Genomic DNA, 55,841 nt, shown 5'->3' with positions numbered 1-55,841 from the left:
CTGTCATGCGGCCGCGATAATGCCCGATGGCTAGGCGAATGACGTCCGCCTCGATCTCCGCCAGCTGCCGGACATGGCCGTCGCCTTCGAACAGGGTAATCCCCGCCGCTTCCCTATGCGTCTGCGGCACGGCGCGCAGCCGGGGGTGAAGCGGCTCGCCCTCTGCGCGCGAACGGATATGCGCGGCGATCTGCGGGAAATCCTGCGGCGTCAGTGCATCGCCCTCGCACAGCACAGCCGCGCGGAAGAGGGCGTTTTGCAGCTGGCGCACATTCCCCGGCCAGTCATGCTGCATTAGCAGCGCGAGCGCATCATCGGTAAGGCCAAGGCTCCGCAGGCCCGGTTGTATCGCGATTCGCGCCAGCAGATGACGGCAAAGCGCAGGCACGTCGCCGATCCGTTCGCGCAGCGGCGGCACGGTCAATTGGACGACGTTGAGGCGATAATATAGGTCTTCGCGAAACCGCCCCGCCTCGATCTCATCGACCAGGCGCTTATTGGTAGCGGCGATGACCCGAACATCGACATGGATCGGCCGCCGGGCGCCGATCGGTTGCACCTCGCCATCCTGCAAGACACGCAGGAGCTTGACCTGCGCGTCTAGCGGCATTTCGCTGACTTCATCCAGGAAGATGGTGCCCATGTCGGCGGATATGAATTTGCCGACCTGCCGCTCGAACGCGCCGGTAAAAGCGCCTCGCTCATGGCCGAACAGGTCCGATTCGACGAGATTTGCGGGTATCGCGCCGCAATTCACCGTCACCATTGCTTGTTTATGACGGGGCGAGGCGGCGTGGATGGCTTGGGCGATCACGTCCTTGCCAACGCCGCTTTCCCCTTCGATCAGCACGGGAACGCGGGCGCGCGCCGCCTTGGCCGCAATGGCGAGCGCCGCGCGGAACTGAGGTGCTGCGCCGACGACGTCTTCAAAGGAAAGGGCGGCTGAGATCTTTTCCGTCAGCGGGCGCAACTCACCCTTGCCATGGTCTTGGGAGACGGTGGCGTTGAGCGCCGCCAGCAGCCTTTCGGGCGCGACCGGTTTTGCCAGATAATCCGTGGCGCCTGCCCGCATCGCTTCGACAGCGACTGCAACGCTGTTATGAGCTGTCAGGATCATGATAGGCAAGGCGGGGCGGCGGCTGCGCAATTCGCGGATCAGTCCAGCGGCATCATAGCCGGGACTCCATTGATCGAGCAGCACCGCGTCGAGCCGCATGCCGTCCTGCGTGCCGAGCGTTGCGATTGCCATATCGCCGTCATTGGCGAAGATCGTACGCCACCCGGCGCGGGCTGCAAGCGCGGATACGAGCCTACGCTGGGCGGGCTCCTCATCGATCAGCATCAGCATGGGAACGCCGTCGCGCGCCATCTTATCCCTCTTCTTGAACTATGGCGGCAGCCTAGCCCATGGGGGTAAAGGCGCCCTTAACCGGAAAGTTTTTCTTCCTCTGTTTCGAGGTTGAGGGGGGAGGGGCTTGTCGATAAGAGGGGCCCGCTCAAACACAGGCTGACAAGGGAATGGACATGGCGTCAGAAGGAAATATGGAGAGCGCGACCCAGACCTATTCAGGGTTCGTGTCCCTCGTGAAGTGGGGCACCATCGCTAGCGCGCTGCTGGCGGCGGTCGTCGTTGTCCTGATCTCGAGCTAAGATCAGCGCCGCGAGGGGGATGTCGATGAAGATTGCAATCATCAAGGAGCTTGCCGAGGGCGAGCGCCGCGTTGCCGGTACGCCGGAAACGGTCAAGAAGTTCAAGGCGCTGGGCGCCGATGTCGCTGTGGAAGCTGGCGCAGGCCTTTCTGCCGCCATCGCCGACGCCGACTATGCCGCGATGGGCGCGACGATCGCCGATCGTTCGGCCACGGTCGCGGGGGCGGACATCATATTGGGTGTGCAGGGTCCTGACGTGGCCAGCATCAGCGGCGCAAAGCCCGGTGCATGGGTCGTCGCGGGCCTCAACCCCTTTGTCGAGCGCGCGCGCGTCGATGCCTATGCAGCTGCGGGCTACGAAGCGTTGGCGATGGAGTTCATGCCGCGCATCACGCGTGCGCAGTCGATGGACATTCTTTCCTCGCAATCGAACCTCGCCGGTTACAAGGCGGTGCTGGACGCCGCCTATGAATATGGCCGGGCCTTCCCGATGATGATGACGGCTGCGGGGACTGTTTCGCCAGCCAAGGCATTCATCATGGGCGTCGGCGTAGCGGGGCTTCAGGCAATCGCGACGGCCAAGCGACTGGGTGCGCAGGTCTCGGCAACCGACGTGCGTTCCGCGACCAAGGAGCAGATCGAGAGTCTGGGCGCGAAGGCGGTGTTCGTCGAAAATGTCGCGGGTATCGAAGGCGAAGGCACCGGCGGCTACGCCACCGAAATGTCGGCAGAATATCAGAAGGCGCAGGCCGATCTAGTGTCCAGCCACATCGCCAAGCAGGATATCGTCATCACCACGGCGCTGATCCCCGGCAAGCCCGCGCCCCGCCTCATCACCGACACGCAGATCGCGTCGATGAAGCCGGGTAGCGTGATCGTCGATCTGGCGGTCGAGCAGGGCGGCAATGTCGAAGGTGCGGTGCTGGGCCAAGTGGTCGAGCGCCATGGGGTGAAGATCGTGGGTCACAAGAATGTGCCCTCGCGTCTCGCCGCGGACGCATCGGCCCTGTTCGCGCGCAACCTCTATAATTTCCTCTCGGCCTTCTGGAACAAGGAACAGAATGCGCCGGTGCTGGATGAGGAAATCGGCAACGCCATCCGCGTGACGCAGGGCGGCAAGGTCGTCAGCGAACGACTGCAATAATGTGCTTGATCCTCCCTATCGCGAAGCGATGGGGAGGGGCGAGACTAAGGGCGATGGGGGTCGGGGGCGGCAACTGCCTCCTTCCCATCCGCCTGATCCAACTCCTGCGATGCGGAGAAGGACCTCAAGGGGCCGGAATGAACGCGCTTCTCCTCTTCTCCTTTCTCTCTGCCTGCTGCGTGGGCGCCATCGCTGCCTGGCGCGCGTCGTGCGATCGCGTGCAAAGTCTATTAGGCCCGCTTCTCTTACTCTCTTCCGCCGGTATCGCCGGCGCTCTGCTTGTAGCGGCTGAAACAGGGAGCGCCGCTGCGCGCTATTTTGGCCTTGTCGCAGTCCTTCTGGCGAGCGCCGGATTTTGTGGAAGCCTGATCGCCACGCGCCGCCTGGAAAAGGCATCCCGCAACACGCCTCGCCCGTGAGCAACGGTATCGACGCAATCACGTTGGCTTGGGCGATTGCAGTGTTGCTGCTCGTTCTGTCGCTATGGCCGCCCGGCGGCGCATCTGAACGGCTGAGCCGTCATGCGGCAACAGCAGCGATCCTGCTGCTGATGGCCGCCGCATTTGGCGCGATGGACGTCATCAACATGCCTGAGATCATGGGCGCGCTGATCATTGGAGCGGCGGTGGGACTGCTGCTGGCGCGGAAATGGCCGGGCACCCATATGATCATGCTAATGGCCGCTCTTGCCGGGCTGTCCGGCACCGCGGCGATTTGCGCGGCCGCCGCTGCCTGGATCAACCCTTATGCTTTCGGGCTGATCGATGAGGGCGCTAACCGCATTTCGAGCCGCGACATGCTGACGCTGGGCCTGACTTTGTTGACGGGTGGCAGCGCCTGCGCCCTGGCCAGCACCGTGGCGATCAGGCGCAGCATGGCCGGTGCGGCTTCGCTCGCGCTGACGATCGCCATGGCGGGCTGGTCGGCCGCAGCCCTGGCTTTCCTGCTGCAGAATGTCGCCATGATTGTCGCGGGTGGGCTCGCTGGGGCGGCGGGTACAGGGGTCGCGCTGCGCATATGCGGTGGAGCGCGCGGGAAGGGGCTTGCCGATGGGGAGCGCCGTCCGTAACGCTTGCGCGGAAGTTGCAGGGGGATTCCTGCCGGAGCAATTGGGGTAAGGCGCTACATGCAAAAGCTCGGTCTGATCGGCGGTCTCAGCTGGACATCGACGGCGCGTTACTATCAGATCATCAATCAGGCGGTTTACCGCGCCAAGGGCGGTCAGCATAGCGCGCCGCTGCTGATCGAGAGTCTGGACTTCGCCGATATCGGCCGATCCACCACGGATGAGGAGTGGGCCCATGCGGCGCAGGTGCTGACCGCGTCAGCCCGGCGGCTCGAACAGGCCGGGGCCCAGGCGCTGCTGATCTGCGCCAACAGCATGCACCGCGTCTATGATGAGGTTCAGTCAGGCGTGGACACGCCGATCATCAACATCGCCGATGCAGTCGGCCGCAAGATGAAGGCGGACGGCGTACACAAGGCGGCGCTGATTGGCACCCGCAATGTCATGACGGAGAAATTCTATCGCCAGCGGCTGGTCGGTCATGGCATTTCGCTGCTGCCCCCCGACCTGGAACTGGCCGAGCGGATTGACCGGATCGTCTATGAGGAACTGACGATCGGCAAGGTCAGCCGCGATTCCGAACGCTATATGCGCTCGGAACTGACCGACATCGCCAAGGAAAATGTTCAGGCCGCGATCCTCGCCTGCACGGAGCTTGAGATGATCGTCGATGTGAAGGCCAATGTGCTGCCGATCTACGACGGTACGGCGATCCATGCGCGCGCAGGTGTGGATGTGATCCTCGGGGACTAGTAGTCCGGCAGCCACGTTCCCGGCACGAATGGGAATAAAAGAAAGGGCGCCTTTCAGCGCCCCTTCTCCCCCTCTAAATTCGTTAGAACGCCGTGCTTATCGAGCAGGCCGCGGGACCCAGGATCACGACGAACAGCGTCGGCAAGATGAACAGGATCAGCGGCACCGTCATGATCGCGGGCAGGCGCGCGGCCTTTTCTTCGGCGCGCATCATGCGCTCGTGGCGGAATTCCGCCGACAGCACGCGCAGCGCCGAAGCGAGTGGCGTGCCATATTTCTCCGTCTGGATCATGGTCGTGACCACGCCCTTGATCGCGTCCAGCTTCACGCGGCTCGCAAGATTCTCGAAGGCCATGCGCCGTTCGGTCAGGAAGCTGAGTTCGATCGCGGTTAGCTGAAACTCGTCGCCCAGTTCGGGATAAGCCTTGCCCAATTCCTTGGCGACACGAGCGAAGGCGGCATCGACCGTCAACCCGGCCTCTGCGCAGATCACCAGCAGGTCGAGCGCGTCAGGCAAGCCTTTGCGGATCGCGGCGGAACGCTTCTGGACCTTATTGTCGATGAAGATGTCCGGTGCCTTGTAGGATAGCAGCAGCGCGCCCGCGAACGCCATGAAACGTTTGGCGCCGCCCCATTCCGGGAACATGCCGACGCCATAGAGCAGCAAGGCCGCCAGGCCGCCAATCACGATCGGCAGCACCATGCGGCCGAAAATCACGGCGACCGCCCAATCCTTCGACCGGATACCGGCTTGCGCCAGCTTGATCTGCGCCTCTTTAAGCTGATCGTCCTGCAGTACCTTGAAGCTCGTCAGGAACGACCGCATCCGGTCCGTCGCCTGATTCTTCTGGACCAGCTTCGCGCGGCGGCGGCCCGTCGAAGCGGTAATACCGGCCTTCAACTGCTCGCGGCGCTCGTTCAGGGCCTTGACGCGCTTGGTCATCGGATCGCGCACGGTCATGACCGAATAGAGGATGAAGAGCATCGCCAGGGTCGCGACGGCGGCCAGCAATGTGCCGAAGTCGGTGGCGGAAAGGCCGAAGAGCGTGCCGGCGACGGGAGCGGTTTCCATGTCTGTCTCTTCCCCGTCAGATCTCGAAGTTGATCATCTGCGCCATGATGAAGACGCCGATGCCCATCCAGCACATGCCGCCGACGCCGATGACCTGCATCGTCGATAAGCCGAAGACGCCCGCCGGATCAGGCGTGAAGAAGGGCGCCATATATTGGAAGTTGATGTAGCAGATCATGCCGAACACCAGGAACGGCAGCGCCCCGATGATATAGGCCGACGCCTTGGATTCGGACGACATGGCCCGGATCTTGAGCTTCATCTGCGCGCGCTGACGCAGCACCGTGGCCAGGTTCGACAGCGTTTCCGCCAGGTTGCCGCCTGTTTCGCGCTGGATCGCCAGGCTGATGACGAAAAACTGGAACTCCGGCGTACCCAGGCGGTCTGCGGTTTCCTGCAAAGCCTGATCCATGGTCTTGCCGATCTTTATCCGTTCGGTGATCAGCTTGAATTCCTCGCCCACGGGGCCCGGCACTTCGCTTGCGACCACGCCCAGCGTTTCGGTGATAGGCAGACCCGATCGCAGGCCGCGCGTCAGCAACTCCAGCGCGTCGGGGAATTTGGTGGTGAAGTTCTGCACGCGCTTTTTGATGAGACGCCCGACCCACAAATGGGGTAGCGCAAGGCCCGCCGCCAAACTGACCATGATCGCCAGCAGCGGCGCGAAGCCGCGCAGGAACAGCAGCGCGCAGAGCAACAAGAAGATGACGGCGCACGCCGTCATATACTGGCTGACCGTCCACTTCTTGCCGGTCATCCGTATGCGTTTGGCCAGGTTTTCCGGATTGGGCACCAGCGATACGAGCATCTTCATCTCGCTGCCGGTCTGCCGGTTCGAGATGGCCTTGCGCATCCGCGCTTCCATCAGGGCGTCCGTCGAACCGCTATGGCGCTCGCGGATCAGTGCTACCCGCCGCTTGCTCGCCTTGTCGGCGGACGGTCCGCCAAAGGCCATGACGAGCAACCCAAGGAAGCTCGACATCAATATCATCAGCAGGAGGACATTGCCCATGTGATCGCCCGTTCCGTGGAGGGATCACGCCACCCAGGAAGGCGGCGCGATCTTCAAATCAAGCCCTGGTCTTGTCCTTGCGAGCCGGGATCAGGCTTTTGAGATCGCCGATCTTGCCGAGCAGGGAGTCGCCCTTCTTTTTCGAAGCCTTGCCTTCACCAGCCGCTTCACGCTCATCCGCTGCGCCGACCACTGCGTCGAGCAGGGTTGCGCAGGCTGCGCCGACCTTGCTGCCCTTGGCCGTCTCCGCCAGCGTCTTGCCGAGCTTGGCGGATTGAGCGGCTATCCGCAGGTCAAAGGGGATCACGATATCGACCTTGCGTTCGATCGACGTTTCGAAATCCTTGCGGCTGATTTCCGGCACGCCCGCATGTACGCGGTTGGCGACCACCAGCACGCGGGACTGGGGCGCGTTGGTCTTCAGCCAGGACAGGATCCGGATCGAATCGCGGGCGGCGGCCAGCGTCAGTTCGGTCACGACCACCGCGACATTGACGTCGCTCATCAGGTGGGGGTGCTGAATAAGCATGTGGCGCGGCAGATCGATGATGCTGCATTCGAATGCGGCGCGGAACTCTTCCAGCAATTGGTAGAAAGCGCCGCCGTCCGTCAGCATTGGCTGGCTGATCGGCGCTTCCGCCGACAGAATGGCCAGCGTGTCGCTCGCGCGGACCATGGCCCGTTCGATGAAGAGGCCGTCGATGCGGCTTGGGTTATCGATGGCGTCAGTCAGGCCGCGGCCCGGCTCCAGGTCCATCGCCAGCGCATTGGTGCCGAAGTGAACGTCGAGGTCCAACAAAGCGGTCGGGCGCTTCTGCTTTTCAGACAGCAGCCAGCCGAGCGATGTCGCGATGCTGGATGCGCCCACGCCACCGCGCGTCCCGATGACCGCGGCGGTCATGTGCGGACGTTCGGGCGCGGCATCGCGAGGCGCGAAAAACACGGCCTGCGCCTGGGCCAGCGCGTCACGCAACTGGTCCGCGCCGAAGGGCTTGAGCAGATAATCCTGAATGCCGCTGGCGAGCAGGTCGCGGTACAGGCGTACGTCATTGACCTGTCCGGCCGCGATCACGACCGTTCCCGGTTCACACACTTCCGCCAGGCTGTTGATGTCGTTCAGCGGATCGCCGCTTTCGGACATGTCGATGAACAGGATCTGCGGAGATGCGCTGATCGAAAGGCTCTGTACGGCATTGCGCATGCCGCCCTTGTTCACCTTTTCCGGCGCCCAGCCCATTTCAGCCGCGATCTGACTCAACAGATCATGACTATGATCGTCGCACACAAAGGCGTGGAAGGGGTCGCGCTGTCCAGACATGGCAGGTTTCCAGGGTGCGTCCATGATCAGCGTCCTAAGTTCTTGAGATCGCCCGAACCGGTCGGCGTCTTGTCGCGATAGGTCGAAATCGCCCGATTGGATGTTGCGGTGCGCAGGTCGCTTTCGCTGCTCTGGCCACGGACAAAATCCTCCGGGTTGGCGACCATGGCGGCCAGATTGCCGTTGACGCCACAGCCGAAATTGGACGTCGCCCCCAATCGGATATCGGTCTCGCTCTTGCTCGACCAATCGGGGCAGCCGGGAACGCGCGCGGTAGCGCGGCGCACGACCAGACGGACGCTGCCCGCGGGCGCCGCGCCTGCAGCGGCCGAACTGTCTTCGCTCACCAGCATGCCGTGATGGGCCACAACATCGGCGATGCCGTCGCGCAGCGTCGGGCTGTAATAGGCGTCGGTCACGATCGCGACCTGATCGCCATAACCCAGGCCGATGGATGCGAACCAGTCGTCCAGACGGCGCGCTTCGGAAGCGGAAAGGCTGCCGTCCGGCCCGGCCTGCACATCATAGGTGTAGGCGTCGTGGCTGACGACCGGCTGATGGACCGATTCGACGCCGCGATTGACGCTGGTCTTGCAGGCGGCGAGAGGCAGAGCCAGCAGGGCGAGCGCGCCGAGGCGGACGATATTCTTTGCGGACATGGAAGTCATGACGGTCGTCCTTCCGATCAGAAGCTGAAGCCGGGAGCGGCGGCTGATTTGGCCGAACGCTTGCCCTCATCGCGAGATGCCACCGCCGGAAGCGGCGCGGACGCCTGCGGACCAGGGGCGGGAACTGGGCCAGTGGGTTCGCGGCGCGGCATCGGCGCCCGCGCGCCGCTCACCCCGTCATTACCCTGCTGGAACAGTAGGCCCTGGCCGACAGTGGCGTTGCGGAAGCCATCGGTTGGCAGGCGAGCTTCCGACGCATTCATCGGCTTCACCAGATAGGGGGTGACCAGAATAACCAGTTCGGTTTCATGCCGCTGGAAACGGCGCGACTTGAACAGGCTGCCAAGGATCGGGATTTCGCCGAAGCCTGGTGTTTTACTGATCGAATTGGCGGTGTCGTTGTTGAGCAGGCCGGCGATCATGAACGCCTGGCCCGATCCGAGTTCAACCGTGGTTTCGGCCGTCCGGCTCTTGAGCGCGGGGACGGTCGTGTTGACCGAAAAGTCCAGGCTCGACACCGTGGGACGCACGCGAAGCGAGATGCGCCCGTCGGCCAGCACGGTCGGCGTGAAGGCCAGCTGCACGCCATATTGCTTGAACTCGATGCTGTTGCCCTGCGTGCCGTTGCTGACGGTGTAGGGATATTCGCCACCCGCCAGGAAGCTTGCCGTCTCGCCAGACAGCGCGGTCAGGTTCGGCTGTGCAAGGGCAGTCGCAAGGCCGCTGGATTCAGCGAGATCCAGCGCACCGGCAACGTCCATGCCCAGCAGGTTCGCGACGAAGCCAAGCGAAGTGCTGCCATCGGACGGTTGGTTGAAGGTGTACGTGGTGCCAGTGGCGCTTGTGGAGCGCGATACGAAGTTGCGATCAGCGCGGCCGATGCTGTCGATTACTCGGCCAGGGCCGTTCGCGAGCGCAGAGATATTGACCCCGATCTGGTGACCAAGGTCGCGGCTCACTTCGGCGATCTTCACCTGCAGGTTGACCTGAAGCGGCGTCGCGGTGCGCAGGCGGCTCACCACCGTCACCTCCTTGCCGACGAAAGCTTGGGTCAGGCGCTCGGCCTCGGCGGCGTCCTCGGGGGCGGCGACCGTGCCGGTCAGCAGGACCATGCCGTTCATCTTGTTTACCGCAATGTCGGCACCCGGCATCGCCAGCTTCAACATGTCATCGATGCTGGTCAGGTTGTTGCCGACCCGGACCGTGCCGGAAAACAGCACCTTGCCATTGGTTGCGGTGACGAACACGGTGGTTTCGCCCGCCGCCTTGGCGATCAGGTAAAGCTGGTTCTGCGCGCGGACATGGACATCGACCACATTGGGGTCGCCGATCACCACGTCGGACATCTTGGCGTTGAGGTTGATGACCTTGCTGCCGCCCACGGACATCAGGATCGCATTGTCCTGCGTGGAAGCGGGCGCGGCATTGAGGGCCGTCGTGGGCGTCGCAGCCATGGCGACCGCCAGGCCCAGCGCGATCGCGGGGCCGACGAGCGGCTTCACCGCCGCCTTGCCCGCGTGAAGGTTGAAACGCTTCATCTTACTTCCCCCCGACCGGAACAACGGTCACATTGGTGCCGCGCGCCACGCGGATCACTGGTCCGCTGGCCACGCCCGTTCCAGCCGGAGCGCCCCCTGCGGGCACGGCGGCGGCAGCGGCAGTCTGCAGCGGCTTGGCGGGAACGGAGCTGCGCTGGTAGCGAGACACGTCGGCGCCGGTGGAATAGGTGCCGCCCTTATCGACCGGGCGAGCGGCGAGCTTGGCGATGATCTTCTTTTCCGCATTCGGATTGGTCGCATCCGCCATATCGACGTCGGAACCCGCAATAGCGGCGTCGAGGTCGGACGCATTGTCCGCGATCGAGCGCAGCGTCAGCGAGAGCGAGCCGATGGTCTGCGCCACGGCGATCTTCTCTGCGATCTTGGGCGTCACTTCGATGGTGACGTTGGAATAGGTTTGCACGACCGGCTTGCCGTCCGCACCGAGCGCGTCCATGCGCTGGTCGGTGGCGAGCACGCGCAGGTTGCGCAGGATGGTTTCGGAAACCTTGAGCGGTTCACCCTCGCCACCGCCCGAAACGCTCTGCGTCAGCATCAGATCGACGCGGTCACCGGGGAAGACGAAGCCCGCAACCGAATTCTGCGCCGACACCGGCACGGTGACAGCGCGCATGCCCGGCCCGAGTGCAGCGGCGAGGAAGCCCCGCTCACCCGGTTTGATGACCGAACCGACCGTCATCGGCTGACCGGCGGAAATGGCGGTGCGCACGACGCTGCCCACCAGCTTGGTGGGATCGGCCTGGCCTTGGAGATAATAGGCTTGCTCGACCAGATCCTTGGGCCAGGGCTGGAAGCGGAAGCTTTCCGCGTCCAGGATGGTGCCCACCGGCAGCGCCTTGGTCGCGACCAGCACATGGGGCTGATCCGCTTCCACCGGCATGGATGAGGCACTGGCTTGCGGCGCGCCCGACGAACTCAGCATGTTGCGCGCGAGAAGGGCTGTTGTGACCGCTATGATGAGCGCCCCCGCCAGCAGCACGATTTTCTTGCCGTCCATGATGAAATTCGTCTCCCTCAATCAGGCGAGTTGCGCCCGAGCCCCGAATTTTACGCAAAATGGTTAAGATATCGTTCGCCAATCAACCAAAGGGCGGCGACGGATATTGCGATACCGTAAGGAATTTGGGGCTGTCCCAGCGTTCTGGTCATGCGGTGATGGGCCACGGTGATGATCGTCACCACGCCACCGATCAGCGCCATGACCATCAGCATCGACAGCATGGCGGCCCATGGGAACCACAGCGCCAATGCCCCCAATAGCTTGACGTCTCCGCCTCCCATGCAGCCCATGGCGAAGAGCGTCGCGAACAGGGCGAACACCACCAGCGCGACGCCGACCTGCAGCGCCATGCCCGGCCAGACCGGCAGCCCGCTTGCTATCCACCAGAGCGGGGCCAGTGCGGCAATGCCCAGGTTCAGCCGGTTCGAAATGATGCGCGATCGCAGATCCGTCACCGATGCGATGATCAGCAGCAGGCCAAGGGCGCATAACAGCGCCAGTTTGAAATATTCCCCCGTCATGAATCTAAACCCTAGACCCGATGGCTTACCAAACCGTAACCATGCGCCCATGGATTCGCCCGCCTCCTTTGCCCCGGCCTTCGACCGTCGCGCCTGGCCGATGAACGGTCGGCTCGATTATTGGACGGCGCCTGACGGCTGGCGTCTGCGCCGCTACCGTTTGGGCGAGGGGCAGCGGGGCCAATTGCTGATGCTCGGCGGGCGCGGCGACATGATCGAAAAATATCTGGAAGTGATCGATCATTGGGCAGGGCGCGGGTGGGCCGTCACCGCCCTGGATTGGCGCGGGCAGGGGGGATCGGGAAGGCTGACCGGCGATCCGCTTTGCGGTCATATCGACGACTTCGGCCAATGGATCGGGGACCTGAAGGCGTTCGTTTGCGAGTGGCGCGGGCAAGCGCCGGGGCCTTGCGCCATCGTCGCTCACAGCATGGGCGGCCATCTGCTGCTGCGGGCGCTGGCCGAAGGCATGCTGCCGCCGGACGCCGCGGTCGCCATTGCGCCGATGATGGACGTTCGCACCTCGCCCTTGCCCCGCTGGCTCGCGGCGGCGATCACGCGATCTATGTGCGCACTGGGCCTGCAGAGCCGCCAGGCGTGGACGCAGAAGGAAGAGTCGGAGCGGCAGAGGATCATGCGGCAAAAGCGGCTGACGCATGATCCGGAACGCTACGCCGACGAGCTGTGGTGGCGCGACCATAGCCGCGACGTGGCGCTCGGGCCGCCAAGCTGGCGCTGGGTTGCGCAGGCGCTGCAATCGACGCGGGCGTTGGAGCAGGGCGGCAGGCTGGCCCAGATCTCCGTGCCGCTGCTCATCCTGGCGACGGAGATTGACCGGCTGGTTTCCACGCCCGCCATCCGAAGGATCGCTGCCCAAATCCCGGGCGCGCGCCTGCATGTTTACGGCCAGGAGGCTGCGCACGAGATATTGCGGGAGTTGGACCCCGTCCGGCTCGACGCCCTGCGGCGGATCGATGATTTCCTGGATGAAGTAGCGCCCGCATGAACCGCTTTGACATCGTCATCGTCGGCGGCGGTATCGCCGGCGCGAGCCTCGGCGCGGAACTCGCGGGCAAGGCGTCCGTGCTGATCCTGGAGCGAGAGGATAGCGCAGGCTATCACGCAACCGGCCGCTCCGTCGCCTTTTGGGAAGAAACCTATGGCGGCCGCATGGTGCAGCCATTGACCACGGCGTCGGGGCCATTGCTGCGCTCGCCCGCTCCGGACTTCTCTCCGCGCTCCTTTCTCTCGCCTCGCCGTACCTTGCACATCGGCCGTGCTGGGGATGAGGCTGCACGCGACCGGCTGATGGAAGAGTTTTCCGATCATGTTGAACTGCGCCCTGTCGATCCCGCCGCCTTGCTCCCTGGTCTGCGCCCGCAATGGATATTGGGGCTGCTCGAACCCGCCGTGTGCGATATCGACGTCGCGGCGTTGCACCAGGCTTATCTGCGGCGGTTTCGCGCAAGGGGCGGAGAGTTGCGGGTGGGCCTGTCCCTCGAAAGCGCCGGCAGAGGCCCTGCGGGATGGCGGATACAGACCAGCGAAGGCGCGATCGACTGCGGCATCCTCGTCAACGCGGCGGGCGCGTGGGCCGACGATGTCGCGCAGCGCAGCGGCGTGGCGCCCATCGGCATCACCCCCATGCGGCGAACCGTTGTCCAACTGCGCGTGCCCGCCATGCCCTCTGCCGATCTGCCCTTGGTCATGGACCTTTCCGCCCGCTTTTATTTCAAGGCTGCGGGAGAGGGGCGCCTGTGGCTGACTCCCCATGATGAGGAACCCTCGCCCCCCTGTGACGCCGCGCCCGAAGAATTGGCGGTGGCGGAGGCGATTGCCCGTTTCCAGGAAGCCGTCGATTGGCCGGTTGAAGCTGTAGAGCGCAAATGGGCGGGCCTGCGCAGCTTCGCGCCTGATCGCGCGCCCGTCTTGGGCTTCGACGCCCACACCCCAGCCTTCTTCTGGTTCGCGGGACAGGGCGGTTTCGGCATCCAAACCGCTCCAGCGGCTGCCTTGCTTGGCGCCAGTCTGCTGACCGGGGAAGCAGCGGACGATGCTGTGGCGGGGATCGAAGCCACGGCATATTCGCCGAGGCGCTTTGGGTAGCGAACGATGGCGCAGTCCTCCCGCAGTTGGGTGACAGAGTGTCGTCATCCCAGCGAAAGCTGGGATCTCGCCGCCGAGGCGCACTTCGCGGGACGATGAGGAAAGAGGCACAGTTTGACAAATGCGCCGCTCCCGACCCCGGAACGAACCACCCTCCTTCACGTTAAGTCATCGGCCGCCCGCGCGCAGATGTGCAACAATAAAGAAGCGGCCAATCCTTGATTAGGAGGATGCCGTCATGAGAAAGTCGGTATTATCAGCTTCAGCTCTGATCTTATCCGGACTGTTTATGGCAAGCAGCAGCGTCAGCTTTGCTCAGAACAGCGAGGAAATCACTGTCGTCGGTAAAGCGCCGGACAGTGTGCGTTCGCTCTCCCAGGCCGTCAGTTATGCCGATCTCGACCTCAGCACCAAGGCGGGAAGGGACGAGCTGCGTCATCGTTTGTCTCTCACCGCCCGCTTCCTGTGCGAAAAGCTCGGGGAAGCGGACAGCGGCTCGCCGGTCGTACCCTCATGCCGCGATGCTGCGCTGAAGGATGCGACGACGCGAGCAGGGACTATCGAGGAAGGCTTTGCGCCACGTGGCACGACCTGGGTCGCTGGCAATCCTTGGCAGCCGCCCTATCCGGCTGATTGGTCCAAACGCTATCCTTGAGCCATCGCGTGAAGGGGGGCGCAGCCAAGCGCTCCCCTACGCCCGGAAGCTTTCGGCGGCCGCGCAGGCGAGTTGGTCGGCGCGTTCATTCTCCGGATGACCTGCGTGACCCTTTACCCATTGCCAGTTGATCTGGTGCCGTGCTGCCGCGGCGAGCAGCGCTTGCCATATCTCGCCATTTTTCACTGGCTTTTTGTCGGCGGTCTTCCACCCGTTTTTCTGCCAGCCGAAAACCCATTTGGTGATCCCGTCCATGACATATTTGCTGTCGGTGTAGAGCGTCACCCGGCAAGGGCGTTTGAGGGCGTTCAATGCTTCGACCGCCGCCATCATTTCCATCCGGTTGTTGGTGGTCATCGCCTCGCCGCCGGAGATTTCCCTCTCCTTGTCGCCAAAGCGTAGCACCGCGCCCCAGCCGCCCGGCCCGGGATTGCCCTTGCATGCGCCGTCCGTGAAGATTTCGACTTGGGGCAGGTCGGTCATCCCCGCCTCCGTTCGTTTCGAGCGAAGTCGAGAAACGGATGCGCTTGAACCGAACGGAATAGGAAATGGGTTTTCACGCCGCCAGCAACTCCGCACCGGCATCCGCGTAGAAATCGAGCCGCCGCAGATAGGCGAGTGGATCCTTACGCGTCACCAGCGCATCGGGCGGCGTATTGATCCAGTCATAGGCACGCGTCAGCAGGAAACGCAGCGCCGCGCCCCGGCAGAGCGTCGGAAAGGCCGCCCGCTCCGCATCGGAAAGCCCGTGCGCCGCCTGATAGCCCGCCAACAGAGCGTCCGAACGCTCGGCGAAGAACTGCGCCCCGTCATTGCTGAAGCACCAGGCGCTATGCGTCACGGCGAGGTCATAGGCGCGAATGTCGGTGCAACTGAAATAAAAGTCGATAAGGCCCGTCACCTCATCGCCGAGCATCAGTACATTGTCGGGAAACAGATCTGCGTGGATCACCGAATGCGGTAGATCGGCCGGCCAATCGGCGTCCAGGAAGGCCAGTTCCTCCGCGACCCGTTGCCCAAGCCCCGGTGTGATCTCGTCGAAATGCTCCCCGCACTTCGCTGCCAGATCATGCCATCCGGCAATGTCCAGCGCATTGCGCCGTTCGCTTGCAAAGCCTTCCGCCGCGCGGTGCATCTGCCCCAGCGCCGTGCCAGCTGCCCGAGCCTGGGCCGCCGTCGGTTCGGTCAGGGATATGCCGGTCAGGAACTCGATCAGGCAGGCGGGCCGTCCACCCAATTGCTGAAGCCGCTTGCCCTCCCGATCGGCGATGAAGCGCGGCACCAGACAGCCGCGCGCGCCCAAATGATCGAGCAGGTCCATGAAGAACGGCAGGTCCGCCTCATCCACCCGCTTTTCGTAAAGCGTCAGGATGTAACGGTGGCCGCTGCCGTCTGCGCCGGTGGTTTCCAGCAGATAATTGCTGTTCTCCACCCCTTCGGCGATGCCCTTGGCCGAAACCAGCCGTCCGGCGTCATAGCGGCTGAGAAAGGCGTCGATCTCCTCGGCGGGAACATGGGTATAGACCGCCATCGTCTTACGCCGCCTCCAGCCCGCGGGGCAGTTTGAAGGAGATGCTTTCGCGCGCCGTTTCCACCTGCTCCTCCGTTACGTCGAACCGCTCCGCAAGCCGGTCCACGACTTCGCGCACCAGCACTTCAGGAGCGGACGCTCCAGCCGTCAGGCCCAATGTCCGGACATTCTCCAGCCAGGCGAAGTCGATGTCATCGGCGCGCTGGATCAGGCGGGCGGGCGTGCCTTCGCGTTCGGCGACCTCGACCAGGCGCAGCGAGTTGGAACTGTTGGGCGCCCCGATTACATAGAGCGCGTCGCAACGAGCCGCGATGGCCTTGACCGCGCTCTGCCGGTTCGACGTCGCGTAGCAGATATCCTCGCCCTTGGGCGCATGGATCGTCGGGAAACGGCGCTGCAATGTCTCCACTATGGCGGCCGTATCATCGACCGACAGCGTCGTCTGCGTCAGGAAAGCAAGATTGTCAGGGTTGGCGGGCGTGAACGCTTCGGCATCCTCGACCGTCTCGATCAAAGTCATATGGCCGGCATCGACCTGGCCGAAGGTGCCGATGACCTCGGGGTGCCCCTTGTGCCCGACGAACAGGATATGGCGGCCTGCCTCGACCTGCCGTTCGGCCTGCCGGTGGACCTTGCTGACCAGCGGGCAAGTGGCGTCCAGATAGTCGAGCCCGCGTTCTTCCGCCTTGGTGGGCACGGCCTTGGGCACGCCATGGGCGGAAAAGACGACCGGCACGCCATCGGGCACCTGGTCCAGTTCCTCGACGAAGATCGCGCCCTTCGCCTTCAAAGTATCGACCACATATTTATTGTGGACGATCTCGTGCCGGACATAGACAGGGGCGCCATATTTTTCGATCGCCTTCTCGACGATGATGATGGCGCGGTCGACACCTGCACAAAAGCCGCGCGGCGCGGCGATCAGCAGCTTCAAGGGAGAACGGGCGGTCATGGCTGCCGCTTAGGCCAATGTCGCGCCGGAAGGAAGGGGTGAGGGACGGGCGGGCGTTCCTTTCGGTTGCGTGAGCGGCGGGGTGCGGATAAGAAGCCCCAGCCTGTTCCCAAGGGATTGCCTCGTGACCTTTTCTCGACTTGCGCTGACTGGAATGCTCGCCCTTGCCCTCGCAGGCTGTTCGCGCCGGGGGGAAATCGATCCCACGGGCGGCATCGTCGCCGTCCGCTCGGCCTGCCCGGTCGCCGCGATCCCTGCTTATACGGGTGACATCACGCTCTTCAATCCAACGGGCAGCACCGATGCGCGCGCGATCGACGTGGTCGCGGACATCAGCAATCTGCGCTCCACCTGCTCGGAAGGCGCGCAATTCTACAGCGAGGCGACGTTCGCCGTGAACGCCCGCCGCACCGACGCCACCGCCGCCCGGCAGGTGACGCTGCCCTTCTTCTCCGCCGTCGTCCGTGGCGGCAACGCCGTGGTGGCCAAGCGCGTCGGACAGGTCGTGCTCGACTTTCCCGCGGGCCAGTATCGCGCCACCGCCACTGCCAAGGCTGGCTCCTATGTCGATAAGGCCGCCGCCACGCTGCCCGCCGACATCCAGGCCAAGATCACGCAGAAGCGCAAGGCGGGCGATGCCGACGCGGCGATCGATCCCTTCGCCCAGCCCGATGTCCGGGCTGCGCTGCAACGAACCAGCTTCGAGCTGCTCGTGGGTTTCAATCTGACCCAGGATCAACTCCGATATAACGCGACACGCTAAGAGCCCAGCCTACCTAATCCAATGCCGTTCGTGCTGAGTAGGGGCTGAGCGAAGTCGAAGCCCCGTATCGAAGCATGGGTGCGTAGCAGTCCTTCGATACGCCATTCGACAAGCTCGATGGCCACTCAGGACGAACGGTTATGTCAGGACCGTTTGCCCATGTCCCTCTACATCCGCTTCACCGCCCATCTGAACGCCGTGCTCGACGCGCTTGAGGCTGACGGCGCGCTGTCTGCAGGTCTCAACCGCAAGCCCGTCACGGTCGAGCCGCCCCGCGATCCCAGCCATGGCGACCTAGCCACCAACGCCGCGATGGTCCTCGCCAAGCCCGCCGGCACGAATCCGCGCGCGCTGGCCGAACAGATTGTCGCCGGCCTCGAAAAGCTCGAAGAGGTGGAAAGCGCCGCCATCGCCGGCCCCGGCTTCATCAACCTGAAGCTCACCGACGCCATCTGGCGTGCCGAACTCGCCGCCATCCATGCAGAGGCGGATGAGTATGGTCGCTCCGACGCGGGCGAAGGGGTGACGGTCAATGTCGAATATGTCTCCGCCAACCCCACAGGTCCCATGCATATGGGCCACTGCCGGGGCGCCGTGGTGGGCGACGCCCTTGCGACCCTGCTCGAATATGTCGGGCACAAGGTCATCCGCGAATATTATATCAACGACGCAGGCGGCCAGGTCGATGTGCTCGCCCGCTCCGCCCATGTCCGTTATCGCGAAGCGCTCGGCGAGAATGTCGGCGAAATCCCGCAAGGGCTCTATCCAGGGGACTATCTCGTCCCGGTGGGCCAGGCGCTCGCCGCCGAATATGGCGACACATATGTAACCGCCCCGGAAAGCGACTGGCTCGTCCTCTTCCGCACCAGGGCGGTCGCGGCGATGATGGAGATGATCCGCAGCGATCTCGCCCTGCTCGGCATCCATCACGACGTCTTCTCCTCCGAAGCCGAACTTCAGGCCGCCGGAAAGCCCGAAGCCGCCGAACAATGGCTACGCGCGCACGACCTCGTCTATGACGGCGTCCTCGAAGCTCCGAAGGGCGAGACGCCCGAAGATTGGGAGCCCGTCGAACTTCCTCTCTTCCGTTCCACCAAGTTCGGCGACGATCAGGACCGCCCGATCAAGAAATCCAACGGCGGCTGGACCTATTTCGGCGCGGACATGGCCTATCATTTCCAGAAGGCCCAATCCGCGGACCAGCTGATCGACATCTGGGGCGCCGACCATGCGGGCACAGTGAAGCGTATCCAGGCCGCCGTCGCGGCCCTTACCGAAGGCAAGGCGCGCTTCGACGTCAAGCTCATCCAGATGGTCCGCTTGCTACGCGATGGCGAGCCGGTGAAGATGTCCAAGCGCGCGGGCAATTTCGTGACGCTGGCCGATGTGGTCCGCGAAGTCGGCAAGGACGTCGTCCGCTTCACCATGCTGACGCGCAAGGCCGACGCCCAGATGGACTTCGACTTCGCCAAGGTCGTGGAGGCGTCGAAGGACAATCCCGTCTTCTACGTCCAGTACGCCCATGCCCGCATTTCCTCGCTCGGCCGACGCGCGCAGGAGGCCGGAATTGAACTTCCTGCGCCCGATCTGTCCCGCCTTGGGACTGCGGAACTTAACCTGATTAAGTTAGCGGCGCAGTTCCCCCGGGTGGTCGAAGGCGCGGCATCAGCCCGCGAACCCCACCGTATTGCCTTTTATCTCAATGACTTGGCGTCTGAATTCCACAGCTGGTGGAATTTAGGCAATGACAATCCGCGCGCTCGGGTCATCCTGATGGATGATTTTGAGACAACATCCGCGCGCCTTTTCTTAAGCCGCGGAATCGGGCAGATCATCCGTAACGGTCTTGCCCTGATGGGCGTGGCCGCATTGACGGAAATGCAATAGCCAGGCGGAGGCAAGGGAAAATGGGCGACTTTGCGAGGGGGCGGCTCGATCTGGATGACGAGGAGCGTCTGCCCTGGCTCGAGCCCGGTATTGAAGATGAAGAGCAGGAAGGGCTTTCGCCTGTCCGCCTGCTCGGCTTCATCCTCTGCGCCCTTGTTCTGCTCGGCGGCGTGGTTGCGGGTGTCTGGCTGCTCAAGAACCGATCCACCGGCGGCGGTGAGGGCAAGCTGATCGCTGCACCCGCTGCCGATTACAAGGTCCCCGCCAGCGAAGCCGACGCCAAGAAGTTCGAGGGCGAAGGCGACGCCAGCTTCGCCGCCAGCGAAGGCGTTGTCCGTGATGGCCGCATCGATCCCAGCCGCGTACCCGAAGCGCCCGTTATACCGACGGCTCCCGCCAAACCGCGCCAGGCCGCTCCCGGCAAGCCCGCGCAAAGCGTGACCACACGCGTCGCGGACGAAACCAACGTCCGCCCCGCCACCAGCCAGCCCGCCAGGACAGGCGGCGCGGTGATTCAGCTCGGCGCCTATGGCAGCCAGTCCGGCGCCCGTGACGCCTGGACGCGGCTGTCGAAGCGCTTTGCCTATCTCGCGCCGCTCACCATGTCGGTCGAACCCACGGAAGTCGGCGGCAGCACCCTCTACCGCCTCCGCGCTACCGCAGGCGCTCAAGCCAATACCCTCTGCGGGCGGCTCAAGGTCGCCGGAGAAAGCTGCCTGGTGGTGAACTAACCACCTTATGCTCCCTCTCTCCTTCAGGGGAGAGGGAAACAGATCGCGTTTAAACTCCCTCCAAACAACCCCTTCGACAGCACGCTCCTTCGCCGCTACCATCGCGACCCATGAAACCGGTAATCTTCGGCCTCTCCGGCGAAACTCTCACCACCGATGAACGCGCCTTCTTCGCCGACGCGCAGCCAGCGGGCTATATTCTGTTCCGCCGCAACATCGTCGATCGCACCCAACTGCGCGCGCTGACGGACGACCTCCGCGCGCTCCATGGCCGCGACGACCTGCTCATCATGATCGATCAGGAAGGTGGCCGCGTCGCTCGCATGCAGGCGCCGGTCTGGCCCAGCTTTCCGCCCGGCGCCATATTCGATCGCCTCTACGACCTCGCGCCTTCCAGCGCGATCGCAGCCGCCCGCGCCAACGCCCAGGCTATCGCCGTCACGCTTGCCGAAGCCGGGATTACCGTCGATGCGCTCCCCCTGCTCGATGTACGGCAGGAGGGGGCAAGCGACATCATGGGTGATCGTACGTTGGGAGCCGAACCCATGCGCGTCGCTGCGCTCGGCCGGGCGGTCATCGAAGGGCTTGCCGAAGGCGGCGTGGTGGGCATCGTCAAGCATATGCCTGGCCACGGCCGCGCGATGGTGGACAGTCATCACGAACTGCCGATCGTCACCGCCGATGAAGAAGCCCTGACGACCGACCTTGCCCCTTTCCAGGCGCTGAAGGATGCCCCGATCGGCATGACCGCCCATGTTGTCTATACGGCCTGGGACCCGGATCTTCCGGCAAGCCTCTCGGCCTCGGTGATTGATACGATCATCCGCAAGCGTATCGGTTTTGACGGCCTGCTCATGTCCGACGATCTCGATATGAAGGCGCTGAACGGTAGCATCCCGGAACTCGCCGCCGGGGTGGTGGCGGCCGGATGCGACCTTGCGCTCAATTGCTGGGGGCGGATGGATGATATGGTGGGGATCGCCAATCTCCTCCCGGAGATAAGCGCTGCATCCAAAGCCCGCCTGGATCTGGCCATGGTCCGCGCCAGTTTGGAAAAGGACAGCCCGCCGCTCGACCAGCTTCTCGCCATCCGCGACACCCTGCTGGCGCTGGTGCCCGCGTGAATCGACCACTCAAATCCTCCCCTGTAAAGGGAGGTGGCAGGCAAAGCCTGACGGAGGGGTATCACGCATGAACGACCTCTTCACGCCGCCGCCTACGCCGCGCCCCGACATGCTCACCGTCAGCTTCGAAAGTTGGGAAGGGCCGCTTGATCTGCTGCTTGCCCTGGCCCGTAGCCAGAAGGTCGATCTGCGCGAAATTTCCATCCTCGCGCTGGTCGAACAATATCTCACCTATATTGAGGGTGCGCGGAAGCTGAAGCTGGAACTGGCGGCCGACTATCTCGTGATGGCCGCCTGGCTCGCCTATCTCAAATCCTCGCTGCTTCTTCCCAAGCAGGCCCAGCCCGATCCCAGTCCCGAAGAACTGGCGCTCCGCCTTCAATTGCGCCTCCAGCGGTTGCACGCGATGCGGGAGGCAGGCGCGCGGCTGATGGCGCGAGATCGCGTTGGCCGTGACGTATTCGTCCGCCCCCGCCCGGAAGGGCTGCGCCTCGTCCGCAAAGCGAAATGGGCGGCCAGTCTTTATGATCTGATCCAATCCTATGGGCAGGTTCGCGCGCGGACACAGCCGGCCGTCCATATGGTTGCTGTCCGCCCGGTCATGACGCTCGATGAAGCGATCCAGCGCGTCGGTGCGCTCGTCGGCTCGGCGATCGACTGGACGACGCTTGAATCTTTCCTGCCCGATGGTCAGGATGGGCCGATGGCGAAATCGGCACTCGCCAGCAGCTTCGTCGCCGCGTTGGAACTGGCGCGACAGGGGCGGCTGGAAATACAGCAGGAAGGTATTTTCCAGCCCATCTACCTGCGGGCCGCTTTGCCGGATCAGGGCGGAGCACGGCTGCTATGATGCCAGAGCCCGATGATTTCCTCCGTGCAGTGGAAGCGGCGCTGTTCGTTGCCGAGACGCCGCTCACTCCTGCCGAACTGAGGCTGCATGTGGGCGAAGCCGGGGATTTGCCTGCCGCCCTTGCTGCATTGTCGGACCATTATGCCGGGCGCGGCATCAATCTGGTGGAGCGGGGTGGGCGATGGCATTTCCAGACTGCGGCCGACCTCGCCCATATCCTGCGTCGGGAAAAGGACGAAACTCGCAAATTGTCCCGGGCGGCGATGGAGACGCTCGCGATCATCGCCTATCATGAGCCCGTCAGCCGCGCCGAGGTGGAGGCCATTCGGGGCGTCCAGGTCGCCAAAGGCACGCTCGACGTGCTGATGGAGGCGGGTTGGGTCCGCCCTGCCGGGCGGCGCGAAGTTCCGGGCCGTCCGCTCATCTATGCGACCACGCACGAATTTCTGTCACATTTCGGCCTTAGCAGCCGCCGGGACTTGCCGGGTATGGACGATCTGCGCGCTGCGGGATTGCTCGATCCGGTCGATCTTGCGCTGGAGGGCCTGGGTGCCCAATCCGTTCTGGAAAATGATGAGGAAGAAGCTTAGAAAGGGCTTCGATACAGGAGAAAGTCAAAATGGGTTCCTTTTCGCTGATGCACTGGGTCATCGTTCTCCTGGTGGTTATGCTGCTGTTCGGCGGCGGCCGTATTTCCGGGCTGATGGGTGACGTCGCCAAGGGCATCAAGAGCTTCAAGAAGGGCATGGCCGACGATGATGACGGCATCACGCCTGCCAAGCCTGCGACGCGGATCGAAGGTCATCGCGTGCCTGAGCAGGACGCACCGAGCGCCACCGAAGAAAAAACCAAGGCCTGATTATTCTTCACGCCCAAACGGTAGGCGCGCATGTTTGATATCGGTTCGTCCGAACTTCTGCTGATTGTGATCATCGCTGTGGTCGTGATCGGCCCCAAGGATTTGCCGCGCGCGCTTTACAAGGTAGGGCAGATCGTCGGCAAGGCGCGCGGCATGGCGCGCCATTTCCGTACCGGCATCGACGCCATGGTGCGGGAAGTCGAGATGGAAGAACTCGAAAAGAAATGGGCCGATCAGAACCGGCGGATCATGCAGGAACATCCCGCCGACGGGTCGGCAGCTCCGGCAATGGAGCCGCTGGCTTCTCCGGCTACCGCGTCTGCTCCCGGCGCTGACGCATCTCCACCTCCCTTTGTCGCCCAGTCGGCGCCTGCCGCCACGCCTGCGCCCGCGCCTGCCGCAGACGGACCGCCTTATATCGCAGCGCAACCGGCTACGGGTAAGGGTGACGCTCCGGCATGAAGGACATTGATGATACGAAAGCGCCGCTGCTCGACCATCTGATCGAATTGCGGGGACGCCTGCTGAAATGCGTCTGGGCGCTGTTCCTCACAGGAGCCGTCTGCTTCTATTTTTCCGACAAGCTTTTCGCCTTCCTGGTTCACCCGCTGAAGGAAGCCTTTGGGGACGGTGGCGGGCGGCTCGTCTATACAAAGCTGTACGAAGCCTTTTTCGTGCAGGTGAAAGTGGCGATTTTCGGCGCTTTTTGTCTGTCATTCCCGATCATTGCGAATCAGCTCTGGGCCTTTGTCGCACCGGGCCTTTATGCCAAGGAAAAGAAGGCGTTACTGCCTTTCCTGATCATGACGCCGGTGTTGTTCCTGATGGGCGCCAGCCTCGCTTATTACGTCGTCATGCCGATGGCGTTTCATTTTTTCCTGCAATTTCAAGGGAATAGCGGCGGCCTCACGGTCGAGGCTCTACCAGGCACCGACGCCTACCTTACGTTAGTCATGCAGTTCATTCTTGCATTTGGCATCAGCTTCCTCATGCCGGTGCTGCTGATGCTCCTCAACCGCGCAGGTTTGGTCACTCGCGCCCAATTGATCGGCCTCCGTCGGTACATGATCGTCGCCGCCTTCATACTGGCGGCGGTTCTCACCCCGCCCGACGTCGTTTCGCAGCTCATGCTCGCCATTCCGCTGCTGTTGCTCTACGAAATCACCATCCTGGCGATCTGGTTCACCGACCGCAAACAAGCCCGCGAAGCCGCGGCGGCTCAAACAACCGACCTGTCCACCTGACAAAAAAAGGCCCGCCAGAGCGGGCCTGCGAGGGTGGGAACCGTTTACTGCGCCTACTGCGCTGCGTTTTCCACGGCCTGGCCAGCGCTCTGCACGTCTTTGCCAGCGCCTTCCACGGTGTTGCACGCTGCTACCATCAGCGAACCCGTAAGCAGCAGGGCGGCAAGGATCTTCCTGGTCATGATCGTCTCCTTGAAAAACTAATGCCGGACGGCCGCGCTATCCGGCGGCTGGGAGGAGAACCCACAGCCGGGAATTACGTTCCGCAGCCGGAAATATCTCTGATATCAGGAAGATCGCCCAAAAAATCTGAGCCCGGAACGCGTCGGGGGGGGAGATGCGTTCCGGGCTCATGTTTTTTTGGATAGCAAGAGCGGGGGGCAAAAGATTTGCTATCCGGTATGCAGAACCCCTCATCCCGCTATTTGGTTCCGTCCGTTCCGCCGCACGAAAAATTTTTTTATTCTTTTTAGATTCAGCGCCTTGGTCGGATTCCTACGCTCTAAAACAAGAGCCGTGCCGATCAAATAAGTGGCCGTCCGCTGTTGCGATATTCCGGGCGGATGGTGGAAGGAGGCAGGCTATCCTCGACCTCAGGACCGCTCGGTATGGGCAAATCTCTGATCTCGACCGGTGAGGGAGGAGCGTGGCCTCTATAGATTGGCGTCGGCCAGCTTCGAAGAGAGGGTCCCGATTGCCACTCGCGGCCGGCATAGGGCACCCGGAACGCGGCCTCTGTGCCATGAAAGCCGGGACTGCTGTAAAAGATATGCGCGCCGATCACCGCAACGGCGCGCTTGGCCGCTGCCCATCCGGGCCTCACTGCCAAGGTATGATAAAAGGTGGCCAGCCCGACCGGCGCATAGACACGCCCCGCAAGAGCCTGCTCCGCAATGCGGCGTGCACGCGCCCAACTTTGCATATGGCTTGCTCGCCCCATGGAACCGTCGCAACTGAAGGTGAACTGGCAGCGGGAATCACTCCGCTCCGACCCCTCATAGACGACTCCGCACACGCTATGCGGCCAGAGCGGGCTGCGCACACGGTTCAGCACCACCTGCGCGACCGCTCGCTGCCCTTCCTCAGGCTCATTGCCCGCCTCATAATATATTGCTGATGTCAGGCAGTTGACCGCGCGATAGCTATCGAGCGGCGTCAGCCCTCGAAACGTGGTCATTGGCGCTGCCTGGACGGTATCGAGTTTCAGGACATGTTCGCTGTTTCCTGCGACGCTGGGCACATCCTGGAATATATCGTCGGCAAAGAAATAGGCGGAACCCGGGAAATTCTCGCCCGGCCTCTCCGCCACGTTGTTTCTTCGCGTCGCGTCAGCCAGAACGTCAAGCGGCGCGGCTGTGATCAGGCGCGGCACGGCAAGCGCCGTCAGCGCCAGGGCGGCCCACGCCGCATGCCGTAATCGCCCGCCTGCCATATTCCAGCCCGTCAGCCTCATGAATCCTTGCGGCAAATGCGCCGCCGCCATGTGTTAGCGCAAAAGCCTTGCCACTTTCTTCCCATCAAGGCAGCGCGCCGAGAGGCATTGCAACCGGCTCTTTGGGTGGACCAGCATTCCCTTGCTTGGCAAGCGTGCATCTGCTCCGCTATGCGGGAGCAATGCTAGTCCAGAATGATAGCCTCGCCCTGATTGGCAACACGCCGATGGTGCGCCTCGCCGTTCCGTCGGAAGAAACCGGATGCGACATCTACGCCAAATGCGAGTTCGCCAATCCCGGGGCTTCGGTTAAGGATCGCGCCGCGCTGTTCATCGTCAATGATGCCGAGGAAAAGGGGCTGCTGACCCCCGGGGGCACGATCGTCGAAGGGACGGCGGGGAATACCGGAATTGGCCTCGCCCTCGTCGCAAATGCCAAAGGCTACAAGACGATCATCGTCATGCCCGAGACGCAAAGCCGCGAGAAGATGGACACTTTGCGCGCCCTTGGTGCGGAGTTGGTCACAGTGCCCGCAGCTCCCTATTCAAATCCTGGCCATTTCGTCCACACCTCCCGCCGTATCGCGGAAGAGACGGAGAATGCGGTCTGGGCCAACCAGTTCGACAATATCGCCAATCGCAAGGCGCATATCGTCGGCACGGCAGAGGAAATTTGGACCCAACTGGATGGGCAGATCGATGGTTTCACCTGCGCTGCCGGCACTGGCGGAACGATCGCGGGGGTGGGCCTCGGACTTAAAGCGCATGATGAGAATATCACCATCGCGCTGACCGATCCTTACGGGGCGGCGCTCTACAATTATTACGCGAATGGCGAATTGAAGGCAGAGGGGTCGTCGGTTGCTGAAGGGATAGGGCAGGGGCGCATTACAGCCAATCTGGAAGGCGCGCCGATTGATACGCAATTTCGTATTTCGGACGAGGAGGGACTGCACTGGGTTGAGCGACTGCTGGCGGAAGAGGGGCTGTGCCTCGGGCTGTCGTCCGGCATAAATGTTGCGGGCGCCGTGGCGCTGGCGCGGGAGCTTGGCCCGGGCAAGCGGGTCGTCACCATCTTGTGCGACACTGGATTCCGTTACCTTTCGACCCTTTATAACCGCGAGTGGCTGGAATCGAAGGGCTTGACGGTGTTCCCCTGGCTCGCGCACAATCGTTGATCGCCGACAAGGGTCGCGGCGACGATAAAAAGAGCGCTTCGATGGCTGAACATCCCCGCCGGCAGGAAGGGTTGCAGCGTGTCCAGATTGGCCTCACCGGGCTGGCGGGCGTGGTGCTCCTGGTAGGCTTGGCCAATATCGTGATCGACAAGGCGCGGATCGATGATCCGGCGGTGCCGCCGCCCACCGTGCCCACCTTGGACCTCAATGCCGTTGCGCCTAAGGAACCGCTGGCGGAGCTTGGCGTCCAGCCAGCACCTGAACAGCAACCGATCGTTCCGGATTTGCAGCCCGATCCCAATCTCAGAAAGCCGATGGATCGCGATCCGCAATCCTCCGGCCGCTGACCTGCGAACAGGCAGCACTTCATGATAGTGGCGCTGCGTACATTCGCGATGCTCTGCGCCGGGCCGCTGATCATTTTGCTCGGCGGACTTCCTGCACTGTTGCGCACAGGCCAAGTCGATCTGCGTGCCTGGGTTTGGCCAGCGTTGGTCCTCATCATTATCGCGGCGGCCCTGCGGGCGAGGCGCAGCGTCCTTCATGCCATCTGGGCTGGCTTGGGAAGCGTGGGCACAGTGCTGCTTTTTGCATGGCTTGCAACCGGGCGTTTGTTCGATCTTTGGCCTCTAGCCTGGTTAGGCTTGACCGTGCTGCTCGCTCTGGGCTCCGGCATATTCATAATAGGCCAGCGCTGGCTCGGCCTAGGCTTGGCCGGGCTGGCGGTTCTTTCATGCGGGCTCGCTGCCGATCCATCGCTTGAATGGGCAAGAGAGCGGCCGGCGTTAGCGGTGATCAGTGCGTTGCCTCTCTTTTGGCGCGAAGGAGAGGGGGGCGTTCAAGCACGCGAGGATGCGCCGATAATCCGAATATTGCGTCAGCGATTCGATGTCCGGCCCGTAGATAGTCCCCTGTCTCCAAAGATGCAGCGCGTGGATGCATTATTGTTGGCGCAGCCGCGCGCCATGTCGGCCGATGAGCTGCTCGCTTTAGACGGTTGGGTGCGCGGCGGCGGCACGATGCTGCTCTTCGCCGATCCTCTGCTGCGCTGGCCTTCGTCCTTGCCATTGGGGGATCGCCGCAGAGCGCCACCCGTCAGCATGCTCGCTCCGGTGCTGGGTCACTGGGGTGTTGAATTGCGGTCGCCATCATACACCGGAGAAAAGCGCCAAATGCTTGCTGACGGCCGTTTGCTCACGACCATGGCGGCCTCGTCCTTTGCGCTCCGTAGAAATTCGAACTGCCGGACTGAGCATGAGGCATTGGTTGCGCGCTGTATGATCGGCCGCGGGCAAGCTGTCCTCGTTGCGGATGCCGACCTGATAGATGACCGGCTGTGGTTGGCGGATGAGGCGATGCCACTGAAACGGGGTGCATGGACTGCTGACACTGCTGGTTTCGTTGTTAAACAGCTGGGCGATGGGTCGATAGAGCCTCGGGTTTGGGTGACGTCCCTCGTGGGACTGACGACCGCTTTGCGCTGGGCGCTCATGGCCGGGATTTCTTGGGCGATCATGGGAAGCGTTCTTCTATCCCGGCGCAAAGGGCCATTCCTCCTTCGCCCTCTGCAAGCCGAAGCCTCGACTTAGCCCTGAATAGAGAATAAAATCAGAACAAACCAAGATTTCCCAAAATCTCCCGACTTTTCCCTTTTCTTGAGGCCCGCCGCTTGGTATCTAAAAGCCATAGGGGTTTGTCAGGCTTTGGTTAGTCCTGTGCGCCGACCGCAATGACGCGGTTTGGTCGATGGCGGCCTGCACCCTTGCGAACAGAGGGGCAGTCGTCCGAACGTGTCGGAAATCATTCTCTTTACGGGCAACGCGTTCAGCGTCGCGGACGGCAAAGGCCGTTTCGTGCTGCCCCTGGAGATGCGCCGACAGGTCAAGCTGTCCAGTGGCGGCGAAACGCGGCTGTATCTTTCCGTCCACGGCGACAACCCCTGCGCCACGGGCTTTGGAGAGTCTCACCGCCGCTTTCTATTCACGGAAGTCGAGGAACTTGCTCGTGAAGCGCGGACTGCTGGCCGCGACTATAATGCCGATCTCGAACTGGAACGCCGCCTAGGCACCATTGAGGAGGTCAATTTCGACGATGGTGGGCGCTTCGCCATGCACCCGGATATCAAAGACGAATATGGCATCGCTGATGCCGTATTTTTCTATGGCGTGGGCCGATACATCCAGATCTGGAAGCCGGAAACGCTTGTTGACAGCAAGGATCGGCCGGAACTGATCCGGAACAAGGTCCGCCGTTGGCTGGATCAGCGCGCCGCCGGAGGCGTAAAGTGACCGCTGCTGCCAATCCGGACCGCCATATCCCCGTTCTGCTCGATGAAGTGTTGGACGCTCTCGCCATTAACCCCGGCGAGTTGCATGTCGATGGCACCTTCGGCGCGGGTGGCTATTCGGGTGCCATGGCGGACAAGGGTGCGAAGGTTTTCGCCTTTGATCGCGATCCGGATGCGGTTCACGAAGGGCAGGCGCTGGCCGCCGAAAAAGGCATCACGCTGATCGCTGGTGAGTTTTCCCATATGGGCGAGTTGCTGGACGAACTGGGCGTGTCGTCGGTGTCCGGCGTGACACTCGATATCGGCGTGTCTTCGATGCAGCTCGACCGGCCGGAGCGGGGCTTTTCCTTTCAGTCGGACGGCCCCCTTACCATGACGATGAGCCAGAGCGGGATGAGCGCCGCAGACTTCCTGAACAATGCCCCTGAGCAAGAAATTGCCGACGTCCTCTATCGTTATGGTGAGGAGCCACGCTCGCGGCGGGTCGCCCGCGCGATCGTGGAGGCTCGTCCGCTGGAGCGGACCAGCCAGCTCGCCAGCGTTGTACGCCGCGCCCTGGGCCATAAACCCCATGACAAGAAAGACCCTGCGACCCGGACATTCCAGGCAGTTCGCATCCATGTGAATCGCGAATTGGAAGAATTGGAACGCGGGCTGGAAGCGGCTGAGGCTATCCTGGAGGAGGGTGGGCGGCTCGCCATCGTTACTTTCCACAGTCTGGAAGATCGCATCGTCAAACAATTCCTGCGCAAACGCAGCGGTGGGGAGGGAGCAGGATCGCGCCATCTGCCGGAGCGTCGAGCCGGCGCTGAGCCCACCTTCCACAAGCCCGCAAAGGCGGTGCGCCCAAGCGAGGCTGAACTCGCCCGCAACCCGCGAGCCCGTTCGGCGACGCTGCGCAGCGCAGTTCGCACGGGCGCCCCTGTTTCCAGTCCGGCCCGGAGTGTGCGCCCATGATCGCCGTCAAGAGGTTGCAGAGCCTGATCTGGATCCTGCTCGTGGCGCTGGGCGCGCTGGGCGCCTATCTCGTGTCCCTTAAGGTCGCCACCGAGCGTAACGAGTTGATGAAGGTGCAGGCCCAGATCGCGCGGGCGCGGGCCGATATCCGATATCTGGAAACGGAATTCAGCGCGCGCGCCAGCATGCGGCAGCTTGAGCGCTGGAACCAGGACGACTTCATGTATGCTACGCCGACCGCCCAGCAGTATCTGGGTGGCGAGAGGGCGCTTGCGAACCTCGACGGCATTCAGCCCAACGGACCTGATTATGTCGCGCCGCCGGTGATGGTGGCGATGGTCCAAACCCCTGCCGATCTGCCGTCCGCCGCTCAGCCAACCCCGGCCAGCCCCGCAGCGACTCAGATCCGGAGCGACATAGCCGTCATTCGTGAAGCGCACGCCGCCGACAATGTTGACGCGGCCGCTAAGCCAACTCCTCGCAGCGCTGCGGAGAAGGCGAAGGAAGATGCGGACGTGTCCAAGCCAAATCCCGTCGCCCGCCGCGCCGAACGGATGGCGATGCTTGACGCCAAGCTGCTGGACGACAGCACCATGGGCGATATCAGCAGCAAGGCGGCGCGAGAGCGCAAGAAGGGTGCGCGCTGATGGCGACGATCATCGTTCAACCGGGTGGCGCCAGAGCGGGCAAGCAACGTGTCGATCTGACGGCGATCGCCCATAATCGGCTGATGTTGTTGCTGATCCTGTTCATGGCGATCACGGCTGTCGTGATCCTGCGACTCACCTGGGTCGGTATTTTCGCCCATGGCACGAGCGGTGGCGGCGACGCGTCTGGCCTCATTCCCGCACGCGCGGACATTGTTGATCGCAATGGCGTACCCTTGGCGCGGACCATGGACGCCTATTCCATCGCCGTTCGGCCTTCCAAGCTGATTGGTGAGCCTGCGGAACTGGCGCGCAAGCTGCACGAAATTTTTCCCGATGAGCCTGAAGCGGCCTTTTACAAAAAGCTGACCGGCAAGGGTTGGGCCTATCTCCGCCGCCGCGCCCTGCCCGAAGAAGTGGCGGCCGTAAACGCACTTGGTGAGATCGGCATTGAGTTTCCGCGCGAAAAGGAACGACTCTACCCCCAACGCAGCCTGGCTGCGCACATTTTGGGCTTTGCACCCAATGGGGAAGGGACGGGCGGTATGGGCGTGGAGGCGGCGTTCAACGATCGCCTGACCGACCCGGCCCTGCGGGGGCAGCCCTTCGCGATTTCCATCGACAGCCGGGTACAGGGCGCGCTTGAGAGCGAGCTTTACGCCCAGATGGTGTCTCAAAATGCTAAGGGTGCGGGCGGCGTCATCATGGACGCCAATACGGGCGAGGTGATCGCCATGGCGTCGATCCCCGTCTTCGACCCTAATAAGCTGCAAAATTACGCTGGAAAGAACTGCAGCGAATCGCCGCTCTGCAATCAAATTGTTCAGGCCCGTTACGAACTCGGTTCGACCTTCAAGCCCCTGTCGATCGCCGAGGCGATGGATCGCGGCGTCGTCACTTCCATGGCCAAGCGGTATGACGCGACTGCGCCGCTCGCCGTTGCGGGCTTTCACATCAAGGACGATCACTCTCTTGGTCGCTGGATCAACGTGCCGGAGATTTTGGTGCACAGCTCCAACATAGGCACCGCGCGTATTGCTGACGAAATGGGCGCCGCGCCCATGCAGCAACTGTTCCGCAACCTGCAGTTCGACCAACGGGCCCCCATCGAACTGAAAGAGCGCGCCAAGAGCTTGTGGCCTTATAATTGGGGCCGCATCACGACGATGACCGTTTCCTATGGCCATGGCATCGCCGTGACGCCGCTTCACCTTGCCGCTGCTTACGCTGCGCTGGTCAATGGCGGCATCTGGCGCCCGGCCACTCTACGCAAGCTGCACGCCAATGAAGTGCCCGAAGGCCATCGCGTCTTTTCCGCCGCTACGAGTGCACGGATGCGGCAGTTGTTGCGGATGATCGTTGCGGCGGGTACAGGTCGCAGCGCCGACGCCAAGGGATTCCGGGTGGGCGGCAAGACGGGTTCCGCTGAGAAGCCTGAAGAAGGCCGGTATAATAAGAGTTCACTGGTGACGACTTTCGCGTCCGCATTTCCGATGGATAATCCCCGCTACGTTGTGCTCGCCATGATGGACGAGCCCAAAGGCAACGCTCAGACTTTCGGTCTGAGGACGGCGGCCTGGACTGCCGCTCCGGTGGTAAAGCGCGTGGTCGAACGCACCGGGCCTATGCTGGGCGTTCTGCCGGACGAGCGGCGCGACGTAGATATTTCCGACCTCATGCCCCTGCTCGGGCAGGAAAAGGAAAAGCATTAAGATGCGCCTCGGGTCGCTCATCGAGGGGCTGGATGTGAAGCTCGACGCTGGCGAGTCCCTGGACGAGCTGGTGTCGGGCTTCGCGATCGATAACCGGAAGGTCGCGCCCGGTACAGTGTTCGGCGCCTTTCAGGGTGCGCGGGTGAACGGGGAAGATTTCATTCCCGACGCCGTGCGGGCGGGTGCGGTGGCGGTCGTCGCGCGTCCCGAAGCTAAGGTGGAGGGGGCGATCCACATTGCCCATGAAAATCCCCGGCGCCTGTTCGCGCTGCTCGCCGCGCGCTATTTCGCACCGTTCCCGGATGTGACCGTTGCGGTCACCGGCACCAACGGCAAGACCTCCACGGTGGAGCTTGCGCGCCAGCTATGGCGCATGTTGGGGCATCATTCGGCCTCGATAGGGACGCTGGGTGTGACAACCTCCGTCGATCAGGTTTCGACCGGCCTCACGACTCCGGACATTGTCACTTTCCTGTCGAACATGTCGGGTCTGAAGCGCGAGGGCATCACCCATGCCGCGTTCGAAGCGTCCAGCCATGGCCTCGCCCAATATCGGACTGAAGGGCTGCCGGTGTCGGCTGCCGCCTTTACCAATCTGTCGCGCGACCACCTTGATTATCATGGCGACATGGACAGCTATTTCGACGCCAAGATGCGGCTGTTCGACGAGGTCGTCGCGCCCAATGGCGCGGCCGTCATCTGGGCTGATGACCAATGGTCGGACAAGGTTATCGAGCGGGCTACGAAGCGGGGGCTTCGTGTGCTGAGCGTCGGGGTGCAGGGGCGGGCATTGCGTCTTGCCAACCGCACCCCGACCCAGTTGGGTCAGACGCTTGAAGTCGAAGCTGGCGGTAAGTCCTACAAGGTAAACCTTCCGCTGATCGGCGCCTATCAGGCGGCTAATGCGCTGACCGCGGCGGGTCTGGTAATCGCGGGTGACGAGGATGTGGGGAAGGTTCTGGAACAGCTCGGCCGAGTCCAGCCTGTGCGTGGACGGTTGGAACGTGCGGTCATCACCAAGGCTGGTGCGCCCGTTTATGTCGATTATGCTCATACACCCGATGGGCTGCGCGCGGCAATCGAAGCCCTGCGGCCCCACACGCGCGGGCGTCTGATCGCCCTTTTCGGGGCGGGGGGCGACCGTGACGCAGGCAAGCGGCCGCAGATGGGTAAGGTCGCGGCCGAGATGGCTGACCATGTGATTGTGACCGACGACAATCCGCGCTCAGAAGATCCATCGGCAATCCGCGCCGCCATCATGGCTGGTGCGCCGGGCGCCGAGGAAATTGGTGGCCGTCGTTCGGCGATCGCCGCGGCCATTGCGCAGGCTGGTGCGGATGATATCGTGCTGCTGGCGGGCAAGGGGCATGAACAGGGGCAGATCATCGGCGACCGGGTGTTACCGTTCGACGATGTGACCGTTGCCCGGGAGTGCGCTGGGTGAGCGAGCTTTGGACTTCCGAAGAGATAGCGCAGGCCACAGGGGGCGTCGCATCGGCGCCCTTCGCCGTTTCGGGCGTGGCGTTCGACAGCCGTGAAGTGACTGGCGGCGATCTGTTCGTCGCGATGAAGGGTGAGACGACCGACGGCCACAATTTCGTGGAGAAAGCGTTCGGCCAGGGCGCAGCAGGCTCCATCGTCAGCGAAGCGATCCCCCAGCCTCACATTCTGGTGAAGGACAGCGTCGTTGCGTTGGAGGCGCTGGGCCGCGCATCCCGCGCCAGGATGCGCGGCAAGGTGGTGGGCGTTACCGGATCGGTGGGCAAGACCGGCACCAAGGAAGCGTTGTTCCAGGCGCTGGATCGCGTCTGCCCCGGCGAAGTCCATCGCTCGGTCAAAAGCTATAATAATCATGTGGGCGTGCCGTTGAGCCTGTCCCGCATGCCCCGCGCGTCGGCTTTCGGTGTCTTCGAAATGGGCATGAACCATGCCGGTGAGCTGGCTCAACTGACCCAGCAAGTCCGCCCGCATGTCGCGATCGTGACCGCCATCGCGCCGGCTCACATCGAATTTTTCGGCACCGAAGAGAAGATCGCAGAGGCCAAGGCTGAAATCTTCGAGGGGCTGGAGCCGGACGGAACGGCGATCATTCCCTATGACAGCCCGCATGTCGCCACCCTCTATGCCAAGGCGGAGCAGCATGCCGCGCGCATCCTGACTTTCGGCTTCGATGAAGAGGCTGACGTCCGGGCGCGTGATATGGTTCCGGCCGCGAACGGCGGCACGTTAGTGACGGCGACCCTGCCTAGTGCGGAGCTTTGCTTCACCGTAAGCGCGCCGGGGGAACATTGGGTGTCGAATGCGCTTGCCGTGCTGGCCGCGGTGGAGGCGTTGGGCGGCGATCTGGCTGCAGCGGGCCTCGCACTTGCGGAGATGCCCGGACTGCCCGGGCGGGGCGAACGCAAGACCCTGCCCATCGCGGGCGGTGAAGCGCTGCTCATCGATGAAAGCTACAACGCCAATCCGCTCAGCATGGCGGCGACGCTCAAGCAGTTGGGCAAGGAACGTGCAAGTCGCCGTATCGCGGTGCTGGGCGGCATGCGCGAGTTGGGCGATCGCAGTCGTGAACTGCATGCCGGACTGGTAGAACCGCTGGCGGCGGGGCAGGTCGATTATGCCATCCTGGTCGGCGAGGAGATGAAGCCATTGGCCGAAGCGCTCGGCGGGGTTCTTTCTTTCGACCATGTGCCGGACGCCGCTGCCGCCATCAGTCTTATACAGACCGAAATGCGCGCGGGCGACGCAATCCTGGTAAAGGGATCAAACGGCATCGGCCTGTCGCGCTTGGTCGCCGCGCTTGGGGAACATAAGAACTGATGCTCTACTGGCTTGCCCAGACGATGGACTTCGCGGGTGTTTTCAACCTCATCCGCTATCTCAGCTTCCGCGCGGGCGCGACGATCGCGACCGCCTTTATCATCGGCTTGGTGCTCGGCCCCCGCTTCATCGGCTGGCTGCGCGTCCGCCAGGGGAAGGGGCAGCCGATCCGCGACGATGGCCCGCAGACTCACCTCGCCAAGAGGGGCACGCCCACGATGGGCGGCCTGATGATCCTGACGTCGATGATCTCGTCCGTATTGTTGTGGATGGACCTGTCGTCCATCTATGTATGGGCTTGCCTCTTCGTGACGCTAGGCTTTGGCGCCATCGGCTTCCTTGATGATTATGACAAGGTGACCAAGGCCAGCCACAAGGGTCTGTCAGGCAAGATGCGCCTGATCTTCGAATTTTTGATCGCTGGAGTCGCCGCGTGGCTGATCGTTCATCAGCATGGCAACACCGCGCTTTACTTGCCCTTCTACAATGGTCCCGCGATCGAGCTTGGACCGTTCTATTTTCTGTTCGCCGCGTTCGTGATTGTGGCGTTCGGCAACGCCGTCAACCTGACCGATGGGCTCGATGGCCTCGCGACTATGCCAGTCATCATCGCCTGCATGGCTTTCATGGCGATCGTCTATCTGGTCGGCCGTGCGGATTATGCTTCCTATTTGGGCATCCCGCATGTGCCCGGCGCTGGCAATCTTACCATCCTGTGCGGCGCGATCATCGGCGCGGGCCTTGCTTTCCTTTGGTTTAATGCACCGCCCGCCGCTGTATTCATGGGCGACACCGGCAGCCTGGCGCTGGGCGGGACGATCGGCGTGATCGCTGTTACCGCCCATCATGAGATCGTGCTGGGCGTCATCGGCGGGCTTTTTGTCGTGGAAGCAATGAGCGTCATCATACAGGTCTTCTTCTACAAGCGGACAGGCAGGCGCGTCTTCCGCATGGCGCCGATTCATCACCATTTCGAACAGTTGGGCTGGGCCGAGCCCACCGTTGTGATCCGGTTCTGGATCATTTCCTTCGTGCTGGCGCTTGCCGGCCTTGCCACGCTGAAGCTCCGGTGAGCGGAATGGGCCTTACTTCTCCCGTCTTTGCCGGCAAAAAATATGCTGTTTTGGGCCTTGCCCGCTCGGGCCTTGCCACGGTCGAATGCCTCACGGCGAGCGGCGCTGAGGTCGTTGCCTGGGACAGCCGTGATGAAGCCCGAGAGGCGGCTGTAGATGCCGTGCTAAAATTATCGACCGAGATCGAGGGTGAAGTCAGCCTGACGATGGCAGATCCGATAGATATTGATCTCAGTGGCTTTGACGGCGTAGTCGTCTCTCCAGGCGTGCCGCTCAACAAGCATCCTATCGCCATGCACGCAAAGCTCGCGGGCGTGCCGGTCGTTGGTGACATTGAGTTGTTTGCGCTCGCTCGCCCGACGCTGCCCGTCCATCGCGTGGTGGGAATCACCGGCACCAACGGCAAATCGACCACGACCGCACTCATTCATCATATCATTGAGGCGGCAGGCATTCCGACCCGCATGGGCGGCAATATCGGCCTGCCGATATTGGGGCAGGACCCGCTACCCGACGGCGGCATATATGTCCTGGAACTGTCGAGCTATCAGATCGACCTGACCCAGAGCCTTGATTGCGATGTCGCGGTATTGCTCAACATCACGCCGGATCATCTGGACCGCTATAATGGCTTTGAAGGCTATGTCGCATCCAAAGCCCGGTTGTTTGCCATGCAGTCGGCTGCTCATGTCGCCATAATCGCCACCGAGGACGAACCGAGCCGTTCCATCGCCGCCCAGTCCGGCGCACGCCGAGTGGAAGTGGAAGCTGCTGACATCGATCCTGCCGCCCAAGCCGGCTGGCCTTCGCTCCAGGGTCCTCATAACGCCCAGAACGCGGCCGTTGCCATGGCCGTCGCCCGAGCGCTGGATATCGATGACAAGACCATCGCAGCCGCCCTGCAAAGCTATGCCAGCCTGCCTCACCGCATGCAGCGGGTGCGCGAGTTGAACGGCGTTCTCTACGTCAATGACAGCAAGGCGACCAACCCCGCCTCTACCGCGCCCGCACTCGCCGCCTATCCGCCGGTCGAGGGCCGACCGCGCCTGCACTGGATCGTTGGTGGCCTCGCCAAGACCGATAATCTAGACGAATGCGCGCCCTGGTTCGGCAATGTCGCCGCAGCTTATACCATCGGTGAAGCGGGCCATATGTTCGCCGACCTGCTGCGCGAGCATATGGCGGTGGATGACAGCGAGATGCTATCGGCCGCCGTCCGCCGGGCCGCACGGGTGGCGCAACCGGGGGATGTTGTGCTGCTCTCACCAGCCTGCGCCAGTTTCGACCAATTCCGGGATTTTGAGGCGCGAGGCGATGCGTTCGTCGCGGCTGTCACGGCGCTGGAAGAAGGGGGCGTGGACGGCTAAGGGCGTACGGGGCAAGAAGGGGCGAGCAGAATGTTCAGGGCAGGCGAACTGGTGAAAGGGTTCAAGAACCGCACCGTTCCGCGTGAGCGCACGGCCCTGGCCATCTGGTTCTGGGAGATCGACCGCGTCCTCCTTTCCCTGATCGTCGCGCTGATGGCGATCGGCCTGGTTGCCGTCGCCGCCGCATCGCCAGTGGCGGCGATCGACCGCTCGACCAGCTCCGTCTCGGTGACGCCGCTCATCTATTTCTACCGCCAGCTGATTTGGGTGTTCCTTGGCCTTCCGATCATGCTGGTCATTTCGATGCTGCCCCGCCAGCAGGCCAGGCGGTTGGCGCTGTTCCTCTCTGCCTTCTTCATCGTGATGCTGCTGTGCGTCCCGATCTTGGGCTCCACCGTGAACGGCGCGCGGCGCTGGATCGACCTTCCGGGGTTCCGCTTTCAGCCTTCAGAGTTCCTTAAGCCAGTCTATGTCGTCACCATGGCCTGGCTCTTGTCCCTTCGCGGCAAGGATATGTCGCTGCCCGTCATCCCCCTAACCGGAGCGCTGACGCTGCTGATCGCCGCGATCCTCATGAAACAGCCGGACTTTGGCCAGACCGTGATTTTCCTCGCCTGCTGGGGATGTCTGCTGTTGCTGTCGGGTGTGTCGATGCGCTTCATCGGCATAATGGCGGGCATCGGACTGGCGGGTCTGATCGCGATGTACATGTTTTACGAAAATGGCCGTCAGCGCATCAACGACTTTTTGGGGATAGGCGTTGCTCAGGATACCGGACCGGACCAAACGGAACTGGCCTTCCGCACGATCACCCATGGCGGCTTTACGGGTGTGGGACCCGGCGGCGGCCAAAACAAGTTCCGCCTGCCCGAAGCACATACGGACTATATCTTCTCGGTCATCGGCGAAGAGTTCGGCTTGCTCGCCTGCATAGGCATCGCCTGCGTCTATTTGGCGGTGGTCGTGCGCGTTCTGCTGCGCATGCTGGATGAGGATGATAATTTCACAATCCTCGCCGCAGCGGGCCTCACCACGCAATTTGGGCTTCAGGCGATCATCAACATGGGCGTCAATGCTCAGATATTTCCGTCAAAGGGCATGACGCTGCCCTTTATCAGCTATGGCGGCTCCTCTATGCTGGCGCTTTGTATCGGCGTCGGCCTGCTGCTCGCGTTTACGCGGCGCAATCCCTTCATGGGCCGGCACACGGTCGTCAAATGGAGTGGTCGATGAGCATTTCCCGACACTTCGTCCTCGCCGCTGGCGGGACGGGTGGTCATATGATTCCGGCGCATGCCGTGGCCGAGGAGTTGATGGCTCGGGGTCATCATGTCGCGCTGGTGACGGATGAGCGGGGCGCCAAGATCCCTGGCATCTTCGACCGTGCGCAGGTCCATGTCCTTCCTGCTGGCCGCATGACCAAAAATCCGCGGAGCTGGCCCGGCGCGCTCAAGGCGATCCTCACAGGCCGGGCGATGGCCCGCCGCCTTAACGAAACCTTCCGTCCGACGGCCGTTGTGGGCTTCGGCGGCTATCCCGCCATGCCGGCGCTGCTTGGCGCGCTTGCCGATGGGATTCCGACAGCCATTCATGAGCAGAACGCCGTCCTTGGCCGGGTCAATCGTCTGCTTGCTCGCCGGGTCGGTGCGATCGCCACAGCCTATCCCCGGGTGGAGCGCCTTCGCGACAAATATGCGTCGAAAGTTCATCTCGTTGGCAATCCCGTCCGTGAGGAAGTGAAGGCGCTGCGGGACGAGGAATTTCCTGCGCTGACCGACGAAAGCGTTTTCCGCGTTCTTGTGATCGGCGGCAGTCAGGGGGCCAGCATCCTCTCGTCGGTTGTGCCGGATGGTCTCGGCATGCTGCCCTTGAGCCTTCGCCGCCGCCTTCAGGTGACGCAGCAATGCCGGGCAGAGGATATCGAACGCGTTCGCCGCTTCTACGCCGATCTCGAAATCCCGGCGGACCTTGCAACCTATTTCAACGATGTTCCCGAAAAGCTCAGCTGGTCGCACCTGGTCATCGCCCGCGCTGGCGCCTCGACTCTGGCAGAACTCACCTGTGCCGGCCGCCCTGCGATCCTCGTTCCGTTACCGAGCGCAATGGACGATCATCAGACGGCCAACGCTCGAGAGATGACCGAGGCGGGGGGCGCACGGACCATCCCCCAGTCGCGCTTCACTGCGGTTGAGCTTGCCAAGCAGATGCAGAAGATGGCGCTGGAACCTGGCGCGCTTCAAAATGCCGCCAAGCGCGCTCGTGCCTGTGGCCGGCCTAATGCCGCCCGCGACATGGCCGACCTGCTCGAAAGCATCGGCCCCGCCCCCATCCTTAATGACCCGCTTCGCGTCGGCCCAGTGCCGACCAGCCTTAATCTCCAGGGAGTTCCCGCATGAAGGGTGTCGGCACCGACATCGGCACGATCCATTTCATCGGCATTGGCGGCATCGGCATGTCCGGGATCGCCGAAGTGATGCACAATCTGGGTTACAAGGTTCAGGGTTCCGACGTCGCCGAGGGCTATGTCGTGGAAGGACTGCGCAAGAAGGGCATTGCGGTGATGATCGGCCATAAGGCCGAGAATCTCGGCGATGCCGCCGTGGTCGTGACCTCCACCGCGATCAAGAAGGGTAATCCCGAAGTCGATCTCGCCTTGGAAAAGCGCGTCCCGGTGATCCGCCGCGCCGAAATGCTCGCCGAGTTGATGCGTCTCAAATCCACCGTCGCAATCGCGGGCACCCACGGCAAGACAACCACCACTTCCATGGTCGCGGCGCTGCTGGATGCGGGCGGGGTGGACCCAACCGTCATCAACGGCGGCATCATCAACAGCTACGGCTCAAACGCTCGCCTCGGCAAGAGCGACTGGATGGTGGTCGAGGCCGACGAGAGCGACGGCAGCTTCCTCCGGCTCGACGGCACGCTGGCAGTCGTGACCAATATCGACCCGGAGCATCTGGATCACTATGGCAGCTTCGACAAGGTGAAGGACGCCTTTGTCGAGTTCGTCGAGAACGTGCCCTTCTATGGCGCGGCGATGCTCTGTCTCGACCATCCGGAGGTGCAAGCGATCCTGCCGCGCGTGCAGGACCGGCGTATCGTCACCTATGGCTTCTCGGCGCAGGCCGATATTCGCGGCGAGAATGTCCAGCCCATCCCCGGCGGCAATCGCTTCGATGTGCAGATTCGGGAGCGTGACGGCTCGCTCCGCAGGATAGAGGGCATCGAAATGCCTATGCCGGGCCGCCACAATGTGCTGAACGCCATGGCGGCCATCGGCGTGGCGCTGCAGATGGGGATCGACGACGCGACAATTCAGACGGGCTTCGCCAAGTTCAGAGGGGTCAAGCGCCGCTTCACCAAGGTAGGCGAAATGCCGGCGGGCCAGGGCGCCGCCACGGTCATCGATGATTACGGTCACCACCCGGTTGAAATTAAGGCGGTACTCGCCGCAGCCCGGGAAGGCGCGAAGGGCCGGGTCATCGCCGTGGTTCAGCCGCACCGTTTCACGCGCCTTCGCGACCTGATGGATGAATTCCAGCAGGCATTCAACGACGCCGACATTGTCTATGCTGCGCCTGTCTATCCGGCGGGCGAACAGCCGATCGAAGGCGTGGACAGCGCAGAGCTGGTGGCTGGCCTTAAGCGGCGCGGCCATCGCTCCGCAGCGACGGTGGACGGCGCCGACGATCTGGCCCGCGCCATCGCTGCTGATCTTCAGGCCGACGACATGATCATCTGCCTTGGGGCCGGCGACATCACAAAATGGGCTGCCGGTTTGGCCTCCGCCGTCGTCGCCAAGGAAGCTGTCTGATGCGGGAGACCCAAATCTCTCCTCGGGGGACCGCCGGTTGACAACGGCGGTGGCGCCCCTTCCTTCGGTTCGCGGGTCGCTCAAGGCTGATGCGCCGCTCGCTCCTCTCGTCTGGTTCAAGGCGGGTGGCGTGGCGCAATGGCTCTTTGAGCCCAAGGACGTTGAGGACCTGTCCGATTTCCTTGCGCGGCTGGATCCTGCGATCCCGGTGATGGCGCTTGGTCTTGGATCCAACCTCATTGTTCGCGATGGCGGCGTTAACGGCGTTGTCGTGCGCTTGGGTAAGCCGCTCGCCAAGGTCGAGCAGATCGATGCCACCACTCTGCGTTGCGGGGGAGGGGCGTCGGGCATCCTTGTGTCTTCCACCGCGCGCGATGCGGGTATTGCTGGCTTGGAGTTCTTGCGCTCCATCCCGGGCACCGTCGGCGGCTTTGTCCGAATGAACGGCGGGGCCTATGGCCGCGAAACCTGCGACATTCTTGTCGAGTGCGACGTTGTGCTGCGCTCTGGTGAGCGCGTGACGCTGCCGCGCGATGCGCTGGGTTATACTTATCGCCACAGCACGCTGCCTGAAGGCGCGGTGGTGGTAGGCGCCGTCTTTCGCGGAACGCCCGGCGAGCCCGCGGCGATTCAGGCGGAGATGGACCGCATCGCCGCCGCGCGCGAGGAAAGCCAACCGCTCCGCAGCAAGACGGGTGGGTCCACCTTCAAGAACCCGGATGGACATAAAGCGTGGGCTCTGGTGGACGAAGCCGGATGCCGCGGCCTGCAAATGGGCGGCGCGCAGGTCTCGGAAAAGCACACCAATTTCCTCCTCAATCTGGGCGACGCCACCAGCGCGGATATCGAGGCGCTCGGCGAGGAAGTCCGTCGCCGGGTGAAGGAAATGAGTGGCGTGGAATTGGAGTGGGAAATCCAGCGCGTTGGAGAGAAGAAGTGAATAGCGCCCTGATTTCTTCCCTCGTCTTGAGCTCGCCGAAGGGCTCTTCTTTCTACAGAAATGATGGCGCGGGCTTCGACAAGCTCAGCCCCGACGGACATATTTCGGAGTTTTACAGATGACCCGTGGCCCCTGGCATGTTGCTGTCCTGATGGGCGGCTGGTCCGCCGAGCGGCCTGTTTCCTTGTCGAGCGGCGAGGGGGTCGCAAAAGCGCTGGAATCGCGTGGGCACAAGGTCACGCGGATCGACATGGACCGTAACGTCGCCGCCCGCCTTGCCGACGCTGATGCTGACGTTGTGTTCAATGCCTTGCACGGCGTTCCCGGCGAGGATGGCACGGTGCAGGGGATGATGGACCTGATGGGCCTCACCTACACTCATTCGGGCTTGGCGACATCGGTCATCGCTATTGATAAGCAACTGACGAAGCAGGCGCTGGTGCCTCATGGTATCCCCATGCCGGGCGGCCATGTCGTAACCAGCGCCAGCCTGTTCGAAGCTGATCCCCTGCCGCGCCCCTATGTGGTGAAGCCGGTCAACGAAGGCAGCTCCGTCGGCGTTGCCATCATAACGCCGGACGGCAATTACGGCTCACCGATCGGTCGCGATGTCGAAGGTCCATGGCAGCATTTCGAGGAACTGCTCGCCGAGCCCTATATTCGCGGACGCGAACTCACCACCGCCGTACTCGGTGATGAAGCGCTGCTAGTGACGGAACTGCGGCCCAAGAGCGGCTTCTATGATTTCGACGCCAAATATACCGACGGCATGACCGAACATGTATGCCCGGCGGAAATCCCCAACGAGATCAGCGAGGCGTGCAAGGCGCTCGCCCTGCGCGCGCACCAACTGCTTGGCTGCAAGGGGGCATCGCGCTCCGACTTCCGCTGGGATGACACCCAAGGAGTCCAAGGGCTTTATCTGCTTGAGGTGAATACTCAGCCGGGCATGACGCCCTTAAGTCTGGTGCCTGAGCAGGCGGCGAAACTGGGCATTGACTATGCCGAACTGGTCGAGCGTATTGTCGAAGACGCGCTGAGGCAGGTGCCGGGCGCAAAGGGGGCAGACAATGGGTGAAGCACGCATCCGGCGGGGCGGGACGGCGCGATTGGCGCGCGCGGCCGGCCCACGCGGCCGCAACGGTCCGGGCCGGGGCAAGCCAGGCAAGCGCCGTTCGTGGATCGGCCGCCTTCTCCATGCCTTGCCGGTTAGCGAGGATACGCTTCAGCGCATTGCCAGCTGGGCGATCGTTGGGATTGTTCTGACGGTGATTATAGGCATCGCTGCACTTCTGGGTGTGCCCGCCATGGCCGAACAGAAGGCAGCCGAAGTCGCCGCCAACGCTGGTTTCGAAGTGCAAAAGGTCGAGGTCCGCGGCGTCGAGCGGATGGATGAACTGCCGGTCTATAATATCGCCCTGGGCCAGGTGGACCGCTCGATGCTTTCGTTGGATCTGCCCAAGGTGCGCGGCGAAATGCTGAAGCTGGGTTGGGTCAAGGACGCGCGCATCTCCCGCCGCCTCCCGGACACGCTGGTGGTCGATATCGTCGAACGCGATCCTGTTGCCGTGTGGCAGCATGATGGCCAACTGCACCTGATCGACGTGCAGGGCGTCGTGCTTCAGTCTGTCGCTACTGACGCCATGCCCGATCTGCCGCTCGTGGTTGGGCCTGATGCTAATCGCCAGACAGCAGGCCTCAACAAGCTGATGGAGAATGCGCCTGCCCTGAAGCCGATGCTGGCAGGGGCGACCTGGGTCGGCAACCGCCGCTGGGACTTGCGGTTTCAATCGGGTGAAACGCTGTCGCTGCCTGAAGGAAGCCGCGCTTCCGCCACAGCGCTGGTCAACTTCGCACGCATGGACGGCGTCAATCGCTTGCTGGGGCGCGGTATCGTGAAATTCGACATGCGCGATCCGGATCGCTTTGTCCTGCGTCTTCCTCAGGACCAGGTCGGTCAGAAGCCTGAAGACAAGGCTGAAGCGCCGACGACCGGCGAGGAAGGCTGACCACATGGCGCAACCCAAGGTCGATAAGCTCGTCACCGCGATCGATATAGGGTCGTGGAAGGTGTCCGCGCTGATTGCGGGGCGCACCGAAACGGGGGAGTTGGCGATCTTGGGCACCGGGCAGCGGGAAAGCCGGGGCGTGCGCCGCGGCTTCATCGCCGACATGGAGCGGACTGAACTGGCCGTACGCGAAACCGTCGAGCAGGCCGAGCGCGTCGCGGGCACCAATATCGAGGATGTGTGGGTCAGTTTTTCGGGCGGCAGCCTGGTCAGCGACGTCGTCACGGTCGAGCGCGACATGGGCGGTTATCGCGTCGAGCAGCCCGACATCGACGACCTGCTCGCCACGGGGCAGCAGGGCATCGATCCTGACGGGCGGGTAGTGCTTCATGCGCAGCCCACATGTTTCACCATAAATGGCAAAGTGCCGGTCAAAAAGCCGCTCGGCATGCACGCGGATCTTTTGGGCGTCGATATCCATGTTGTGCTGGCCGACGGAGCGCCGCTGGCCAATCTCGACCTGTGCGTTCGCGGGGCCTATCTCAACGTCAACTCCATCGTCGCTTCGCCGATCGCGACAGGGCTCGCCTGCTTGTCGGAAGAGGAGAGGGACCTGGGCGTCGCCCTCGTTGAACTCGGCGCAGGCGTGACCAACGTCTCGCTCTATGCAGGCGGCATGCTCGTCGGCCTGCACAGCATCCCGATCGGTGCTTCCGACATCACCGATGATATCGCATCAGCCTTCGGGATCCGCCGCAGCCAGGCTGAACGGATCAAATGCTTCTATGGCTCGGCGATGCAGAACCGCCGCGACTTTCGCGACATGATCGAGATTGCGCCGCCGCATGGCGACGTCGCCGTGCCGGGGCAGAGCGCTGGCCCCAACGCGGACGGAGGCAAGATCACGCGCGCCGCTCTGGTCGCCGTGATTTGCGAGCGGCTCAACCAGTTGATGACGGAGATCAACGCCGCGCTCGCGGGCATGGGGTTCAACACGCCCACCGGCCGGCAGGTAGTCTTGACCGGTGGCGGAGCGGAATTGAAGGGCATCGCCGACTATGCGCAGGGCGCGCTGGGTCGCGCCGTCCGCATCGGTAGGCCGCGCGGGTTGGCAGCGTTGCCCGAAGCGCATAGCGGCCCTGCCTTCGCAACATTGGCGGGCCTTGCGCTTTATGGCGCATCGAACCCGGTTGATCTTAGAACGATAGCGCCCGCTCCTCAGACCGTTCATCGTATCAATGCACCCCAATGGTGGCAGCGGATGGTGCGGGCGATGAAGACGAACTATTGAATAAATCGAAAGCCGAATGAAATTTGCTGGTGAAATACACCATTTTCTGTTGCATTAACCTTCGATGACAGTTTCGCTCATGTCGCCGAAGCTGGAGGGAGCTAGAATTTATGAGCATTGAGATCAGCCCGCCGCATGTGGACGAGTTGAAGCCTCGCATCGCGGTGATCGGCGTAGGCGGCGCGGGCGGCAACGCCATCGCGAACATGATCGCCGCGTCGGTTGAGGGCGTGGATTTCATCGTCGCCAACACTGACGCGCAGGCCCTGAACGCCTCGCCCGCAGAGCGTCGTATCCAGCTGGGTCCGCAGATCACGGAAGGTTTGGGCGCTGGATCGCGTCCGGAAATCGGCAAGGCCGCTGCTGAGGAGACGATCGCTTCCGTCGAAGATGCGCTGAACGGCGCGCATATGTGCTTCATCGCAGCAGGCATGGGCGGCGGCACCGGCACCGGCGCTGCTCCCGTCATTGCGAAGGCTGCACGCGACAAGGGCATCCTGACCGTCGGCGTTGTGACAAAGCCCTTCACCTTCGAAGGCAACCGCCGCATGAAGTCGGCGGAATCCGGCATCGAAGAACTGCAGAAGCATGTCGATACCCTCATCGTCATCCCGAACCAGAATCTGTTCCTGATCGCGAACCCCAACACCACCTTCAAGGAAGCCTTCCAGATGGCTGACGAGGTGCTGCAGCAAGGTGTTCGCGGCATCACTGACCTCATGGTGATGCCGGGCCTCATCAACCTCGATTTCGCCGACGTCCGTTCGGTGATGGGTGAGATGGGCAAGGCGATGATGGGCACTGGCGAAGCGGAAGGCGACGGCCGCGCGCTCCAGGCCGCTGAAAAGGCTATCGCTAACCCGCTACTCGACGGCGTTTCGATGCGCGGCGCCAAGGGCGTTATTGTTTCCATCGTCGGCGGCGACGACATGCGCCTGATGGAAGTCGATGAGGCGGCGAACCACATCCGCGAACTGGTCGATCCCGATGCGAACATCATTTGGGGTTCGGCGTTCAATGACGGCCTCAATGGAAAAATCCGTGTGTCGGTTGTGGCGACCGGCATCGACAGTGAAGCGACCGCCGGAGCCGCGCCTCTGACCCAGCCGTTCAGCTTCGCCAACCGCCCGGCTGTGGCGGTGCCCGCCGCCGCTGCTTCGCGTCAGACGCCTCCGCCCGCACCCGCCCCGGTTGCAGCACCTGAGCCGGAGCCCGAGACGCTGGAATTGGATGTGCCCGCCGCTCCGGAGCCGGCTCCGATCGCTGCGCCCATCGAAGAAAAGGCCGCTGCGCCCAAGCCCGCTCCTGCGGCACCTGCGCGCCCGGCCGCCATATTCTCGGATGAAGACTCCTCGCAGGATGAGTTGCTGCTAGGTGCCGAAGCGGCCGAATCGCAGCCCGTTCCCGCGCCTGCTCCCCAAGCTGCGCCGCGTGTCGCCACCGGCGGCACCCTGTTTGAGCGTATGGCAGGTCTAACCCGGGGCGCGGACAAGAATGCTGCAGCAAGCGACGATGCCGGATCGACCCCCGACATCCCGCGCTTCCTCAACCGCCAAAGCAATCAGTAAGCTCGCGGCGGAAGCTGTTTTATCCTGTTGAAGCGCGCCATCGGTCGCATCGGGCGATCGGGCGCGCTTTTACTTGCGGTAAATTTCCCATTCACGCATCGATCCGCTAAAGGGCTTGTGTGAAACGCTCAGCTTTATGGATACTCGGTGGCCTGTTCCTAACGGGAACTGCGCACTCCCAGCCCGCACAGATTCAGGCAATTCGGCCTTCCGGTGCGGAAAGTCTCAGCCGCAATCTGTCGCGGTTGGCGTCTAATCCCCGCGATGTTGACGCGCTGATCGGCGCTGGTGAAGCGGCGATCGATATGGACGATGTGCGTGCAGCGGCGGGTTTTTTCGGCCGCGCTGACGCCATCCAACCCAATAATGGGCGAGTCAAGGCGGGCTTGGCCCGTGTCATGCTCAAGTCCCAGAATCCTTCGGAAGCGCTGCGGCTTTTCGATCAAGCGACCCGCCTCGGATTTGGAGAGGCGACGCTGCTGGCGGATCGTGGTCTGGCCCGCGACATGACGGGTGATCAAGCAGGGGCCCAGCGCGACTATCAGGCTGCGCTCAAACGCGCGCCGGAGGATGCCGAGCTTCTCTACCGCTATGCCGCGTCCCTCGGCATTTCGGGTCAACTGGACGCGGCCGAAAAGGTTCTGCAGCCTTTGCTTTACAAGAGCGACCGTGCCGCCTGGCGCTACCGCGCCTTCATCCTCGCGATGAACAACAAGCAAGCCGATGCACGCAAGATCGCTAACCAGACAATGCCGGCTCAACTCGCCGCTGCCTTGTCGCCCTATATGGAGAAGATGCCCTATCTGACCCCCGCTCAGAAGGCGGCAGCGGTACATTTTGGCCACTTCCCGACGCGCGTCGGCACTTCCCTGGCGGCGGCGACGCCAAGGCCAGCCGTGCCCGCCCCCGTAGCGGCCGCACCGGAAAGCCCCGCTCCGGCTCCCGTGCGGCCCTCCTATCAGTCGCCCGGCGCGTCAAATGCCCGCGTTCAGCCGATGCAGCCCGACCGGCCAATGCCGGCCGCTCGCTTGCCCGTTCAGTCGCAGCCGATGCCTTCGCGTGCGCCCGCAACGGCACCAGCTCCCTCCTCGCTCACCCCATCATCGCTTCCGCCGCGTTCGGCCGATGTGCAAGGGCCGCCAGCGCCGGGCGTCTCATCGACCGCGAGCCAGTCCGCCTCCGCTGCCACCACCGCTAGCCAGCCGAATGCCATCACCCTGGCACGGGCGTCGGCACCTGCGGTCCAACAAGCTGCCCCTGCACTCGCTGCCCGGCAGCAACCTAACCCCGAGGCAACCCGTACGCTGGCAGAAATCATTCGCGCCATAGACGTACCCGAAACGGAGCGCCGCTCCACCATTGCAGCCGTCGATCTTTCCGAAATCCAGGCACTGCAGGCAGCACGGCGCGCTGAACGGCAGGCCGCGGCAGAGAAGGCTAAAAAGACAGCGGCTGCAGTCAAGGCAAAGGCCGACGCCGCCGCCAAGGCAAAAGCGGAAGCGGATGCCAAGGCGAAGAAGGCCGCCGAAGAAAAAGCCCGCCTCGCCGCCAACCCTTCGCGCAATTGGGTTCAGATCGGCACCGGCGCTGACCGGGGCGCTTTGGCCTTCACGCTCAAGGGCCTGCGCCGCAAATATGATGATGTCGCGCCACAGGATGGATGGCTCGCAAGCTGGGGCCGCACCAACCGACTGCTGATCGGGCCTTTCACCAGCTTTACCCGCGCAAAAACGGTCGAGTCCAAGCTCAAATCGGCCGGCGCTGATGCTTTCGCCTGGCAAAGTGAGGCTGGAGAGGCGGTCGAGAGGCTGGGAGGCAAGTAAGGGCGTCCCATGACGACGCTCGCCCCCTATGCCTCGCACCCGGATAATAGCCGTGGCCGCCTTCATCCTGAGCCCGGCGGCGAGATGCGCGGCCCTCGCGACATCTTTCAGCGGGACCGGGATCGCATCATACATTCGATCGCCTTCCGCCGGTTGCGGCACAAGACGCAGGTTTTCGTGTCGCCCGACGGCGATCATTTTCGCGTCCGCCTGACGCACAGTCTGGAAGTAGCGCAGATTGGCCGCACCACCGCCCGCACGCTCGGCCTCAACGAAGATCTGACGGAGGCGCTCTGCCTCGCCCATGACATCGGCCACCCACCCTTCGGCCATGCGGGGGAGGATGCGCTGGAAGCGGCGCTCGATGAGCATGGCGGTTTCGATCACAACGCCCACACGCTGCGCACGCTGATGCTGCTTGAATCGCCCTATCCTTGTTTTCCGGGCCTCAATCTCAGTTGGGAAATGCTGGAGGGCCTCGCAAAGCATAATGGCCCCATCGATCACCCGGGATGGGCTATGCGAGAGGTCAACACGCTCTTTCCGCTGGAGCTTGGCAGCCATTCCTCTCTTGAAGCGCAACTCGCCGCGATTGCCGACGACATCGCCTATGACAATCATGATATCGACGATGGCCTGCGCGCGGGTCTTTTGACGCTTGAGCAGTTGCTTACCGTGCCGCTCGTCAAGCAGTGTTGGGATAGGGTGCGTGCCCGTTATCCTGACATTCCCCAGGACCGGCTGTTGCGTGAACTGGTCCGCGAACAGATCGGCGTCATGGCCAATGACCTGATCGCTTCAACCCGGCGCAACATCACCGAAGCCCGGGTCGTGACCCCTGAAGATGTGCGGAGCGCTGGGCGCGCCCTCGTCTGCTTCTCCCCTGAGCTTGCCGCGCAGGAGCGGGATCTCAAGCGGTTCATGTATGCGGCCCTATACCATCATCCAGCGCAACTCGCAGCCGCCGATCGCGCCCGCATCATCGTGCGCGATCTCTTCCGCGCCTATCAGCAACAGCCGGATCTGATGCCGCTGGAATGGCAGGATGACTGTCTGCTGGACGAACCCCGGCGCAGCCGCCACATCGGTGACTTTATCGCGGGCATGACCGACCGCTATGCAGAAAAGCGGCACGCCGAGATTTTTGGGGAAGGGGTGCTACCCTGACGCAGCCGGTTGCGTTCTCGCTACGCGCCGCCTAGCCTCCGGACCATGACGCTTCACCCGCAGATCGCAGCCCTTGCGGCGCAGCTGGAAGATTTGGCCGCGCTTTTGCGCAGTCGCGGGGATCGCCGTTGGTCCGGCAGGGTAGAATTGTGCGCGCACCTCGTGGCGGATTCCAACTTCACGGGCGTCGATCATTTCCTCCGGCTTTTCGAGGGCGACGACAGCTTGGATGAGGTCAGGCTGAACGATGCCGCGGCCAATGCTCGCCTCGACGAATTGCGAAAGGTCACGCGAACCTTGGCCGAACGGCTCGCCCGGGAAGAGGGTGCGGCCGATTGAGCAATTGACGGCGCGATCCATTTCCCGCAATGCGAAGGGGTCGCCGGCGCTCGACAGATTCGGGCCCGGACATGATGCGGGAGAGCATGGGAAGCCTTTCAGGCCACCCCGTCGCCGAAGGAGCAACCGCCCCGGAATCTCTCAGGCCAAAGGACCGCATCGTGGGCAGGCACTCTGGAAAGCGGACGGATTTCTCCGTCCCACCGAAGGGGTAAGCCATCCGGTCGTTGGCCGGTGGTCAAAGCTCTCAGGTTCCGTGACAGAGGGGGTGACAGACGCTTGCGGCCGACTCCGGACGTGTGCGTTTGCCGCCTGTAACCCCGCACGGAAAGGCCGCCCTACATGTCCGGCAATGACGACATCTCCCATCTTGAAGAAGAATTGCCGCTGCAGGAGCTGCCGCTCGACGCCTGGCACCGCGCCAAGGGCGCGCGCATGGTCGGTTTTGCGGGCTATCACATGCCCATCCAATATGAAGGCATCATGGCCGAACATAGCTGGACCCGCGAGCATGCCGGACTGTTTGACGTTAGCCATATGGGCCAGTTGCTCTTTTCAGGTGACGGCGTGGATGAGGCGCTGGAGCATCTGCTGCCGAGCGATATCAAAGGACTGCAGCCTTTCCGTCAGCGCTACTCAATGCTGCTCGATGAAGAGGGCGGCGTGCTGGATGACCTGATGGTTTCTCGCCTTGGCGGCGGCGCGTTCGATGGCGCGAACATCTATATGGTCGTGAATGGCGCCACGAAATATGACGATATGGGCTGGATGATCGAGCATCTGCCTGATGAGGTTGTCATGAACCATATGGACGAGCAGGCGCTGCTCGCCCTCCAAGGCCCGGAAGCAGGCGAGGCGCTCGCCAGCCTGGTTCCCGAAACCGCAGACCTTCTCTTCATGCAGTCCGGCCTTTTCACCTGGCGCGGCATCGACCTGTGGATCAGCCGTTCGGGTTATACCGGGGAGGATGGCTTTGAGATCAGCGTTCCCGCCGATGACGTCACCCTGCTCGCCGATGCGCTGTGCGAACTGCCGCAGGTGAAGCCGATTGGGTTGGGCGCGCGGGACTCGCTTCGCCTTGAGGCGGGCCTGCCGCTCTACGGCCATGACCTCACGCCTTCGGTCAGCACCATTGGCGCGGATCTGGGCTTCGCCATCCAGAAGCGCCGCCGCGAGGAAGGCGGCTTCATTGGCCATGCGCGCGTGATGAAGGAATTGGCCGACGGACCGGGTTCGAAGCGCGTGGGCCTGAAGATCGAAGGCCGCCTGCCTGCGCGTGAAGGCGCCCCCATCTATGCGGGAAGCGCCCAGGTGGGTGAAGTGACCTCCGGCGGCTTCGCACCGACCGTCGGCGCGCCGATCGCCATGGGCTGGGTCAGCCTGCCACATAGCGCGCTCGATACCGCGCTGGAGATTGAAGTGCGCGGCAAGCGCATCGCCGCCACCGTCGCGCCGATGCCGTTCGTCCCGCATCGTTACCGCCGCAAGGCCTGATGTCCTTCCGAGGGGAGAAGTAAGATGAGCCGTTATTTCACCGACGAACATGAATGGATCGATGTAGAGGGCGAAATCGCCACCGTCGGCATTACTGACTATGCGCAGGAGCAGTTGGGCGACATCGTGTTCGTGGAACTGCCCGCCGAAGGCGCTACGTTCGACAGGGGCGACGACGCCGCCGTCGTGGAGTCGGTCAAGGCCGCATCCGACGTTTATGCGCCCATCTCCGGCGAGGTCGTGGAAACCAACAGCGCGCTGGAAGACGAGCCAGCGCTGGTGAACAGCGACGCGGAGGAGGATGGCTGGTTCTTCAAGCTCCGCGTTACCGACGCCAGCGAGCTGGAAGGGCTGATGAATGAAGCCGCCTACAAGAAGTTCGTGGCGAGCCTTTGAGCAACAATAGGCCCTCCCTTTGAGAGGGAGGGGTTGGGGTGGGACAGCCCCAGGCGTTGCGCCAGGCAGACGGTCCCACCCGCGGCCTTTCCCCTCAAGGGGGAAGGGAGAAGGAGTTAGAATGCGCTACCTACCCCTTACCGACATGGACCGGCAGGACATGCTATCCGTCATCGGCGCATCGTCGGTTGATGATCTTTTCGCGGACGTTCCCGCCGAAGCGCGCCTTGACGAGAAGATTGCTGGCCTGCCCGATCATGCCAGCGAACTGGCAGTCGAACGCCACATGGCGGCGTTGGCGCGGAAAAATCTGTCGGCAGGGGAGGCGCCTTTCTTCCTGGGGGCAGGCGCCTACAAGCATCATGTTCCCGCCAGCGTCGATCATCTGATCCAGCGCGGTGAGTTCCTGACAGCCTACACGCCCTATCAGCCGGAAATCGCCCAGGGCACGCTGCAAGTGCTGTTCGAATTTCAAACGCAGGTGGCGCGCTTGCTCGGCTGCGATGTGGCCAATGCTTCAATGTATGACGGCTCGACCGCCTGCTGGGAAGCGATCGGCATGGCCCGCCGCATCACCAAGCGCGGCAAGGCGATCCTCTCGTCCGGCCTGCATCCGCATTATGTGTCGGTCGCCGAGACCATGGCGAAGTTCACCGGCGACGCGCTGGTGCATGAAGCCCCTGCGCTTGACGCCGCTCCCGATCTCGATGCCCTGATCGCGGGCATCGACAAGGACACAAGCTGCGTCGTCGTCCAATATCCGGACATTCTCGGCCGCATTGCCGATCTCACACCGCTCGCTGAAGCGGCTCATGCGGCAGGCGCCCTGCTGGTCGCCGTCGTGACGGAGCCCGTCGCTCTCGGCGCGATAAAGGCGCCCGGCCGTATGGGCGCGGATATCGTCGTGGGCGAAGGCCAGTCGATCGGCGTCGGCCTCCAGTTCGGCGGTCCTTATCTCGGCCTCTTCGCCTGCAAGCAGAAATATGTCCGCCAGATGCCGGGCCGCCTCTGTGGCGAGACGGTGGACGCGGCGGGGAAACGCGGCTTCGTGCTGACCCTTTCCACGCGCGAGCAGCATATTCGCCGCGAGAAGGCGACGTCGAACATCTGCACCAACTCTGGCCTCTGCGCGCTGGCTTTCAGCATCCACATGACCTTGCTGGGCGAGAAGGGCCTGCGCGAATTGGCAAGCCTCAACCACGCGCTCGCCTGCCAGGCCGCCGATCGTTTGGCGCAAGTGCCGGGCGTAAAGCTGCTCAATGACAGCTTCTTCAACGAATTCACGCTGATCCTTTCGAAGGATGCGCGCGAAGTCGTTCGCAATCTGGCCGACAAGAGCGTGTTGGGCGGCGTGTCGCTCGGCCGTCTGTTTCCCGATGCGCCGGAGATCGGTAACGGCTTGGTCGTCGCCGTCACCGAAACCGTGACGGCGGAGGACATCGAAACCTTTGCCAAGGCGCTGCAGGAGGAACTGGCATGACCATGCTCAAGGAAGGCCGCCCCACCGCCCCGCAGGCCGTGAACGAAGCCCGCCCCCCCGCTGCAACCGCCACCGGTAACCGCGCGCTGATGCTGGAAGAGGCGCTGATCTTCGAGATCGGTTCGACCGACACCACCGGGGTCGATTTTGCCGAAGCCCCCAAGGTGGAAAGCCGCCTCGGCAACCTCGCGCGCACCGACAGTATCGGCCTGCCCGGCCTGTCTGAGCAGGAGACGGTGCGCCATTATACCCGCCTAAGCCGCCAGAACTATGCCATCGACCTCGGCTTGTTCCCGCTCGGCAGTTGCACGATGAAGCACAACCCGCGCCTCAACGAAAAGGTCGCGCGGATGCCTGGTTTCGCAGATCTCCATCCGCTCGCGCCGCAATCGGCGGTGCAAGGCGCGCTTGCCGTCATCCATGAACTGGCCGAATGGCTGATCAAATTGACCGGCATGCACTCGGTTGCGATGAGCCCCAAGGCAGGCGCGCATGGTGAACTGTGCGGCCTGCTTGCAATCCGCGCCGCGCTGGAAGCCCGAGGCGATGCGCGTAGCGTCATCCTGGTCCCCGAAAGCGCCCATGGCACGAATCCTGCCACCGCCGCCTTCTGCGGCTACAAGGTGGAGGACATTCCGGCGACCCCGGACGGCCGGGTTGATCTCGAATCGCTCAAGGCTCGTCTCGGCCCCGATGTCGCGGCGGTGATGATCACCAATCCCAACACCTGCGGCCTGTTCGAACGCGACATGAAGACAATCTCCGACGCGGTCCATGCCGCCGGAGCCTTCGTCTATTGTGACGGTGCGAACTTCAACGCCATCGTCGGCCGGGTGCGCCCTGGCGACCTTGGCGTCGATGCCATGCACATCAACCTGCACAAGACCTTTTCGACGCCGCATGGCGGCGGCGGCCCTGGCTCGGGTCCGGTGGTACTCAGTCAGGCGCTCACCCCCTTCGCGCCGCTGCCTTTCGTCGAAAAACAGGGCGACAAGTTCGCGTTGATTGAGGAAGAAACCGCGGACGAACATCATGCGAGCAGCTTTGGCCGCATGGTCGCCTTCCATGGTCAGATGGGCATGTTCACCCGTGCGCTGACCTATATCCTCAGCCACGGCGCGGACGGCCTGCGCCAGGTCGCGAGCGACGCGGTCCTCAACGCCAACTATATCCTGCGCAGCCTGGACGATGTGCTCGATGCCCCGTTCGGACAAAGCGGCCCCTGCATGCATGAGGCGCTGTTCAGCGACAAAGGCCTCGCCGACGGCTTCACCACGCTCGACATCGCCAAGGGCCTGATCGACGAGGGCTTCCACCCCATGACCATGTATTTCCCGCTGGTCGTCCACGGCGCGATGCTGGTCGAACCTACCGAGACCGAGAGCAAGGCCGCGCTCGATCAGTTCATCCTCGCGCTGCGCAGTCTCGCTCAACGCGCCAAGGCGGGGGACGAAGCGCTGAAGGGCGCGCCCTATTTCGCACCCCGCCGTCGGCTCGACGAGACGCTGGCAGCCCGCAAGCCGATTCTCACCTGGACTGATCCCGCGCTGGCGGATGCCGCTGAATGACGGATCGGCCGGAGCCG

At 63.1% G+C, this 55,841-nt stretch carries 56 protein-coding genes and 1 riboswitch (2 of these 57 running past the window's edge); of the genes, 43 read left to right on the top strand and 13 right to left on the bottom strand.

The genetic code is table 11. The annotated features are described in order from the left end of the window. Window positions 1-1,369 carry the 5' portion of a sigma-54-dependent transcriptional regulator gene (locus ACFO3E_RS20835; protein ID WP_066527259.1) on the bottom strand. 80 nt of this gene lie to the left of the window's left edge, so the window shows 1,369 of its 1,449 coding nt (coding positions 1-1,369); it begins with the start codon at window positions 1,367-1,369; its stop codon lies off the left edge, out of view. 155 nt (window positions 1,370-1,524) lie between these two features. Here ACFO3E_RS20835 and ACFO3E_RS20830 point away from each other — a divergent pair, with 155 nt between their 5' ends. The 4 genes from ACFO3E_RS20830 to ACFO3E_RS20815 all read left to right on the top strand — a co-directional run bounded on the left by ACFO3E_RS20830 (window position 1,525) and on the right by ACFO3E_RS20815 (window position 4,613). Beyond that, a complete protein-coding gene (locus ACFO3E_RS20830; RefSeq protein WP_066527261.1) occupies window positions 1,525-1,650 on the top strand; it encodes an aa3-type cytochrome c oxidase subunit IV in 126 nt (41 codons plus the stop codon). Window positions 1,651-1,675: 25 nt separating this feature from the next. Further along, entirely contained in the window at window positions 1,676-2,794 is a 1,119-nt protein-coding gene (locus tag ACFO3E_RS20825; protein WP_066529209.1) for an NAD(P) transhydrogenase subunit alpha, read from the top strand. A 415-nt stretch (window positions 2,795-3,209) separates the two neighbouring features. After that, the gene (locus tag ACFO3E_RS20820; RefSeq protein WP_066527265.1) at window positions 3,210-3,863 is read left to right on the top strand and encodes a hypothetical protein; all 654 of its coding nucleotides are present in this window, start codon (window positions 3,210-3,212) and stop codon (window positions 3,861-3,863) included. A gap of 57 nt (window positions 3,864-3,920) precedes the next feature. Beyond that, complete coding sequence (locus tag ACFO3E_RS20815) at window positions 3,921-4,613, top strand: aspartate/glutamate racemase family protein (RefSeq protein WP_066527271.1); 693 nt, start codon at window positions 3,921-3,923, stop codon at window positions 4,611-4,613. A gap of 82 nt (window positions 4,614-4,695) precedes the next feature. Here ACFO3E_RS20815 and ACFO3E_RS20810 read toward each other — a convergent pair whose 3' ends face one another. The 7 genes from ACFO3E_RS20810 to ACFO3E_RS20780 are packed head-to-tail and all read right to left on the bottom strand — an operon-like array spanning window position 4,696 to window position 11,763. Then, window positions 4,696-5,685, bottom strand: a complete 990-nt coding sequence (locus ACFO3E_RS20810) for a type II secretion system F family protein (protein ID WP_066527273.1) — start codon at window positions 5,683-5,685, stop codon at window positions 4,696-4,698. 16 nt (window positions 5,686-5,701) lie between these two features. Further along, window positions 5,702-6,697, bottom strand: a complete 996-nt coding sequence (locus tag ACFO3E_RS20805) for a type II secretion system F family protein (RefSeq protein WP_066527274.1) — start codon at window positions 6,695-6,697, stop codon at window positions 5,702-5,704. 58 nt (window positions 6,698-6,755) lie between these two features. Beyond that, window positions 6,756-8,039, bottom strand: coding sequence for a pilus assembly protein CpaE (locus ACFO3E_RS20800; protein ID WP_380807177.1), 1,284 nt, complete (start codon window positions 8,037-8,039; stop codon window positions 6,756-6,758). 2 nt (window positions 8,040-8,041) lie between these two features. Next, on the bottom strand, window positions 8,042-8,683 hold the full coding sequence (locus tag ACFO3E_RS20795) for a CpaD family pilus assembly lipoprotein (RefSeq protein ID WP_066527276.1): 642 nt from the start codon (window positions 8,681-8,683) through the stop codon (window positions 8,042-8,044). 17 nt (window positions 8,684-8,700) lie between these two features. After that, the gene (locus tag ACFO3E_RS20790; protein ID WP_066527278.1) at window positions 8,701-10,221 is read right to left on the bottom strand and encodes a type II and III secretion system protein family protein; all 1,521 of its coding nucleotides are present in this window, start codon (window positions 10,219-10,221) and stop codon (window positions 8,701-8,703) included. Window position 10,222: 1 nt separating this feature from the next. Beyond that, on the bottom strand, window positions 10,223-11,239 hold the full coding sequence (cpaB, locus tag ACFO3E_RS20785; protein WP_066527279.1) for a Flp pilus assembly protein CpaB: 1,017 nt from the start codon (window positions 11,237-11,239) through the stop codon (window positions 10,223-10,225). Between the two features lie 50 nt (window positions 11,240-11,289). After that, complete coding sequence (locus ACFO3E_RS20780) at window positions 11,290-11,763, bottom strand: A24 family peptidase (protein WP_066527280.1); 474 nt, start codon at window positions 11,761-11,763, stop codon at window positions 11,290-11,292. Window positions 11,764-11,812: 49 nt separating this feature from the next. On the opposite strand from ACFO3E_RS20780, the gene ACFO3E_RS20775 reads away from it, so the two are divergent. The 3 genes from ACFO3E_RS20775 to ACFO3E_RS20765 all read left to right on the top strand — a co-directional run bounded on the left by ACFO3E_RS20775 (window position 11,813) and on the right by ACFO3E_RS20765 (window position 14,524). Beyond that, the gene (locus tag ACFO3E_RS20775) at window positions 11,813-12,769 is read left to right on the top strand and encodes an alpha/beta fold hydrolase (protein ID WP_066527283.1); all 957 of its coding nucleotides are present in this window, start codon (window positions 11,813-11,815) and stop codon (window positions 12,767-12,769) included. After that, window positions 12,766-13,869: an NAD(P)/FAD-dependent oxidoreductase gene (locus tag ACFO3E_RS20770; RefSeq protein WP_066527285.1), complete on the top strand. Its 1,104-nt coding sequence runs from the start codon at window positions 12,766-12,768 to the stop codon at window positions 13,867-13,869. The genes ACFO3E_RS20775 and ACFO3E_RS20770 overlap by 4 nt, the downstream gene beginning before the upstream one ends. A 289-nt stretch (window positions 13,870-14,158) precedes the next feature. After that, on the top strand, window positions 14,159-14,524 hold the full coding sequence (locus ACFO3E_RS20765; RefSeq protein WP_066527290.1) for a UrcA family protein: 366 nt from the start codon (window positions 14,159-14,161) through the stop codon (window positions 14,522-14,524). A 36-nt stretch (window positions 14,525-14,560) separates the two neighbouring features. On the opposite strand, the gene rnhA is transcribed toward ACFO3E_RS20765, so the two are convergent. The 3 genes from rnhA to ispH form a co-directional block, all read right to left on the bottom strand. Then, entirely contained in the window at window positions 14,561-15,007 is a 447-nt protein-coding gene (gene rnhA, locus ACFO3E_RS20760; RefSeq protein WP_066527292.1) for a ribonuclease HI, read from the bottom strand. 73 nt (window positions 15,008-15,080) lie between these two features. Further along, the gene (gene thrB / locus ACFO3E_RS20755; RefSeq protein WP_066527294.1) at window positions 15,081-16,055 is read right to left on the bottom strand and encodes a homoserine kinase; all 975 of its coding nucleotides are present in this window, start codon (window positions 16,053-16,055) and stop codon (window positions 15,081-15,083) included. Window positions 16,056-16,059: 4 nt separating this feature from the next. Then, entirely contained in the window at window positions 16,060-17,007 is a 948-nt protein-coding gene (gene ispH, locus ACFO3E_RS20750; protein ID WP_066527300.1) for a 4-hydroxy-3-methylbut-2-enyl diphosphate reductase, read from the bottom strand. A gap of 154 nt (window positions 17,008-17,161) precedes the next feature. On the opposite strand from ispH, the gene ACFO3E_RS20745 reads away from it, so the two are divergent. From ACFO3E_RS20745 to tatC, 9 genes are all read left to right on the top strand, one after another. Then, window positions 17,162-17,770: a hypothetical protein gene (locus ACFO3E_RS20745; RefSeq protein WP_066527303.1), complete on the top strand. Its 609-nt coding sequence runs from the start codon at window positions 17,162-17,164 to the stop codon at window positions 17,768-17,770. A gap of 159 nt (window positions 17,771-17,929) precedes the next feature. Then, on the top strand, window positions 17,930-19,657 hold the full coding sequence (gene argS, locus ACFO3E_RS20740; protein ID WP_066527305.1) for an arginine--tRNA ligase: 1,728 nt from the start codon (window positions 17,930-17,932) through the stop codon (window positions 19,655-19,657). A 20-nt stretch (window positions 19,658-19,677) separates the two neighbouring features. Then, entirely contained in the window at window positions 19,678-20,388 is a 711-nt protein-coding gene (locus tag ACFO3E_RS20735; RefSeq protein ID WP_066527307.1) for an SPOR domain-containing protein, read from the top strand. A 110-nt stretch (window positions 20,389-20,498) separates the two neighbouring features. Continuing rightward, window positions 20,499-21,512, top strand: coding sequence for a beta-N-acetylhexosaminidase (gene nagZ / locus ACFO3E_RS20730; protein WP_066527315.1), 1,014 nt, complete (start codon window positions 20,499-20,501; stop codon window positions 21,510-21,512). A gap of 67 nt (window positions 21,513-21,579) precedes the next feature. Then, window positions 21,580-22,362 carry a segregation and condensation protein A gene (locus ACFO3E_RS20725; RefSeq protein ID WP_066527317.1) on the top strand — a complete coding sequence of 261 codons (783 nt, stop codon included), beginning with the start codon at window positions 21,580-21,582 and terminating at the stop codon, window positions 22,360-22,362. Then, complete coding sequence (scpB, locus tag ACFO3E_RS20720) at window positions 22,359-22,952, top strand: SMC-Scp complex subunit ScpB (protein WP_066527319.1); 594 nt, start codon at window positions 22,359-22,361, stop codon at window positions 22,950-22,952. The genes ACFO3E_RS20725 and scpB overlap by 4 nt, the downstream gene beginning before the upstream one ends. A 29-nt stretch (window positions 22,953-22,981) precedes the next feature. Continuing rightward, window positions 22,982-23,221 carry a twin-arginine translocase TatA/TatE family subunit gene (locus tag ACFO3E_RS20715; protein WP_066527325.1) on the top strand — a complete coding sequence of 80 codons (240 nt, stop codon included), beginning with the start codon at window positions 22,982-22,984 and terminating at the stop codon, window positions 23,219-23,221. A gap of 30 nt (window positions 23,222-23,251) precedes the next feature. Continuing rightward, the gene (gene tatB / locus ACFO3E_RS20710; RefSeq protein WP_066527332.1) at window positions 23,252-23,683 is read left to right on the top strand and encodes a Sec-independent protein translocase protein TatB; all 432 of its coding nucleotides are present in this window, start codon (window positions 23,252-23,254) and stop codon (window positions 23,681-23,683) included. Continuing rightward, window positions 23,680-24,465: a twin-arginine translocase subunit TatC gene (tatC, locus tag ACFO3E_RS20705; protein WP_066527334.1), complete on the top strand. Its 786-nt coding sequence runs from the start codon at window positions 23,680-23,682 to the stop codon at window positions 24,463-24,465. The genes tatB and tatC overlap by 4 nt, the downstream gene beginning before the upstream one ends. Window positions 24,466-24,518: 53 nt before the next feature. On the opposite strand, the gene ACFO3E_RS20700 is transcribed toward tatC, so the two are convergent. Both ACFO3E_RS20700 and ACFO3E_RS20695 read right to left on the bottom strand, forming a co-directional pair. Then, complete coding sequence (locus ACFO3E_RS20700) at window positions 24,519-24,647, bottom strand: entericidin A/B family lipoprotein (protein WP_066527336.1); 129 nt, start codon at window positions 24,645-24,647, stop codon at window positions 24,519-24,521. A 341-nt stretch (window positions 24,648-24,988) separates the two neighbouring features. After that, entirely contained in the window at window positions 24,989-25,918 is a 930-nt protein-coding gene (locus ACFO3E_RS20695; RefSeq protein ID WP_066529214.1) for a cell wall hydrolase, read from the bottom strand. Window positions 25,919-26,079: 161 nt separating this feature from the next. On the opposite strand from ACFO3E_RS20695, the gene ACFO3E_RS20690 reads away from it, so the two are divergent. The 27 genes from ACFO3E_RS20690 to ACFO3E_RS20560 all read left to right on the top strand — a co-directional run. Continuing rightward, window positions 26,080-27,075 (top strand): cysteine synthase A, encoded by a 996-nt coding sequence (locus ACFO3E_RS20690; protein ID WP_066529219.1) that lies wholly within the window; start codon window positions 26,080-26,082, stop codon window positions 27,073-27,075. A 41-nt stretch (window positions 27,076-27,116) separates the two neighbouring features. Beyond that, window positions 27,117-27,422 (top strand): hypothetical protein, encoded by a 306-nt coding sequence (locus ACFO3E_RS20685; protein ID WP_066529216.1) that lies wholly within the window; start codon window positions 27,117-27,119, stop codon window positions 27,420-27,422. Between the two features lie 363 nt (window positions 27,423-27,785). Next, complete coding sequence (locus tag ACFO3E_RS20680; protein WP_380807172.1) at window positions 27,786-28,664, top strand: Gldg family protein; 879 nt, start codon at window positions 27,786-27,788, stop codon at window positions 28,662-28,664. A gap of 201 nt (window positions 28,665-28,865) precedes the next feature. Continuing rightward, complete coding sequence (locus ACFO3E_RS20675; RefSeq protein WP_066529221.1) at window positions 28,866-29,363, top strand: division/cell wall cluster transcriptional repressor MraZ; 498 nt, start codon at window positions 28,866-28,868, stop codon at window positions 29,361-29,363. Beyond that, a complete protein-coding gene (gene rsmH, locus ACFO3E_RS20670) occupies window positions 29,360-30,319 on the top strand; it encodes a 16S rRNA (cytosine(1402)-N(4))-methyltransferase RsmH (RefSeq protein ID WP_066527344.1) in 960 nt (319 codons plus the stop codon). Before ACFO3E_RS20675 ends, rsmH begins: the two co-directional genes overlap by 4 nt. Then, window positions 30,316-30,966, top strand: coding sequence for a colicin transporter (locus ACFO3E_RS20665; protein ID WP_066527348.1), 651 nt, complete (start codon window positions 30,316-30,318; stop codon window positions 30,964-30,966). Before rsmH ends, ACFO3E_RS20665 begins: the two co-directional genes overlap by 4 nt. Further along, window positions 30,966-32,678 carry a peptidoglycan D,D-transpeptidase FtsI family protein gene (locus ACFO3E_RS20660; RefSeq protein WP_066527351.1) on the top strand — a complete coding sequence of 571 codons (1,713 nt, stop codon included), beginning with the start codon at window positions 30,966-30,968 and terminating at the stop codon, window positions 32,676-32,678. Before ACFO3E_RS20665 ends, ACFO3E_RS20660 begins: the two co-directional genes overlap by 1 nt. Window position 32,679: 1 nt before the next feature. After that, window positions 32,680-34,122, top strand: coding sequence for a UDP-N-acetylmuramoyl-L-alanyl-D-glutamate--2,6-diaminopimelate ligase (locus ACFO3E_RS20655; RefSeq protein WP_066527354.1), 1,443 nt, complete (start codon window positions 32,680-32,682; stop codon window positions 34,120-34,122). Next, window positions 34,119-35,495: a UDP-N-acetylmuramoyl-tripeptide--D-alanyl-D-alanine ligase gene (locus ACFO3E_RS20650; protein WP_066529224.1), complete on the top strand. Its 1,377-nt coding sequence runs from the start codon at window positions 34,119-34,121 to the stop codon at window positions 35,493-35,495. Before ACFO3E_RS20655 ends, ACFO3E_RS20650 begins: the two co-directional genes overlap by 4 nt. Continuing rightward, the gene (gene mraY, locus ACFO3E_RS20645) at window positions 35,495-36,568 is read left to right on the top strand and encodes a phospho-N-acetylmuramoyl-pentapeptide-transferase (RefSeq protein WP_066527355.1); all 1,074 of its coding nucleotides are present in this window, start codon (window positions 35,495-35,497) and stop codon (window positions 36,566-36,568) included. The genes ACFO3E_RS20650 and mraY overlap by 1 nt, the downstream gene beginning before the upstream one ends. A 5-nt stretch (window positions 36,569-36,573) precedes the next feature. Beyond that, complete coding sequence (gene murD, locus ACFO3E_RS20640; RefSeq protein WP_066527356.1) at window positions 36,574-37,935, top strand: UDP-N-acetylmuramoyl-L-alanine--D-glutamate ligase; 1,362 nt, start codon at window positions 36,574-36,576, stop codon at window positions 37,933-37,935. 30 nt (window positions 37,936-37,965) lie between these two features. Next, window positions 37,966-39,168, top strand: a complete 1,203-nt coding sequence (locus ACFO3E_RS20635; protein WP_066527359.1) for an FtsW/RodA/SpoVE family cell cycle protein — start codon at window positions 37,966-37,968, stop codon at window positions 39,166-39,168. Further along, window positions 39,165-40,331, top strand: a complete 1,167-nt coding sequence (gene murG, locus ACFO3E_RS20630; RefSeq protein ID WP_066529226.1) for an undecaprenyldiphospho-muramoylpentapeptide beta-N-acetylglucosaminyltransferase — start codon at window positions 39,165-39,167, stop codon at window positions 40,329-40,331. Before ACFO3E_RS20635 ends, murG begins: the two co-directional genes overlap by 4 nt. After that, the gene (murC, locus tag ACFO3E_RS20625) at window positions 40,328-41,749 is read left to right on the top strand and encodes a UDP-N-acetylmuramate--L-alanine ligase (RefSeq protein WP_066527367.1); all 1,422 of its coding nucleotides are present in this window, start codon (window positions 40,328-40,330) and stop codon (window positions 41,747-41,749) included. The genes murG and murC overlap by 4 nt, the downstream gene beginning before the upstream one ends. 49 nt (window positions 41,750-41,798) lie before the next feature. Continuing rightward, the gene (murB, locus tag ACFO3E_RS20620) at window positions 41,799-42,689 is read left to right on the top strand and encodes a UDP-N-acetylmuramate dehydrogenase (protein ID WP_197486347.1); all 891 of its coding nucleotides are present in this window, start codon (window positions 41,799-41,801) and stop codon (window positions 42,687-42,689) included. A 118-nt stretch (window positions 42,690-42,807) separates the two neighbouring features. Then, on the top strand, window positions 42,808-43,767 hold the full coding sequence (locus ACFO3E_RS20615; protein WP_066527370.1) for a D-alanine--D-alanine ligase: 960 nt from the start codon (window positions 42,808-42,810) through the stop codon (window positions 43,765-43,767). Further along, complete coding sequence (locus ACFO3E_RS20610; RefSeq protein ID WP_066527371.1) at window positions 43,760-44,698, top strand: cell division protein FtsQ/DivIB; 939 nt, start codon at window positions 43,760-43,762, stop codon at window positions 44,696-44,698. The genes ACFO3E_RS20615 and ACFO3E_RS20610 overlap by 8 nt, the downstream gene beginning before the upstream one ends. A gap of 4 nt (window positions 44,699-44,702) precedes the next feature. Beyond that, window positions 44,703-45,989, top strand: coding sequence for a cell division protein FtsA (gene ftsA / locus ACFO3E_RS20605; protein WP_066527373.1), 1,287 nt, complete (start codon window positions 44,703-44,705; stop codon window positions 45,987-45,989). Window positions 45,990-46,099: 110 nt separating this feature from the next. Continuing rightward, window positions 46,100-47,557 carry a cell division protein FtsZ gene (gene ftsZ / locus ACFO3E_RS20600; protein WP_066527378.1) on the top strand — a complete coding sequence of 486 codons (1,458 nt, stop codon included), beginning with the start codon at window positions 46,100-46,102 and terminating at the stop codon, window positions 47,555-47,557. 119 nt (window positions 47,558-47,676) lie between these two features. Beyond that, window positions 47,677-49,380: a tetratricopeptide repeat protein gene (locus ACFO3E_RS20595; RefSeq protein ID WP_380807167.1), complete on the top strand. Its 1,704-nt coding sequence runs from the start codon at window positions 47,677-47,679 to the stop codon at window positions 49,378-49,380. 9 nt (window positions 49,381-49,389) lie between these two features. Continuing rightward, the gene (locus tag ACFO3E_RS20590; protein ID WP_066527386.1) at window positions 49,390-50,547 is read left to right on the top strand and encodes a deoxyguanosinetriphosphate triphosphohydrolase; all 1,158 of its coding nucleotides are present in this window, start codon (window positions 49,390-49,392) and stop codon (window positions 50,545-50,547) included. Window positions 50,548-50,592: 45 nt separating this feature from the next. Next, window positions 50,593-50,886 carry a hypothetical protein gene (locus ACFO3E_RS20585; RefSeq protein WP_066527389.1) on the top strand — a complete coding sequence of 98 codons (294 nt, stop codon included), beginning with the start codon at window positions 50,593-50,595 and terminating at the stop codon, window positions 50,884-50,886. A 67-nt stretch (window positions 50,887-50,953) separates the two neighbouring features. Then, window positions 50,954-51,053: riboswitch (glycine riboswitch) on the top strand. 175 nt (window positions 51,054-51,228) lie between these two features. Further along, window positions 51,229-52,380 (top strand): glycine cleavage system aminomethyltransferase GcvT, encoded by a 1,152-nt coding sequence (gene gcvT, locus ACFO3E_RS20580; protein WP_066527391.1) that lies wholly within the window; start codon window positions 51,229-51,231, stop codon window positions 52,378-52,380. A gap of 24 nt (window positions 52,381-52,404) precedes the next feature. Next, window positions 52,405-52,776 carry a glycine cleavage system protein GcvH gene (gene gcvH, locus ACFO3E_RS20575; protein WP_066527394.1) on the top strand — a complete coding sequence of 124 codons (372 nt, stop codon included), beginning with the start codon at window positions 52,405-52,407 and terminating at the stop codon, window positions 52,774-52,776. Window positions 52,777-52,897: 121 nt separating this feature from the next. Continuing rightward, window positions 52,898-54,256, top strand: a complete 1,359-nt coding sequence (gcvPA, locus tag ACFO3E_RS20570; protein ID WP_066527397.1) for an aminomethyl-transferring glycine dehydrogenase subunit GcvPA — start codon at window positions 52,898-52,900, stop codon at window positions 54,254-54,256. Then, the gene (gene gcvPB / locus ACFO3E_RS20565; RefSeq protein ID WP_066527399.1) at window positions 54,253-55,824 is read left to right on the top strand and encodes an aminomethyl-transferring glycine dehydrogenase subunit GcvPB; all 1,572 of its coding nucleotides are present in this window, start codon (window positions 54,253-54,255) and stop codon (window positions 55,822-55,824) included. Before gcvPA ends, gcvPB begins: the two co-directional genes overlap by 4 nt. Then, window positions 55,821-55,841, top strand: partial view of a DUF938 domain-containing protein gene (locus ACFO3E_RS20560; protein WP_380807166.1) — the 5' portion only. Its footprint extends 627 nt past the window's final position; 21 of the gene's 648 nt are visible here — the first part of the coding sequence; it begins with the start codon at window positions 55,821-55,823; the stop codon falls past the right edge of the window. Before gcvPB ends, ACFO3E_RS20560 begins: the two co-directional genes overlap by 4 nt.

The organism is Sphingobium tyrosinilyticum, from assembly GCF_042654265.1.
Taxonomy (GTDB): Bacteria; Pseudomonadota; Alphaproteobacteria; order Sphingomonadales; family Sphingomonadaceae; genus Sphingobium; species Sphingobium tyrosinilyticum.
The sequence above is the reverse complement of the archived record's forward strand: the minus strand, read 5'-3'. Positions and strand labels throughout refer to the sequence as shown.

Coding starts and splice junctions, on each gene's coding strand:
- ACFO3E_RS20830 (WP_066527261.1), top strand. CDS start 1,525: ATGGCGTCAGAAGGAAATATGGAGAGCGCGACCCAGACCTATTCAGGG.
- nagZ (WP_066527315.1), top strand. CDS start 20,499: ATGAAACCGGTAATCTTCGGCCTCTCCGGCGAAACTCTCACCACCGAT.
- ACFO3E_RS20815 (WP_066527271.1), top strand. CDS start 3,921: ATGCAAAAGCTCGGTCTGATCGGCGGTCTCAGCTGGACATCGACGGCG.
- ACFO3E_RS20695 (WP_066529214.1), bottom strand. CDS start 25,918: ATGAGGCTGACGGGCTGGAATATGGCAGGCGGGCGATTACGGCATGCG.
- murC (WP_066527367.1), top strand. CDS start 40,328: ATGAAGGGTGTCGGCACCGACATCGGCACGATCCATTTCATCGGCATT.
- thrB (WP_066527294.1), bottom strand. CDS start 16,055: ATGGCGGTCTATACCCATGTTCCCGCCGAGGAGATCGACGCCTTTCTC.
- ACFO3E_RS20690 (WP_066529219.1), top strand. CDS start 26,080: ATGCTAGTCCAGAATGATAGCCTCGCCCTGATTGGCAACACGCCGATG.
- ACFO3E_RS20800 (WP_380807177.1), bottom strand. CDS start 8,039: ATGGACGCACCCTGGAAACCTGCCATGTCTGGACAGCGCGACCCCTTC.
- ACFO3E_RS20735 (WP_066527307.1), top strand. CDS start 19,678: ATGGGCGACTTTGCGAGGGGGCGGCTCGATCTGGATGACGAGGAGCGT.
- ispH (WP_066527300.1), bottom strand. CDS start 17,007: ATGACCGCCCGTTCTCCCTTGAAGCTGCTGATCGCCGCGCCGCGCGGC.
- ACFO3E_RS20685 (WP_066529216.1), top strand. CDS start 27,117: ATGGCTGAACATCCCCGCCGGCAGGAAGGGTTGCAGCGTGTCCAGATT.
- ACFO3E_RS20585 (WP_066527389.1), top strand. CDS start 50,593: ATGACGCTTCACCCGCAGATCGCAGCCCTTGCGGCGCAGCTGGAAGAT.
- ACFO3E_RS20805 (WP_066527274.1), bottom strand. CDS start 6,697: ATGGGCAATGTCCTCCTGCTGATGATATTGATGTCGAGCTTCCTTGGG.
- ACFO3E_RS20665 (WP_066527348.1), top strand. CDS start 30,316: ATGATCGCCGTCAAGAGGTTGCAGAGCCTGATCTGGATCCTGCTCGTG.
- argS (WP_066527305.1), top strand. CDS start 17,930: ATGTCCCTCTACATCCGCTTCACCGCCCATCTGAACGCCGTGCTCGAC.
- ftsA (WP_066527373.1), top strand. CDS start 44,703: ATGGCGCAACCCAAGGTCGATAAGCTCGTCACCGCGATCGATATAGGG.
- mraY (WP_066527355.1), top strand. CDS start 35,495: ATGCTCTACTGGCTTGCCCAGACGATGGACTTCGCGGGTGTTTTCAAC.
- ACFO3E_RS20700 (WP_066527336.1), bottom strand. CDS start 24,647: ATGACCAGGAAGATCCTTGCCGCCCTGCTGCTTACGGGTTCGCTGATG.
- ACFO3E_RS20590 (WP_066527386.1), top strand. CDS start 49,390: ATGACGACGCTCGCCCCCTATGCCTCGCACCCGGATAATAGCCGTGGC.
- gcvPB (WP_066527399.1), top strand. CDS start 54,253: ATGACCATGCTCAAGGAAGGCCGCCCCACCGCCCCGCAGGCCGTGAAC.
- cpaB (WP_066527279.1), bottom strand. CDS start 11,239: ATGGACGGCAAGAAAATCGTGCTGCTGGCGGGGGCGCTCATCATAGCG.
- tatC (WP_066527334.1), top strand. CDS start 23,680: ATGAAGGACATTGATGATACGAAAGCGCCGCTGCTCGACCATCTGATC.
- murD (WP_066527356.1), top strand. CDS start 36,574: ATGGGCCTTACTTCTCCCGTCTTTGCCGGCAAAAAATATGCTGTTTTG.
- gcvT (WP_066527391.1), top strand. CDS start 51,229: ATGTCCGGCAATGACGACATCTCCCATCTTGAAGAAGAATTGCCGCTG.
- ACFO3E_RS20780 (WP_066527280.1), bottom strand. CDS start 11,763: ATGACGGGGGAATATTTCAAACTGGCGCTGTTATGCGCCCTTGGCCTG.
- ACFO3E_RS20715 (WP_066527325.1), top strand. CDS start 22,982: ATGGGTTCCTTTTCGCTGATGCACTGGGTCATCGTTCTCCTGGTGGTT.
- ACFO3E_RS20615 (WP_066527370.1), top strand. CDS start 42,808: ATGACCCGTGGCCCCTGGCATGTTGCTGTCCTGATGGGCGGCTGGTCC.
- murG (WP_066529226.1), top strand. CDS start 39,165: ATGAGCATTTCCCGACACTTCGTCCTCGCCGCTGGCGGGACGGGTGGT.
- ACFO3E_RS20770 (WP_066527285.1), top strand. CDS start 12,766: ATGAACCGCTTTGACATCGTCATCGTCGGCGGCGGTATCGCCGGCGCG.
- ftsZ (WP_066527378.1), top strand. CDS start 46,100: ATGAGCATTGAGATCAGCCCGCCGCATGTGGACGAGTTGAAGCCTCGC.
- ACFO3E_RS20655 (WP_066527354.1), top strand. CDS start 32,680: ATGCGCCTCGGGTCGCTCATCGAGGGGCTGGATGTGAAGCTCGACGCT.
- rnhA (WP_066527292.1), bottom strand. CDS start 15,007: ATGACCGACCTGCCCCAAGTCGAAATCTTCACGGACGGCGCATGCAAG.
- ACFO3E_RS20725 (WP_066527317.1), top strand. CDS start 21,580: ATGAACGACCTCTTCACGCCGCCGCCTACGCCGCGCCCCGACATGCTC.
- gcvH (WP_066527394.1), top strand. CDS start 52,405: ATGAGCCGTTATTTCACCGACGAACATGAATGGATCGATGTAGAGGGC.
- ACFO3E_RS20775 (WP_066527283.1), top strand. CDS start 11,813: ATGGATTCGCCCGCCTCCTTTGCCCCGGCCTTCGACCGTCGCGCCTGG.
- gcvPA (WP_066527397.1), top strand. CDS start 52,898: ATGCGCTACCTACCCCTTACCGACATGGACCGGCAGGACATGCTATCC.
- scpB (WP_066527319.1), top strand. CDS start 22,359: ATGATGCCAGAGCCCGATGATTTCCTCCGTGCAGTGGAAGCGGCGCTG.
- ACFO3E_RS20610 (WP_066527371.1), top strand. CDS start 43,760: ATGGGTGAAGCACGCATCCGGCGGGGCGGGACGGCGCGATTGGCGCGC.
- ACFO3E_RS20635 (WP_066527359.1), top strand. CDS start 37,966: ATGTTCAGGGCAGGCGAACTGGTGAAAGGGTTCAAGAACCGCACCGTT.
- ACFO3E_RS20810 (WP_066527273.1), bottom strand. CDS start 5,685: ATGGAAACCGCTCCCGTCGCCGGCACGCTCTTCGGCCTTTCCGCCACC.
- ACFO3E_RS20660 (WP_066527351.1), top strand. CDS start 30,966: ATGGCGACGATCATCGTTCAACCGGGTGGCGCCAGAGCGGGCAAGCAA.
- tatB (WP_066527332.1), top strand. CDS start 23,252: ATGTTTGATATCGGTTCGTCCGAACTTCTGCTGATTGTGATCATCGCT.
- ACFO3E_RS20790 (WP_066527278.1), bottom strand. CDS start 10,221: ATGAAGCGTTTCAACCTTCACGCGGGCAAGGCGGCGGTGAAGCCGCTC.
- ACFO3E_RS20825 (WP_066529209.1), top strand. CDS start 1,676: ATGAAGATTGCAATCATCAAGGAGCTTGCCGAGGGCGAGCGCCGCGTT.
- ACFO3E_RS20795 (WP_066527276.1), bottom strand. CDS start 8,683: ATGACTTCCATGTCCGCAAAGAATATCGTCCGCCTCGGCGCGCTCGCC.
- ACFO3E_RS20745 (WP_066527303.1), top strand. CDS start 17,162: ATGCTCGCCCTTGCCCTCGCAGGCTGTTCGCGCCGGGGGGAAATCGAT.
- ACFO3E_RS20765 (WP_066527290.1), top strand. CDS start 14,159: ATGGCAAGCAGCAGCGTCAGCTTTGCTCAGAACAGCGAGGAAATCACT.